Genomic DNA, 54,994 nt, shown 5'->3' on the forward strand with positions numbered 1-54,994 from the left:
CAGGCAGAGCGCTCGACGGGTACGCCGTCTGCCCCCACCCCAGCCCTCCCCCAGCGGGGGAGGGAGCAATGCGGGAAGAAGGACGGTCATTCAGGGCCTGCCCGTCGAAGCCAGCTGCAACCGCACCGTGGCCGGCATGCCGAGCCGCAGCCGGTCCTCCTTGTCGTCGACCATCACGCGGATCTCGTAGACGAGGCTGCTGCGCAGCTCCTCCGTCTGCACCGTCTTGGGCGTGAACTCGGCCACCGACGAGATGTAGCCGACCTTGCCCGCGATGGCCTCGCCGGGTTGGCTGTCGGTGCTCACGCGGGCCTCCTGCCCGGCGCGCACGCGGCCGAGGTCGGGTTCGGCCACGTAGGCGCGCACCCACTTGGGATCGGTGATGGCGAGCGTGAAGGCCGGGCGCTGCGGCGAGGCCATCTCGCCCGGTTCGAGCAGCCGGGCGCGCACGACGGCGTCGATGGGCGCCTTGAGCTCGGCCTCCGCGAGCTGGTGGTTCATGAGTGCGAGTTCGGCGCGGGCCGATTCGAGCTGGGCCTGCGCCTGCCCGATGTCTTCCTTGCGCGGCCCGGTGACAACCAGCTGCTGCGCCTTGTGCGCGTTGTCGAGCTGCGCCAGCGCCACCTTGCGCCTGGCCTGCGCGTTGTCGAGATCCTGCTGGCTCACCGCGCGGCCGGCCGTGGTGGCGCCGATGGCCTGCAGGCGCGCGAGCTGCTGCTGCGCCAGATCGGCATCGGCCTGCGCGGCGGCCACCTGGGCGCCGGCCTGCGCCACCTCCTCGGGGCGGCTGCCGGTCTTCAGGCGCAGCAGGACCTGCTCCTGCACGCCGATGCGCGCCTGCGACTGCGCCGCGCGCAGCACCAGCGAGCGGGTGTCGAGCCGGCCCAGTACCTGCCCGGCGCGCACGCGGTCGCCTTCGCGTACCGTCAGCTCGGCCACGCGCTCGTTGGCGTTGAAGGCCAGCGAGACCTGGCGCAGGTCGACGTTGCCGTACAGCACGAGCTGGTCGGAGGGCGCGGCCGAGCGGTGCGCGTACCACCAGCCGCCTGCTGCCGCGATGACTGCCACGGCGGCGATGGCGATAAGCGGTTTCCTGTTCATGGTGTGTGTCCTGACGAGGCTGCTTCTGTCCCCGGCCCTGTGTGATGTTATCAAATTGAAATTTGAATTTGAAGTATTTTTTCGTTTGGGTTAGCCTCGAGGAATGGCAACCCGCACTCCGCGCACCGACGGCAACACCACGCGCCTGCACATCCTCGAGACCGCGGGGCGGCTGTTCGCGGCGCAGGGTTTCGCGCAGAGCACCAGCAAGGAAATCTGCACCCGCGCGGGCACCAACATGGCCGCGATCAACTACCACTTCGGCGGCCGCGACGGGCTCTACGAGGCGGTGCTGATCGAGGCGCACCGGCAACTGGTGAGCCTCGACGAGCTGATGGCGCTGTCCATGGAGTCCACCGATGCGCGGCTCAAGCTGCGCGCCTTCCTCACGCACATGGTCGAGATGAGCGCGCAGCCGAAGGCGCCGTGGGGCTTCCGGGTGGTGCTGCGCGAGGCGCTGTCGCCGTCGCCGGCCATGCCGGCGATGATCCAGCGGGCGGTGCTGCCCAAGGCCAAGCTGCTGCGCGGCATCATCGGCGAGATCATGGGCTTGCCCGGCGACCATCCCTCGGTGCAGCGCAGCCTGCTGCTCACGGTGCTGCCGTGCCTGGTGATGACGGTGGCGCCCAAGGACCTGAGCAGCAAGGTGCTGCCGGCCTTGAAAGACACGCAGGCGCTGGCGGACGACCTGATGCGCTACGTGCTCGCCGGGCTCGACGCCGTGGCAAAGGACGCCAAGGCCGCCGAGCCGACTACAGCTGGAAAGCGACGGTAAGCAGCAGCCCCTCGGCCACGTCGCGCAGCAGCCCCGGTCGCCGCGCGCGGTAGGGTTCGCCGGCCGACGCGGTGGTCTCGATCCACTCGGCCAGCCAGTCAATGTGGTCCTGGCCGTAGAACACCACGGCGGCCTCGTGATTCAGCAGCAGGCTGCGCAGGTCGAGGTTGATGGAGCCGCAGATGGCGAGTTCGTCGTCCACCACCACGGCCTTGGCGTGCGCCATGAACGGGAGCATGCGAAAGCTCACGCCCGCGCGTGCCAGGTCGCGCATGGCGCGTGCGCGCACGAAGTCGGCCAGTCGGTGGTTCGACTTCGCCGGCATCGCGATGGTCACCTGCACGCCGCGCCGCGCGGCCAGCCGCAGTGCGTCGCGCAGGCCGTCGCCGGGCACGAAGTAGGGCGTGATCGCGAGGATGCGTTGCTCGGCGCGGAAGCACGCGTCGATCAGCAAGGCATGCGCCGTGTCCTCAGTCTGGTCGGGGCCGCTCGGCAGGAACTGGGCCATGGCCGTGCCCGGGCCCTCGGCAACGTCGTCGCACGTGATGGCGCGGGCCTTGCGGCTGCGCACCGAGGTCCAGTCGTGGTCGAACTGGCGCGCCGCCGCCGCGGCCACGCTGCCGCGCAGATCGAACGACAGGTCGTACCAGGCCTCGGGATGCTTGTCGTTGCCGGTGAAATACTCGCCCGCGAGGTTGCGCCCGCCCGACCAGAGCCAGCTGTCGTCGGCAATGGTGAACTTGCGGTGGTTGCGCAGGTTGCGCGGCCCGATGCGGCGCAGGCTGAAGAAGGGGCGGAACACCGCCACCTCGCCGCCCGCCGCGCGCAGCCGGTCGAAGTGATGGCGCGGCAGCGACAGCGCGCCGAAGCCGTCGAGCAGCACCCGCACCTTGAGCCCCTCGCGCGCCCGCCTGGCGAGCCGCTCGATCACCGCATGGCCGAGTGGGTCGTCGCCGATGATGAAGGTGCACACGTCGATGCGCTCGCGCGCGCCGTCGATCACCTGCCACAGCGCCTCGCGCGCGGCCTCGCCTTCGGCATGCATGCGGATCGCGCAGCGCCCCGGCGGAGCGAGGCCGAAGCTCTCGATCAGGTCGGCCGCCCAGTGGCCCGGCGGCACCGAGCGCGGCGGCCGCGGCGAGCCCGCCGGGCGCAGCTTGCGCTGGCCGAACAGCAGGTACATCGGCAGGATGAAATAGGGCATCAGCACCAGCCCCATGACCCAGGCGATGGCCGTGGTGGGTGCGCGCTGCTCGCGGCGCGCGCGCGTGGTCAGGACGTAGACCAGCAATGCGAAAGTGACGACGAGGAAATGCTGCGAAGGGGAGGGCAGCCAGTCGAACCCTGTGATCGGCATGGAGCGATGATGCCTCAGCGCCGCCGGCCTTCAGCGTTGGAGGAAGGCCGGCACGCCGCGCCCCTGCGAGGCCAGGAACCGCATCATCGGGTCGACCACCGCGCGCACCGCGGGGCGGTCGCCCACGCGTGTGCGCCAGGCCAGCAGGCGCGGCGTGGCGTCGGTCATGCCGGCGCCCTTGCGGTCGGCGAACACGCAGGCCATGTAGAAGGCGATGTCGGCGAAGGAGTAGGGGCCGGCGAGGTACACGCGCGTGGCCAGCAGGCCTTCCATTTCTTCATAGAAGCGCGCGCAGCCGGCGCAGGCCGCGATCGCCGCGGCGCTGTGCATGTCGTGCTGCAGGCCGAAGAGCTTGATGACGTTGGGAAAGAAGACCTCGTCGGACTTCTGCTCCAGCTGCCGTGCGCGGGCCCGTTCGGCGATGCCCTCGGGCCACAGCGCAGGGGCGGGGTAGCGGTCTTCGAGGTATTCGAAGATCTGCGTCGAGTCGAACAGCTCGACCCCGCCGTCGATCTCGTCGGTCAGTACGGGCACCTGCTGCTTGACCGGGTTGACCCGCAGCACCACCGGGTGCTTGGGCTCGTAGGCGTCGCCCTCGATGAACGGCACCATGACCAGTTCGAAGGCAAGGCCTTTTTCGCGCGCCGCGATCTCGACCTTGGCGCCGAACATGCTGAGGGGGCCGGAGTAGATGTGAATCGTCATGGGCCCCGACTTCAACAGAAATGGCGCTTCAGGTCGAGCCCCAGACTTCCTGTGCAGTCTCGACCACGAGGCGCAGCTTGGCGCGCTGCGCTTCCACGGCGATGTTGTTGCCGTGCACCGTGCTGGAGAAGCCGCATTGCGGCGATAGCGCGAGCTGTTCGAGCGGGGCGTACTTGGTGGCATCTTCGATCCGGCGCTTGAGCTCGTCCTTGTCTTCCATCTCGCCGAACTTGGTGGTCACGAGGCCGAGCACCACGGTCTTGCCCTTGGGCAGGTAGCGCAGCGGCTTGAAGTCGCCCGAGCGGGCGTCGTCGTATTCCATGAAGTAGGCGTCGAGATCCATCTCTTTCAGCAGCGCCTCGGCCACCGGTTCGTAGTTGCCGGCCGCTGCGTGCGTGCTCTTGAAGTTGCCGCGGCACAGGTGCATGGCCAGCAGCATGCCCGGCGGCTTCTGCGCGACCACCTTGTTGATGAAGGCGGCGTAGCGGTGCGGCAGCTCGTTGGGGTCGTCGCCGCGCTTGCGGGCGGCTTCGCGCATGTGCTCGTCGCACAGGTAGGCCAGGTTGGTGTCGTCCATCTGCACGTAGGTGCAGCCGGCTGCAGCCAGCGAGCGCAGCTCGTCGCCATAGGCCTTGGCCACGTCGTCGTAGAACACCGGGTCGAGCTCGGGATAGTGTTCCTTGCTGATGCCGGCGCGGCCGCCGCGGAAGTGCAGCATGGTCGGCGAGGGGATGGTCACCTTCGGCGTGCGGCCCGCCGAAACCTGGCTCTTGAGGTACTGGAAGTCGGCGAGCTGGATGTCCTTCACGTGGCGCACCTTGTCGATCACGCGCATCGCGGGCGGCGCCAGTTCCTCGGTGCCGTCGGGCTTGCGGATGGTGACCGGAATGTCGGTCTTCACGCCGCCGAGCTGGTCGAGGAAGTCGATGTGGAAGTAGGTGCGGCGGAACTCGCCGTCGGTGATGCTCTTCAGGCCGATGTCTTCCTGGAAGCGGACGATCTCGGTGATGGCCTTGTCTTCGACCAGGCGAAGCTGCTCGGGCGTGATCTCGCCCTTGGCCTTCTGCTCGCGCGCTTCGAGCAGGTACTTGGGGCGCAGGAAACTGCCCACGTGGTCGTAGCGGGCGGGCAAGGCGGCGTGCTGGGACATGGATGACTCCGTCGTGATGGGGGAACGAGCGGAACATCGTATCGCCTTCGAAACATCGGCGGCTTGAATCAAACGACCCGGCCCGGCTGCGCCTACTGCGCCGACAGCCGGCACGCACGCAGGCGGAAGCTGCCATGCGCGATGATCGCGCGGTTCATCTGGTTATCGCGCAACAAAGAATCCCGTCGGAGACCGCTAGGTGATTGCCAGCTCCGCCGGGTGTTGCAAAGTGTTGAAAATAGCCCGGGTTCGCGTTCCGCCCCTCAAAGGAAAAACCATGCAAAGACGCCATCTCATCCAGACCGCCGCCCTGTCGGCGCTAGCGCTTTCAATGTCGCTGGCCAGCGCCCAGGACAACAAGTTCAAGATCGGCCTGATCCTGCCGATGACGGGCCAGTCGGCCTCCACCGGCCGCCAGATCGAAGCTGCCGCGCGCCTCTACATGGCCCAGAACGGCGACACCGTGGCCGGCAAGAAGGTCGAGCTGATCGTCAAGGACGACACCGGCCTGCCCGACGTCACCAAGCGCCTGGCTCAGGAACTGGTGGTGAACGACAAGGTCAACGTGCTGGCCGGCTTCGGCCTCACGCCGCTGGCGCTGGCCGTGGCGCCGATCGCCACGCAGTCGAAGACGCCTGAAGTGGTGATGGCCGCCGCCACGTCGAGCATCACCGAAGCTTCGCCCTACATCATCCGTTCGAGCTTCACGCTGCCGCAGGTGTCGGTGGCCATGGGCGACTGGGCGCCGAAGAACGGCGTGAAGACAGTCGTCACGCTGGTGGCGGACTACGGTCCCGGGAACGACGCCGAGAAGTTCTTCAGCGAGCGCTTCCAGCTCAACGGCGGCAAGGTGCTCGAGAAGCTGCGCGTGCCGCTGCGCAACCCCGACTTCGCCCCGTTCCTGCAGAAGGTTCGCGACGCCAAGCCCGACGCGCTGTTCGTCTTCGTGCCCTCGGGCGCGGGCGCGGCCGTGATGAAGCAGTTCCTCGAGCGCGGCATGGACAAGGCCGGCATCAAGATGATCGCCACCGGCGACGTGACGGACGACGACCAGCTCAACGACATGGGCGACGGCGCGCTGGGCGTGGTCACCTCGCACCACTACTCGGCCGCGCACCCCTCGGCGATGAACAAGAAGTTCGTCGAGGCCTTCCAGAAGGCCAACCCCAAGATGCGCCCCAACTTCATGGCCGTGGGCGGCTATGACGGCATGCGCGTGATCTACGAAGCGCTCAAGACCACCAAGGGCCAGGGCGGCGGCGAAGCGCTGCTGGCGGCCATGAAGGGCCAGGTCTTCGAGAGCCCGCGCGGCCCGGTTCTGATCGATGCGCAGACGCGCGACATCGTGCAGGACGTGTACCTGCGCAAGGTCGAGAAGAAGGACGGACAGCTCTACAACGTCGAGTTCGACGTGATCAAGGGCGTGAAGGATCCGGGAAAAGCTAAATAATGCTCGCCCCCAGGCTGCGCGCACTTCGTGTCGCTTCGCCTTCCCCCTACCGGGGGCGACACCAAAGGCCCGGCAAAGCCGGTTCCTCGGTGTTTCCCGAAGAGACCGCAGCGCGCGGCAAGCTGGTGAATCGCTGATATGTTGACCATTCTTTTCGACGGCATCGCCTACGGCATGCTGCTCTTCGTGCTCGCCGTCGGCTTGGCCGTGACGCTCGGGCTGATGAACTTCATCAACCTCGCGCACGGCGCCTTCGCCATGGCGGGCGGGTACCTCACCGTGTTCGCGATGCAGAAGCTGGGCCTGCCGTTTCTGGCCTGCCTGCCGTTCGCGTTCATCGTCGTCGCGTTGGCCGGGGCTTTGCTCGAACGCACGCTCTATCGGCCGATGTACGGCAAGCCGCACCTCGACCAGGTGCTTTTTTCCATCGGCCTCGCCTTCATGGCCGTGGCGGCCATCGACTACTTCGTGGGATCGTCGCAGCAGAACGTGCAGCTGCCCGAGTGGCTGCGCGGCCGTACCGAAATCGGCGACGGCGCGCTGCTGCTGGGCATGGGGCACTACCGGCTCTTCATCATCGGCGTGTGCGCCGTGCTCACGGTGGTGCTTCAGCTCATCCTGTCGAAGACGCGCTTCGGCAGCCGGCTGCGCGCGGCGGTCGACGACCCGCGCGTGGCGGCGGGGCTGGGCATCAACGTGAACATCGTGTTCCTGCTGACCTTCGCCGTGGGCTCCGGGCTCGCGGGGTTGGGCGGTGCGCTGGGCGCGGAAATTCTCGGGCTCGACCCGACCTTCCCGCTCAAGTACATGATCTATTTCCTGATCGTGGTGTCGGTCGGCGGCACCTCGTCGATCACCGGGCCGCTCGCGGCGGCGCTGCTGCTGGGCATTGCCGACGTGGCGGGCAAGTACTTCATTCCGAAGATGGGTGCGTTCACCGTCTACCTGCTGATGATCCTCATATTGATGTGGCGGCCCCAGGGCCTGTTCACCCGCAAAGGGGGGCGCTGAATGAGCACGCCTTCTTCTGCGACCGATTTCCAGTCGGCCCTGCTGCGCAAGGCGCGCTGGCACTCGCTCGAGTTCGTCGTCTGGGCCGCGGCCTTCGCGCTGCCGCTCGTGATGCCTTCGCACTCGCTGCTGATCAACGAGATCGCCATCGTCGCGCTGTTTGCGATGTCGCTCGACCTGATCCTCGGCTACACCGGCATCGTGTCGCTGGGCCATGCCGCCTTCTTCGGCTTCGGCGCGTATGCGGCGGCGCTGTTCGCCAAGCTCGTGATGCCCGACCCGACCGTGGGGCTCGTGGTCGCCACCGTGCTCTCCGCGCTGCTGGGCCTCGTCGCCAGCGTGACGATCTTGCGCGGCAGCGACCTCACGCGCCTGATGGTCACGCTCGGCACCGCGCTGCTGCTGCTCGAACTCGCCAACAAGCTCGACTGGCTGACCGGCGGTGCCGACGGCCTGCAGGGCGTGGTGATGGGACCGGTGCTCGGCCTGTTCGACTTCGACCTGTACGGCCGCACGGCCGCCTGGTATTCGCTGGCCGTGATGCTGCTGCTGTTCCTGCTGATGCGCCGGCTGGTGCATTCGCCGTTCGGCGCGACGCTCAAGGCCATTCGCGACAACCGGCTGCGCGCCATGGCCATCGGCATCCCGGTGGTGTCGCGCCTTGCGGTCATCTACACCGTGGCAGCCGGCATCGCCGGAGCCGCGGGCGCGCTGCTGGCGCAGACCACCGGCTTCGCCTCGCTCGACGTGCTGGCCTTCGACCGCTCGGCCGACGTGCTGCTGATGCTCGTCATCGGCGGCGTGGGCTGGCTCTATGGCGGCGTGGCGGGCGCCATCGTGTTCAAGCTGCTGCAGACCTGGCTGTCGGCCGTGACGCCGCAGTACTGGATGTTCTGGATCGGCCTGATCCTGGTGCTGCTGGTGCTGGTCGGGCGCGACCGGCTGCTGAAGCCCTGGACGTGGTTCGGCGCCGGCAAGAAGAAGGGTGGAGCGGCATGAGCGACACCGTTCTTTCCACCCACGGCCTCGTGATGCGCTTCGGCGGCATCACGGCCACCAACAACGTGTCGATGGAGCTCAAGCGCGGCGCGCGCCATGCGCTGATCGGCCCCAACGGCGCGGGCAAGACCACGCTGATCAACCAGCTCACGGGCGTGCTCACGCCGACCGAAGGCCGCATCACGCTGCTGGGCGAAGACATCACGACGCTCGCGCCGCACAAGCGCGTGGCGCGCGGGTTGGTGCGCACGTTCCAGATCAACCAGTTGTTCGATTCGATGACGCCGCTCGAAACGCTGGCGCTCGTGGTGTCGCAGCACCAGGGCATCGGCGCGCAATGGTGGCGTCCGCTGGGCGCCAGCAAGGCCATCGCCGAGCGCGCGACGCAACTGCTCGAGCAATTCCACCTGAGCGACGTGGCACAACAGCAGGTGAAGCACCTGGCTTATGGCAAGCGCCGCCTGCTGGAGATCGCCATCGCGCTGGCCTGCGAGCCGCGCGTGCTGCTGCTCGACGAGCCGGTGGCGGGCGTGCCCGCCGGCGAGCGCGAGGAGCTGCTGCAAACCGTGGCCGCGCTGCCGGCCGACGTGTCGGTGCTGCTCATCGAGCACGACATGGACCTGGTGTTCAGCTTTGCCGACCGCATGACGGTGCTGGTCAACGGCACGCTGCTGACCGAGGGCGACCCTGAAACCATCGCCAACGATCCCAAGGTGAAAGAGGTCTATCTGGGCCACGGAGAAACCGCCCATGTCTGAGCTGCTGCGCATCGAGAACCTGAGTGCCGGCTACGGCGAGGCCGTGGTGCTGCACGACGTGGCGTTTGCGCTCGGCGAGGGCCAGACGCTGGCGCTGCTGGGCCGCAATGGCACGGGCAAGACCACGCTGATCAATACGCTCGCGGGCGCTACGCGCCAGCATGGCGGCAGCATCGCGCTGAGCGGACAGGCGCTGCACAAGCTGGCGCCGCACCAGCGCGCGGCAGCCGGCATCGGCTGGGTGCCGCAGGAGCGCAACATCTTCAAGTCGCTCACCGTGCACGAGAACCTCACGGCCGTGGAACGGCCGGGCAAGTGGAATCCGCAACGGGTCTACGAGATGTTCCCGCGTCTCGCAGAGCGCAAGACCAACCTCGGCACGCAGCTGTCGGGCGGCGAGCAGCAGATGCTGGCCGTGGGCCGCGCGCTGGTGCTGAACCCCAAGCTGCTGCTGCTCGACGAGCCACTCGAAGGGCTCGCGCCGATCATTGTGGAAGAGCTGCTGCGCGCCATCCGCCGCATCACGCAGGACGAGGGGCTGGCCGCGATCATCGTGGAGCAGCATCCGCAGGCGATCCTCGCGATCTCCGACGAAGCAGTGGTGTTGGACCACGGCACCATCGTGCACAAGGACAGCGCCGCGGCGCTGCGCACCCAGCCGCAGGTGCTGGACCGGTTGCTGGGCGTGGCGCGCTAGACGAGTTCCGCGAGACGCGCCTTCCAGTCTTCGGCACGGCCCAGCCACGGGCCGATCTCGATGCGGCTGGCGCTGCCATCGGCCCGCGTCAGCACGAAGGTCGGGAATCCCTGGCCGCCCGCACGTTGCAGCAGCTGGCGGCTTTCGGCGATGTGCTGCGCGGTCGCTTCTCCCGCCAGGCGCTCGACGGCTGCAGCAAAGGCTTCGGTATCGAAACCGAGTTCCGCGGCCACCGCCTTCAGCACTTGCGCGTCGGCGATGCGTCGGCCTTCGACATAGTGCGCACGCTGCAGGCGATGCACCATGTCCAGCCCACCGCCTGAGCGCAGCGATTCGGCCGCGAGGATGGCGGTGATCGGCGGCTCGGAATCCATCACCGCGCCGGTGTCGCGCAGCAGTCCTTCGAAGTAGCCTTCGCCGAAGGGCTGGCCCGTCATCTCGGCGATGCGCCGGTCGTGCGGTATCACGTACTCGCGCCACTGCGGCGTGATCGCGCGGCGGTTGGCGCCGGTCATCATGCCGCCGCCATGGAACGCGACCTGCAGGCCCGGCACGTTGCGCGCCGCGTCGACCAGCGGCGCCGCGGCGTAGCACCAGCCGCACAGCGGGTCGAAGATGTAGTGCAGGGTGATGGTGTCGTTCACTGCGGCCATTTCATTTCTCCCTTGATGACCTTGGCGCCGAGTTCCAGCGACGAAGTGCCTTCCAGCTTCGGGTAGCGCTTCTTCATCGCGGCGATCAGCGCGACCGAGTCCTTGGCCTTGGCGGCTTCGACTTCGAAGGCCTTCAGGTAGTCGCGCGTGAACTTCACAGAGGCCAGCGTGTACGGCGCCGAGCCGTTGGCATTCGGCAGGTAGTGGCCGGGCACCACGGTCTTCGGGTGCAGTGCCTCGATGCGGCCGAGCGTCTTGATCCATTCCTGGCGCGATTCGGGCGTCTGCGTGTCGGCCACCCACACGTGGATGTTGGCCGAGACGGGGATGCCGCCGACCACGGCCTTCAGCGAAGGAATCCAGCCGAAGGTGCGTTCGGGCGTGGGGCCGTCGAGGCCGACGACCTGGATCTTGCGGCCTTCGAGCGTGAGGCTGTCACCGGCCAGCGGCTCGGGCACGAGCAGCGCCTTGGGCGCGTTGTCCTTGAGGATCGGGCCCCAGTGCGCGAGCTTGCCGTCCTTCGAGGCCTGGATCGCGGCCACGGTCTGCGGCGTGGCGACGATCTTTGCGTCGGGGAAGGCGGCCTGGATCACATCGAGGCCGAAGTAGTAGTCGGGATCGCTGTGGCTGATGTAGACCGTGGTGAGCTTCTTGCCCGTGGCCTTGATCTTCTGCACCAGCGCCTCGGCGTCGTTGCGCTGGAACTGGGCGTCGATCAGCACGGCGTCGGTCTGGCCCGTGACGATTTCCGAAGAGACCGGGAACATCGATTTCGTGCCGGGGTTGTAGACGTCGAGCTTGAGCGGCTGGGCCGCCTGCGCGGCAAGCGGGGCGAGGCTCAGCGTGGTGGCGAGGGCAGCGGCGGAGAGGAGGGCTCTGCGGAACATGGCGGCGATCTTTCTGAATGTGTGATGCGAAGAGGTGACAGCGCTGAATGCCCCGAATGTTAGGTTGCGAGAATCGAAACAAAAACCTGATGATTCACAACGAATAGTTTCGGATTTCGGCCGAATGAGCTTCCGGGTCGTCAGTCCGTGGCGCATCTCTCGAGGTGCGCGACCAGCAGTTGCGCCGACGGCGACAGCGCCGCCTCGCCGCGAAAGCAGATCGCGAAACGCCGTCGCGCCCACGCGTCGGTGAGCGGCATCAGCCGCAGGCCGAAGGCATCGGTGAAGGGCCGCGCCACCTCCGCCGGCACCACGCTGATCGCCAGCCCGGCTCGCACCACCCGCAGTGCCGCGTCGAAGTTGGAGACCAGCACGCGGTACACCAGCGGCTTGCCCGCCACCGCCGCCTCGCGCGCCAGCATCAACTGCACGGCGCTCAGCGCCGGCATGCCGACGAATTCGTGGTCGAGCACCTGCTCGAAGCGCACGTGCTCGTGCCTTGCGACGGGATGCGACGGGTGCGCGACGATGGCGAGGTGGTCGGAGCGGTAGTTGCGCCGTTCCAGGCCGTCGAGGTCGGCGGCATCCCAGCACAGGCCGATGGAAGCGCTGCCCTCGCGGATGCCGCGCACGATCTCGGGGCTCACGCGCTCTTCCATGTCGACGCGGATGTTGCGGTGGGCCGGGTCCTTCAGAAAGCCCGCCACGTCTTCCGCCAGCGACTCGGCCATGACCGAGGCCGAGGCCAGGATGCGCACGTGCCCGCGAGCGCCGCCCGCATAGGCGGCCATGTCGCGCTCGATGCGGTTCACGCTGCCGAGCATCGCGCGGGCGTGCTCCAGCAGGGTTTCGCCGGCCGGCGTCGGCACCACGCCGCGGCGCTTGCGCAGCAGTAGCGGCGTGCCCACCGTTTCTTCGAGCTGGGCCAGCCGCTTGCTGATGGCCGAGCCGACGATGCTGGCCTGCTCGCCGGCGCGCGCGATGCTGCGCGTTTCGCAGACGGCGACGAACAGGCGCAGGGTGGTGAGGTCGAGGTCTCTCATGGTGTTCCGTTTCGGAAGCAAATGGCTTCCAAAATATACCTTCTGGGTCGAATCGGAACTTCTAATATTCACGCCGTACCCTCACGACGGAGACAAAGTCTTGATTCACCCCTTCCTGCCGCCATGCGCGGTCGTTCGCGAAGTGGGCCTGCGCGACGGCCTGCAGAGCATTGCCCGCGTGCTGCCCACCGCACGCAAGCTCGAATGGATCCGCGACGCGCATGCGGCCGGCCAGCGCGAGATCGAAGTCGGCTCCTTCGTGCCGGCGCACCTGCTGCCGCAGCTGGCGGACACGGCCGAGCTGCTGGCCTATGCGAAGACCTTGCCCGGGCTCTTCGCCTCGGTGCTGGTGCCCAACCTGAAGGGCGCGGAGCGCGCCATCGCGGGCGAGGCCGACCTGATGATCGTGCCGCTCTCGGCCAGCCACGCACACAGCCTCGCCAACCTGCGCAAGACGCCCGACGAGGTGGTGGCCGAGGTGGGCCGCATCCGCGCCGCGCGCGATGCGGCGGGCTCGAAGACGCTCATCGACGGCGGCGTGGGCACGGCCTTCGGCTGCACGCTCCAGGGCCACGTCGACGCCGACGAAGTGCTGCGGCTGATGCAGGCGCTGCTCGACGCGGGCGCCGACCGCGTGAGCCTTGCCGACACCGTCGGCTATGCCGATCCGGCGATGGTCCGCAGCCTGTTCGAGCGCGCGCTGCGCATTGCGGGCGACCGACTGTGGTGCGGCCACTTCCATGACACGCGCGGCCTCGGGCTGGCCAATGTCTACGCGGCGCTGGAAGTCGGCGTGACGCGCTTCGACGCCTGCCTCGCCGGCATCGGCGGCTGCCCGCATGCGCCCGGGGCCAGCGGCAACGTCGACACCGAAGACCTCGTCTTCATGCTCGAGAGCATGGGCGTCGCGACGGGCGTCGATCTGCCGAAGCTGCTCGAGCTGCGCAAGCGCGTGGCGGGCTGGCTCGAAGGCGAAACGCTGCAGGGCACGGTATGGCGCGCGGGCTTTCCAAAGACCTTCGCGGCCACGGCGGGGGTCGCGGCATGAGCACCGCAGGCACCGAAGAAAAGCGCCTGCCGCTGGCTGGCATCCGCGTGGTCGAGTTCACGCACATGGTCATGGGGCCGACCTGCGGCATGGTGCTCGCGGACCTGGGCGCCGAGGTCATCAAGGTCGAGCCGATCGAGGGCGACCGCACGCGGCACCTGCTGGGTGCGGGGGCTGGCTTCTTTCCCATGTTCAACCGCAACAAGAAGAGCATTGCGCTCGACCTCAAGAAGCCCGAGGGGCTCGAGGCCGCGCTGCGCCTGTGCGCCACGGCCGACGTGGTGGCGCAGAACTTCAAGCCAGGCACCATGGACAAGTACGGCCTGGGCTATGCCGCCCTCGGCAAGCTCAACCCGCGCCTCGTGTACGTGAACCACACCGGCTTCCTGCCCGGCCCGTACGAGCACCGCACTGCGCTCGACGAGGTGGTGCAGATGATGGGCGGCCTCGCCTACATGACCGGCCGCCCCGGCGACCCGCTGCGCGCGGGCACGAGCGTGAACGACATCATGGGCGGCATGTTCGGCGCCATCGGCGCGATCGCCGCGCTGATGCAGCGCGCCGAGACCGGCAAGGGGCAGGAGGTGCAGTCTGCGCTGTTCGAGAACAACGTGTTCCTGGTCGGCCAGCACATGCTGCAGTACGCGATCACGGGGCAGGCCGCCGCGCCGATGCCCGAGCGCATCTCGGCGTGGGCGCTGTACGACGTGTTCACCGTGAAGGACGGCGAGCAGATCTTCCTGGCCGCGGTGAGCGACGCGCAGTGGAAGACCTTCTGTGACGCGCTCGGCTTCGACGACCTGAAGGCCGACCCGGCCCTGCGCACCAACAACGACCGGGTGCGTTTGCGGCCCACGCTGCTGGCCGATCTGCGCCAGCGCCTGGCCGATCGTTCGGCGGCGGAACTGTCGGCGATCTTCGAGGCCAAGGGCCTGCCGTTCGCGCCGATCACGCGGCCGGAAGACCTGTACGAAGACCCGCACCTGAAGGCCACCGGCGGGCTCGTGGACATCCGCCTGCCCGACGGCGAGCGTGCCGGTGAAACGGCGCAGACGACGCTGTTCCCGATCACGCTCGGCGGCGAGCGCCTCGGCGTGCGCCTGAATCCGCCCACGCTCGGCGAGCACACGCGCGAACTGCTGGCCGAACTGGGCTATGCACGCGAGCAGGTGGACGCCCTGCTCGCCGATTCGGCAGTGGCCTGAGCCTGCGATCCTTTTCCCGAAACATAAAGAGAGACAAGACCATGACGAAGACACTTCCCTCGACGAACCTGGATCGCCTGAACCGCCGCGCGGTGCTCGGCCTCGGCGCGTGCGCCGCCGCGGTGGCCGCGATGGGTGCGCGCCCGGCGCTCGCGCAGGGCTCCGACAAGCCCGTCCGCTTCATCCTGCCGATCAGCGCCGGCTCGGGCGTCGACACCATCGTGCGCGCGGCGGCGCCCGCGCTCGGCAAGGCCTTCGGCCAGCCGGTGGTGATCGAGAACCTGCCGGGTGCGGGCGGCATCACCGGCGCGGCGGCCATCGTCAAGGCCGCGCCCGACGGACTCACGCTGGGCATGGTGTCGAACAACCACGTCATCAATCCGGCGGTGTTCAAGAAGATGCCCTTCGACGCGATCAACGACGTCACGCCGATCAGCGTGGTGGGCGCGACGCCGCTGGTGCTGCTGGTGAACCCGAAGGTGCCCGCGAAGAACGTGAAGGAGCTGGTGGCGCTGCTGCGCGCCAAACCCGAGGGCTACAACTACGCCTCGTCGGGCAACGGCACCATCATCCATCTTGCCGGCGAGATGTTCATGGACGAGGCCGGCGTGAAGGCGCGGCACATCCCCTACAAGGGCACCGGGCCGATGGTGACCGACATGATCGGCGGGCAGGTCGAGATGGGCGTGGTCGCGCTGCCGGCCGTGCAGCAGCACATCCGGAGCGGTGCGCTGCGCGCCATCGGCCTGTGCGGCGCGACGCGCTCGCCGGCAGCGCCGGAGATTCCGACCATCGCGGAGCAGGGGCTGCCGAACTACGCGGTCGAAGGCTGGTTCGCGGTGATCGGCCCGCCGAAGATGCAGGCGGCCGACGTGCAGCGCGTGCACGATGCGGTGGCCGCCGCTTTCGCGAGCCCCGAAGTGCGCGAGGCGATGGACAAGCAGGGCAACGTCGTCAGGCCCACGACGCCCGAGCAGGCCGCGAGCTACTTCCGCAGCGAGGCCGCGCGCTATGCGGCGCTGGTGAAGAAAGCGAACGTGGTGCTGGAGTAAGGGCCTTGCTCCTTCCCCCTCTGGCGAAGGCTGGGATGGGGGCTGGCGGCCGTCGACGAGGCGCTGCGTCGTGGTCGATGCCGTCGTGCCCCCCACCCCGACCTCCCCCGGCAGGGGACGAGGAAAAATCAAGCCGGCCCGACGGCGCGGTACAACGCCCGCACGAAGTCCGACTGCGTGATCATCCCCGTCAACCGCTTCTCGCCGTCGATGATCGGGATATGGTGATGCCCGCCCTCGGAGAACAGCGGCACCAGGTCGACCACGGGCCGGTCGGCGCTGGCCACGCGCACCTGGCGCGTCATGATCTGGCCAACCACCTCGGGCTTGTTCGACATCACCGTGCGCGTGGCGCGGATCAGGTCGCGCAGCTTGCCGGCGATGCCGTCGTGGTGCTGCAGGTCGAGCTGGCGGAAGAAGTCTGCCTGCGTGACGATGCCGACCACGCGGCGCGTGCGGTCGGTGACGGGCAGGGCCTTGATGTGTCGTTCGTGCATCAGCGCCCAGGCTTCCTGCAGCGGCGTGCCGAACTCCACCGAGATGGGCACGCTGGACATGATGTCGGCGCAGGTCAGCGTACCGAGGCGCCGCTTGTACGACTCGAGTTCGGTTTCGCGGATCAGCGATTCGAGGTCGTCGCGGCTGATGTCGAGCACCTGGTTGTAGCGGGCCAGCACCGCGTCGATGTCGGCCTGGCTGAAGCGCGCATCGGCCGCGGGCGGACGCACCACCTGCACGTGCGGGTAGCGCCGCCCGGTGAGCGTGTTGTAGGCCACGCCGGCCAGCACCAGCAGCAGCGAGTTGGTGAAGAAGGGGAAGAGGGCGGACGAGAAATGCGCGGTGTGCGTCAGCACCGCCAGCAGCGCCGCGGCGCCGCCGGGCGGATGCAGGCAGCGCGCGCTGAACATCAGGCCGATGGCGCCCGCCACGGCCACGGCGGCGGCCAGCGCGGAGTCGGGAATCCAGTTGACGGCCGCGATGCCGACCACCGCCGACAGCGTGTTGCCGCCGATGACCGACCACGGCTGCGCCAACGGGCTCGCCGGCACCGCGAACACCAGCACGGCGCTGGCGCCCAGCGGTGCGATCAGCCAGACGGTCGCGGCCAGCGGGCCGGCCAGCCACCGGCACAGCAGCGCCGTGACCAGCAGCCCGAGGCCGGCGCCCGCAACCGCGCGCAGCCGCTCGCGCGCATCGACGGTGGTGCGGCCCGGCAGCCAGGCGCGCGCATGATTCAGGAGTGCCTCGAACCGCATCGCAGCCTCCGTCCTCAGCCTTCGTGAGCCACCAGGCGCCCGATCTCGGGCCAGCGGCCATGCAGCCACACCCATGCGACCAGGCCGATGCCGAGCATGCCCATGGAGGTCAGCGCCAGCGCGAGCGTCGAGTGCATCACCAGCGGCGCCACCGCGCCGGCCACCACGCCGTTGGCGGTGGAGCCGATCACCGCCTGCAGCGACGAGGCCATGCCGCGGCGCTCCGGGTGCAGGTCGAGCACCAGCAGCGTGACCACCGGCACCATCAGCGCCCAGCCGAAGGCGAACACCGCGAGCGGCCACAGCGCCCAGGCCACGTGCGCCTCGAAGAAGGTGTTGGCCACCACGTTGACCACCGAGGTCGCCAGCATGATGACGAAGCCGTCGCGGATCTGCCGCTTGGGCGCCACCTTGCCGGCCATGCGGCCGCTGGCGCGCGCGCCGAGCATGATGCCGCCGATCGTCAGCAGGAAGAACCAGAAGAACTGCTGCGGCTGCAGCGCGAGGTGGTCGCCCAGGAACGCGGGCGCGGCCAGCACGTAGAGGAACATGCCGTTGAAGGGCACGCCGCTGGCAAAGGCCAGCAGCAGGAAGCGCGGATCGGAGCACAGGTCCCAGTAGCCGCGCAGCAGGTGCCGCACCTGGAAGGGCTGGCGGTGGTCCTTGTGCAGCGTCTCGGGCAGCAGCTTGTAGTTGGCGGCGAACAGCACCACGCCCACCGCCACCAGGAACCAGAACACCGCATGCCAGCCCGCGTGCACGAACAGGAAGCCGCCGATGATCGGTGCGATGGCCGGGGCCACGCCGAAGTAGATCGTCACCTGGCTCATCACCCGCTGCGCCTCGGCCGGCGGGAACATGTCGCGGATCACCGCGCGCGAGACCACGATGCCGGCGCCGGTCGAGAGGCCCTGCAGCCCTCGGAACAGCACGAGCTGCGTGATGTTCTGCGACAGCGCGCAGCCCAGCGAGGCGAGCGTGAACACGGCCAGTCCCCACAGCACCACAGGCCGGCGGCCGAAGCTGTCCGACAGCGCACCGTGGAACAGGTTCATGAACGCGAAGCCGAACAGGTAGGCCGAGAGCGTCTGCTGCATCTCGGCCGGCGTGGCACCGATGGAGCGCGCAATGCCCGAGAAGGCCGGGATGTAGGTGTCGATGGAGAAGGGCCCGAGCATGCCGAGCACTGCGAGCAGCACGGCAAGCGCCCAGCGCGGGGCCTGCCAGAGTTTGTCTGCATCGGGATTCATGGAAGTTGCTCCATTCTTCTTGTCGTGTGCGGCTCCCAAAAGAGAGCGCCCGCCGCCCGGTGAGGGGCGAGGCGGGCGCTTGTGGCTTCAGGGAACCCGGATTACAGAGTATCGATGAAGCTGCGCAGCTTGTCGGAGCGGCTCGGGTGCTTCAGCTTGCGCAGCGCCTTGGCCTCGATCTGGCGGATGCGCTCACGCGTCACGTCGAACTGCTTGCCGACTTCTTCCAGCGTGTGGTCCGTGCTCATCTCGATGCCGAAGCGCATGCGCAGCACCTTGGCTTCGCGCGGCGTGAGCGAGTCCAGGATGTCCTTCACCACGTCGCGCAGGCCGGCCTGCATGGCGGCCTCGATGGGCGCGGTGTTGCTGCTGTCCTCGATGAAGTCGCCCAGATGCGAATCGTCGTCGTCGCCGATGGGGGTTTCCATCGAGATCGGCTCCTTCGCGATCTTCATGATCTTGCGGATCTTGTCTTCCGGGATCTCCATCTTCGCGGCCAGGATGCCGGCGTCGGGCTCGAAGCCGAACTCCTGCAAGTGCTGGCGCGAGATGCGGTTCATCTTGTTGATCGTCTCGATCATGTGCACCGGGATGCGGATGGTGCGCGCCTGGTCGGCGATCGAGCGCGTGATGGCCTGGCGGATCCACCACGTCGCATAGGTCGAGAACTTGTAGCCGCGGCGGTATTCGAACTTGTCGACCGCCTTCATGAGGCCGATGTTGCCTTCCTGGATCAGGTCCAGGAACTGCAGGCCGCGGTTGGTGTACTTCTTGGCGATGGAAATCACGAGGCGCAGGTTGGCCTCGATCATTTCCTTCTTGGCATCGCGCGAAGACGATTCGCCTTCGTTCATGCGCTTGTTGATGTCCTTGAGCTGGGTCAGCGGCACCACCACGCGCGACTGGATGTCGGTCAGGCGTTGCTGCAGTTCCTGCACCGGCGGAATGTTGCGCGCGAGCACGGCGCTCCAGGGCTTGCCGGCGGCGGCCTGCTTCTCGACCCACTTGAGGTTCAGGAGGTTCGACGCGATGCGGTTGCCGTTCTTGTCGTAGCCGCTGAAGTCGCGGATGAACTCGTCCTGCGGGAAGCCGCACTTGTCCACGATGATGCGGCGAAGCTCGCGCTCCTTCTTGCGCACGTCGTCGACCTGCGTGCGCACCAGGTCGCACAGCTTCTCGATGGTCTTGGCCGTGAAGCGGATGGTCATCAGCTCTGCGGACAGGGCCTCCTGGGCCTTGACGTACGCGGGGGTGCCGTAGCCTTCCTTGTCGTAGATCTTGTGGACCTTCTCGAACATTCCGGCGATGCGGTCGAAGCGCTCGAGCGCTTCGCGCTTGAGTTCCTCGAGCTTCTTGGTCAGGGCCTTGGAGCCGCCCTTGCCGTCATCGTCGTCTTCCTCGTCGAATTCGTCGAAGTCTTCTTCGGCCACGTAGTCGTCGGCCTCGTTGGGATTCGAGAAGCCGTCGACGATGGTCGAGATGACGACCTTGCCTTCGCGGATCTCGGCGGCCAGGCGCAGGATCTCGGCGATGGTGGCAGGGGAGGCCGAGATGGCTTCCATCATGGCCATCAGGCCGCCTTCGATGCGCTTGGCGATTTCGATTTCGCCTTCGCGCGTCAGCAGCTCGACCGTGCCCATCTCGCGCATGTACATGCGAACCGGGTCGGTGGTGCGGCCGAATTCGCTGTCCACCGTGGACAGGGCCGCTTCGGCTTCTTCCTCGGCTTCTTCCACCGTGGTGGCGGTGGGCGCGGTGTTGTTCAGCAGCAGGGTTTCGGCGTCGGGCGTCTGCTCGTACACCGCCACGCCCATGTCGTTGAGCATGGTGACCACGACTTCCATGGTCTCGGCGTCGACCAGCTTGTCGGGCAGGTGGTCGGAGATTTCGCCGTGCGTGAGGTAGCCGCGCGTCTTGCCCAGCGTGATCAGGGTCTTCAGGCGCGAACGGCGCTTGGCCAGGTCTTCTTCGGAGAGCACGGTCTCGTCGAGGCCGAATTCCTTCATCAAGGCGCGTTCCTTCGCCTTGCTGATCTTCATGCGCAGCGGCTTGACCTTTTCTTCGGTGGTCGTGGCAGCCGCGGGCTCGTCGCCGGCCAGATCTTCCTCGATGTCCGACAGGTCGATGTCGTTCTCGGGCGCATCCTTGTCAGCCTTGGGCTTGCGGCCGCGCTTGGCGCCGGTGGCAGGCGTGGCGGCACCGGCGGCCTTGGGCGGGCGGCCGACTTTCTTGGCTGCCGGGGCGGCTGCTTTTTTGGGATCGTCGAGAGAGGTCGATTTCGTGGGCACGGTTTTCACTTTCGTTGCGGCTGCCGATCTGGATGCGGCGGCGGCCGTCTTGGTTGCCGGCTTCGCGCCGGCTTTCAACGGTTTCTCTGCTGCGGGCTTGGTGGCGACGCTTTTGGCAAGTGAAGGAGCAGGCTTCTTTGAACTGGGCATACGACCTCGTTACGGCAAGAAAGAACAAGCGAAATCACAGGCGCACCGTCACACGGACAGCGCCACCACAGCCCGTGCACAGGCACGGACTAAAAACAATTGGGAAAGAGGAATGAATTCCTCAGCAGGCAAGATGTCGGGCGAACATTTGGTATGCAGTCCTTGCGGTTATTGACCCTTTCCGCCGGAATTTACCGTTGGAGTGCGTTGCGCTAGGGGTCGGCCCGGAGGTGCTGCTGTCGCTCTTGCCTAATTTCGCCAGTTGCGAAGCCCTACATTATAGCGTGTTGCGCAAATTTCAAGCAGTTTCTGAACCCGAGGCGCGCAGGCGGGCGCGCAATTCGAGCCGCCGGGTCTCCAGCGCCTTGTAGCGCTCCAGGGCTTTCGGGTCTTTCCCGACGGCCGCGATGGCTTCGCTCTGCTGGGCCTTGAGGCGGTCGTCGAGCATGAAATCGAGCACGCTGGCGAGTTCGCGGGCGGCGTCGGCCAGGTGCTGCGCTTCTTCGCCCTCGGGGATGGGACCGGCTTCGGAGACGGACATCAACCGCTCGGCCAGCGGCTCGAAGCCGAGTCCGCGCAGGCCTTCGCGCAGGGCTGCCCAGGGCTGGACACCGTGCTCGTGCAGCTGGCTGTCGAGCCAGGTGAAGAGGGCACCGTGATGGCCGGGCAGTTCGCAGAGCATCAGGTGAAGCTCGTGCGACAGGGCTTCCCACTGCGCCATGTTCGACAGCAGCAGCCGCACCGCCACGTCGGGGCGGCTGGGCGGGGCGCCGCGTCCGCGCAGGGGCTCGATGGGTTCCTCGAATTTGCCGCCCCAGCGCTTGCCCTTGGTGAACTTGCCGCGCTGCTGGAACTTGGGCTTGCTATCGCTTTCATAGCGAGGCGGTTCGTAGTCCTGGGGCGGGGGCATGTCCGGGTAGTAGTCATCACTGTCGCCACCGCTGAAGCCCGAGGGCTCGCTGTGGCGCTGCGGCGCCGGTGCGCCCCCGGCCTTGCGCGGGCCGGGTGTGGAGGCCCAGAGATCCGACAGCGCCGCCGCATCGAGCTGCACCAGCGTTGCGATCTCGCTCAGCAACTGGCGCTTGAGTGCGCCGTCGGGCATGGCGCTCCAAAGCGGGCGCACGTTGCTCGTCATGTGGGCGCGGCCCTCGGCGGAAGTCAGGTCGCAGCCTTCGCGGGCGGCTTCGAGCATGAAGCGCGACAGCGGCGTTGCCTCGTTCACGAAGCGGGCGAAAGCCTCGGCGCCGTGCTCGCGGATGAAGCTGTCGGGGTCGTGCTCGGCCGGCAGGAACAGGAACTTGATGCTGCGCACATCGGTGGCGTAGGGCAGCGCGCCGTCGAGCGCCTTGCGCGCAGCGCGCCGGCCCGCGGCGTCGCCGTCGAAGCTGAACACCACCGATTCGGTGAAGCGGAAGAGCTTCTGCACGTGCTCCGTGGTGCAGGCCGTGCCGAGCGTGGCCACCGCGTTCGGAAAACCGAGCTGCGCCAGCGCCACCACGTCCATGTAGCCTTCGGTGACCAGCGCATAGCCGCGGTCGCGGAAGGCGGCGCGGGCTTCGTAGAGCCCGTAGAGCTCGCGGCCCTTGCTGAAAACGGGCGTTTCGGGCGAGTTCAGGTACTTGGGCTTCTCGTCGCCCAGCACCCGGCCGCCGAAGCCGATGCATTCGCCCTTCACATTGCGGATCGGGAACATCACGCGGTCGCGGAAGCGGTCGTAGCGCTTGGCCTCGGCCTCGCTGAGCTGGCCTTCCTCGTTGTTGACGATCACCAGCCCGCTCTCGGCGAGCAGGGGGTCGTCATAGTCGGGAAACACGCTGGCGAGCGCGCGCCAGCCGGCCGGCGCATAGCCGATGCCGAACTGCTTGGCCACTTCGCCCGACACCCCCCGGCCCTTCAGGTATTCGATGGCGCCGGGCGCCTGCCGCAGGTGCTTGCGGTAGGCGTCGCCGGCCTTTTCGAGCACGTCGCTCAGCGTGGCCTGCTTCTGGCGCTGGCTGGCGGCGCGGGCGCGCTCGGCGGGGGAGGCGTCGTCTTCCGGCACCTGCAGGCCGTACTGGCCGGCCAGGTCGTGCACCGCCTCGACGAAGCCCATGCCGGCATGCTCCATCAGAAAGCCGATGGCGTTGCCATGCACCCCGCAGCCGAAGCAGTGATAGAACTGCTTGGTCGGGCTGACGGAGAAGGAGGGCGATTTCTCGCCGTGGAACGGGCACAGGCCCATGAAATTGGCGCCGGCCTTCTTGAGCTGCACATAGCGGCCGACGATCTCGACCACATCGGCGCGTGCGATGAGTTCCTGGATGAATGAAGCGGGGATGGTCATGTAGGCGAAGAGCGGCAAATCATACGCAAGCGGGCGAAGCCTCGCGCCCCGGCGGCATACTGAAAGCGACCGGATCACGCATGACGATGCCCAAACCCCTGCAACACATCGCGCCGCTGCTGCGCCACCCCCTGCGGTTCGCCTGGGACGCGCTCAAGGAATTTCGCGCCAACCAGGGCCTGCTGCTCGCGGGGGCAGTGGCGTACTACGCCTTGCTGTCCATCGTGCCGCTGCTGATCGTGAGCGTGATCGCCCTGTCGCACGTCATCGAGCAGGCCGAGCTGCTGCGCACCATCGGGCGGTACCTCGAATGGCTGCTTCCGGGGCAGTCGAAAGCCATCGTGGCCGAGCTGTCGAGCTTCCTGGACCATCGCGACGTGCTGGGGCCGGTGTTGCTGGTGACGATGATCTTCTTCAGCTCCCTGGCCTTCAGCGTGCTCGAAAGTGCCATGGCGGTGATCTTTCACCACCGCAAGGCGGACCACAAACGCCATTTCCTGGTATCGGTGGCCATGCCCTATGTCTACATCCTGTGCCTGTGCGTCGGGTTGCTGCTCGTCACGCTGGTGTCGGGCGCGCTGCAACTGGTGGGGCAGGAAAGCGTCGACCTGCTGGGGCGCAGCTGGTCGCTGTCGGGTGTTTCGGGGCTGCTGCTGTACCTGCTGGGGCTGGGCGGCGAGATCTTCATGCTGACTTCGCTCTACCTCGTGATGCCGGCCGGGCGCATGTCGCTGCGCCATGCGCTGCTGGGCGGCGTGACGGCCGCGCTGCTGTGGGAGGCCACGCGGCGCGTGCTGATCTGGTACTTCTCGACGCTGTCGCAGGTGAATGTGGTCTACGGCTCGCTCACCACGGCCATCGTGGTGCTGCTGAGCCTGGAGATCGCCGCCACGCTGGTGCTGCTGGGCGCCCAGGTGATCGCGAACTACGAGCGCCTGGACCGCACCGGCAGCACGAAGCCGCCCAAATCCGCTCTCAGCGGGGAGCCAATCGAATCGCTCCGTCCAGACGAATCACCTCGCCGTTGAGCATGTCGTTCTCGATGATGTGCTTCGCCAGCTTGGCGTAGTCCTCGGGCGTGCCCAGGCGGGAAGGGAAGGGCACGCTGGCGGCCAGGGCATCCTGCACTTCCTGCGGCATGCCGAACAGCATGGGCGTGCCGAAGATGCCGGGGGCGATGGTCATGTTGCGGATGCCGCTGCGTGCGAGGTCGCGGGCAATGGGCAGCGTCATGCCGACCACGCCGCCTTTCGAGGCGCTGTAGGCGGCCTGGCCGATCTGGCCGTCGTAGGCCGCGACCGAGGCGGTCGAGATCAGCACGCCGCGCTCGCCGGTGGCTTCGGGCTCGTTCCTGCCCATGGCGTCGGCCGCCAGGCGGATCATGTTGAAGCTGCCGATCAGGTTGACCGTGACGGTCTTGCTGAACACGGCCAGCGCGTGCGGGCCGTTCTTGCCTACCGTCTTCTCGGCCGGTGCGATGCCGGCGCAATTGACGAGGCCGACCAGCTTGCCGAGCTTGAGCGCGGCGGCCACCGCGGCCTGGCCGTCGGCTTCCTGGCTCACGTCGCACTTGACGAACACGCCGCCGATTTCCCTGGCAACGGCTTCGCCCTTGTCAGCCTGCATGTCGGCGATCACCACCTTGGCGCCGTTGGCCGCCAGCATGCGCGCCGTGCCTTCGCCGAGGCCCGAAGCGCCACCGGTCACGATAAAAACCTTGCCGTCGATCTGCATGGAGAGTCTCCTGAAATGAGACCCGCATTATCGAAGAGGCCCGCCAGACGAAAAAAAGGCCTCGTCGTGAGACGAGGCCCTGAATTGGATCCGTGAGGACCCAAGGAGACAACTGGTGGTGGTCGCCAGCTTAGCGCTTGCGCGAAGCGGTTGCGGTCTTTGCGGCGGCAACGGCTTGCGTCGACACGGCATTGAAGTTGGCTTCGGCGACGTCCGATGCTTGCTTGACGGCCTTCTGGACGGATTCGAAAGCGTTGTTGGCGGCAGCCACGGCGCTCTTCAGCACGGCAACGGCGGTTTCCGAACCGGCGGGGGCGTTCTTGGAAGCGCTGTCGACCAGGCCGACGAAGGCTTGCTGGGCTTCGGCAGCCTTGGCTTCGAAGGCCTTGCCGAATTCGGCGCCGGTGCCTTGGGCGATGTCGTACAGGTGACGGCTGTAGGCAGCGGTCTTTTCAGCCAGCGGCTGGAACAGGCTGGCTTGCAGCGTCAGCAGCTCTTGGGCGTCCTTGACGCTCAGGGCGGCCTGGGCGGTGCTCTGGGCTTCGACCAGGGCAGCCTTCGAGGCGGTCACGTTCAGTTCGACGAGCTTCTCGACGCCTTCGAAAGCCTTGGTGGTCAGGCCGAAGAGGGTTTCGAGGTTTGCCTTTTGGGCGGCGAGGATTTGGTCAGCGGTCAGGGCCATTTGGGAAATCTCCAGAAGGGGATGATTGAGTGGTCGGTTCACGTTGCGCTGTCTCGCCGTCTATGTTGCGGTGCAGCATGGCCTCAAGTATAGGCAGCTGAGTTTTGCGATCAAGGGGTTTTTGCTGCCATGCAGCAATTTAGAAGCCATCTTCTAAATTCGGCTTCCCGGGCAAAATGCCGCGCGATGAGCGCCCCGACCAAACCAATCCCCCAGGCGCGCGGCAGCTACCGCGCCTTCCGCAGCATTCCCACGCGCTGGGCCGACAACGACATGTACGGCCACGTCAACAACGTCGTCTACTACAGCTGGTTCGACACCGCGGTGAATGCACTGCTGATCGAGCGCGGCGCGCTCGATATCCACCAGGGCTCCACGATCGGCTTCGTGGTGGAGACGCAGTGCAACTATTTCGCGCCCATCGCGTTCCCGCAAACCGTCGAGGCGGGCATCCGGGTGGCACAGGCGGGCCGGTCGAGCGTGCGGTATGAAATCGCGCTGTTCGCCGAGGGCGCGGACAGCGCTGCAGCACAGGGCCACTTCATCCACGTCTACGTGGACCGCGTCACGCAGCGCCCGGTACCGCTACCCGAGGCGCTGCAACGCGTGGTCGATTCGCTCAAGGCTTGACCGGCGCGGTCCGTTCTGAAGCGGTCTTCTTCATCGCCTTGATGTCGGCCTTGCCCTGGGCTTCGTCGGCCTTGGCCTGCTTCACGCAGGCGGCCTTCGCATCGCCCTTCTGGTCGTCGCACTTTTCCTTCGCGACTTCGTAGGTGGCCTTCACCTTCTCTTCAGCCACGTTGCGGGCGTGGCTGTCGCTCGGCTGGTACTGCTGCTCCAGCTCGGCCTTGGCGACGTTTTCCTTGCCCTTGGCTTCCTTCTGGCAGACGTCCTTGGCGTTGTCCTTCATCGTGTCGCACTGGGCCTTCGCGACCTTGTAGTCGGCCTCGATCTTTTCCTTGGCGACCTTGTATTCATCCTTGGTCATGGCGCTGGCCTGCGTGGCCACGAAGCAGGTGGAGGCGAGGGCCAGCATGAGGAGATGCTTTTTCATGGGATGTTTTCCTTCGGGAGTGGATGAAATTCGGGGGCTGCTCAATAGCGTTCGAACCAGAGCGCGTCCGGCGTGCGGCCGTCGCGCGATTCCCAGTCCTTGACCTGCTTCTCGGCTTCTTCGCGGCTGATGCCGTGGCGCTCCTGGATGCGGCCGAGCAGCTGGTCGCGCTTGCCCGCGATGACGTCGAAGTCGTCGTCGGTCAGCTTCCCCCATTGCTCCTTGACCTTGCCCTTGAGCTGTTTCCAGTTGCCTTTGACGGTGTCCTTGTTCATGCGAACCTCCTTTGAGCCAGGTTGATCCGGCGGGCCGTGTGCTTCGCCGTGGAGTCACTGTCATCGGGGGGATTCACCCTCACGGTAGGACGTGCAGTTCAGGCCCCGTAGGCAGAGGCCGACTCACCCCGTGATAATCGAACGGACGCCGAAAGTTTGAGACACCGCGCACAGCACCATGATCATTCACAGCCTGCTCGACACCGACCTCTACAAGTTCACGATGATGCAGGTGGTCCTGCATCACTTCCCCGGGGCCCGGGTCGAGTACCGCTTCAAGTGCCGCAACCCCGGCGTCGACCTGGCGCAGTTCGCGGGACAGATCCGGGACGAGGTGCGCAGCCTGTGCTCGCTGCAGTTCCGCGACGCCGAGCTGGCCTACCTGCGCTCGATGCGTTTCATCAAGAGCGACTTCGTCGACTTCCTCGGGCTCTTCCGGCTCAATGAGAAGTACATCAACATCGTTCCCCAGCCCTCGGGCGAGCTCGAGATCCGCATCAAGGGGCCATGGCTGCACACCATCCTGTTCGAGATCCCGGTGCTGGCCATCGTCAACGAGGTGTACTTCCGCAATACGCAGAAGAAGCCCGACTTCGAGGAAGGCCGCCGCCGGCTCGAAACCAAGATCACCCAGCTGCAGGACGCAGGCCTCGCCGACCTGAAGATCGCCGACTACGGCACGCGCCGCCGCTTCTCCAAGGACTGGCACGAAGAGGTGCTGCGCACGCTGACCGCCCGACTCGGCGCCGTCACCTCGCCGCCGGTGCAGGCGCCGCCCGGCACGCGGCTGCCGCAGCTCGCGGGCACCAGCAACGTGCTGTACGCGATGAAGCTGGGCCTGATCCCGCTAGGCACCATGGCCCACGAATACCTGCAGGCCTGCCAGGCGCTCGGCCCGCGGCTGCGTGACAGCCAGATCTTCGGCTTCGAGAGCTGGGCGCGCGAGTACCGCGGCGACCTGGGCATCGCGCTGTCCGACGTGTACGGCATGAACGCGTTCCTGCGCGACTTCGACATGTATTTCTGCAAGCTCTTCGACGGCGCCCGCCACGACAGCGGCGACCCGTTCCAGTGGGGCGAGCGCATGCTGGCGCACTACGTCGCCAACCGGGTCGATCCGCGCACCAAGACGCTGATCTTCAGCGACGGCCTCACGGTGCCGCGCACCATCGAGCTCTACCAGCAGTTCCGCGGCCGCTGCCAGCTGGCCTTCGGCATCGGCACCAACCTCACCAACGATCTGGGCTACGAGCCGCTGCAGATCGTCATCAAGATGATCCACTGCAACGACCAGCCGGTGGCCAAGCTGTCGGACACGCCATCCAAGAACATGTGCGAGGACGAAAAATACCTGGCCTACCTGCGCCAGGTCTTCGAGATCGAACAACCCCCGGCTTGAAGGCTGTACTGACCCCTCTGGTACGGTACGGCCCCATGAAAAACCCCCTTCGCCTTGCGGCGGCCGCGGTGCTGCCGCTGACGTTTCCCGCCCTGGCGATGGCTGCCGACTTCGACGGCGCCACGCTCTCGCCGCTGTGGGGCGTGCCATTCGCCGGCATCCTGTTGTCGATCGCGCTGTTCCCGCTGCTGGCGCCGGGCTTCTGGCACCACCACTACGGCAAGGTCTCGGCGGCCTGGGCGCTGGCCTTCCTGCTGCCCCTTGCCGCCACCTTCGGCGTTTCGCTGGCCGGCGCCCAGCTCGTGCATGCGCTGGTGGAGGAGTACATCCCCTTCATCATCCTGCTCACGGCGCTGTTCACCGTGGCGGGCGGCATCCACATCCGGGGCAACCTGCATGGGGCGCCCGGCCTCAACACCGGGCTGCTCGCCATCGGCGCGGTGCTCGCGAGCTTCATGGGAACCACCGGCGCGTCGATGCTGCTGATCCGGCCGCTCATTCGTGCCAACGACAACCGCAGGCACCGGGTCCACGTGGTCGTGTTCTTCATCTTCATCGTTTCCAACGTGGGTGGCTCGCTCACGCCGCTGGGCGATCCGCCGCTGTTCCTCGGCTTCCTGAAGGGCGTCGACTTCTTCTGGACCGCGAAGAACATCCTGCCCGACACGCTCTTCCTCCTGGCCGTGCTGCTCGCGCTGTTCTACGCCATCGACCGCCACTACTATCGCAAGGAGGGCGTGCTGCCGGTCGACCCGACGCCCGACACGAAGCGCATCGGCTTCGATGGCGCCGTCAACTTCTGGCTTCTGGGCGGCGTGGTCGCCTTCGTGCTGCTCAGCGGCTTCTGGAAGTCGCCCGTCGGCTTCGACGTCTTCGGCACCCGGGTGGGCCTGCCGGGCCTGGTGCGCGACGCGGGCCTGGTCGCCATCACGCTGCTCTCGCTGAAGATCACGCCGGCCAAGGTGCATGCCGACAACCAGTTCGAGTGGGGCCCCATGGCCGAGGTGGCCAAGCTGTTCGTGGGCATCTTCCTGACCATCATCCCGGTGATCGCGATGCTCAAGGCCGGCACGCAGGGGCCGTTCGGCGCCGTCGTCTCGGCCGTGACGCGCGCCGACGGCCAGCCCGATCCGGCGATGTACTTCTGGGCCACCGGCGTGCTCAGCTCCTTTCTCGACAACGCGCCGACCTACCTGGTGTTCTTCAACACCGCGGGCGGCGACCCGGCCGCGCTGATGACCACCTATGCCACCACGCTGGCCGCCATCTCGGCTGGCGCCGTGTTCATGGGCGCCAACACCTACATCGGCAACGCACCCAACCTCATGGTCAAGGCCATCGCCGAGAGCCGCGGCGTGCGCATGCCGAGCTTCTTCGGCTACATGGCGTGGTCGGTGGCCATCCTGGTTCCGCTGTTCGTTCTTTCCACCTTCATCTTCTTTCGCTGAGTGCAAACATCATGAGCAAGCCCAAGATACTGGTCGCGCGCGCGATCTTTCCCGAAACCATCGAGCGCCTCTCGCAGCACTTCGAGGTCGAGTCGAACCAGTCCGACGAGAGCTGGAGCAAGGAACAGCTGATCGCGAAGCTGCAGGGCAAGCAGGGCGCCTTCACCACCGGCAGTGAACGCATCGACGCCGCGGTGCTCGATGCCTGCCCCGGCCTGAAGATCTGCGCCAACATGGCGGTGGGCTACAACAACTTCGACGTCGACGCGATGGCCGCGCACGGCGTGCTCGGCACCAACGCGCCCGACGTGCTGACCGAGACCACGGCCGACTTCGGCTTTGCGCTGCTGATGGCCACGGCGCGCCGCATCACGGAGAGCGAACACTTTCTGCGCGCGGGCAAGTGGCAGAAGTGGAGCTTCGACATGTTCGCCGGCTCCGACATCCACGGTTCCACGCTCGGCATCATCGGCATGGGCCGCATCGGGCAGGGCATCGCGAAGCGCGGTGCGCACGGCTTCGGCATGAAGGTGGTCTATCACAACCGCTCCAGGCTCGACGCCGCGCTCGAGGCCGAATGCAAGGCCAGCTACCTGAGCAAGGAGGAGTTGCTCAGGACGGCGGACCACGTGGTGCTTGTGGTGCCTTATTCGCCGGCCTCGCACCACACGATCGGCGCGGCCGAGATCGCGCTGATGAAGCCGACCGCCACGCTCGTCAACATCGCGCGCGGCGGCATCGTCGACGACGCGGCATTGGCCGTGGCCTTGCGCGAGAAACGCATCGCTGCCGCGGGCCTCGACGTGTTCGAGGGCGAGCCCAAGGTGCACCCCGACCTGCTGACCGTGCCCAATGTGGTGCTGACGCCGCACATCGCCAGCGCCACCGTACCCACGCGCCGCGCCATGGCCGACCTTGCGGCGGACAACCTCATCGCGTACTTCGGCGGCAAGGGACCGCTGACGCCCGTGACGCCCGTTCCTTCGGCAAGCAAATAGGCAGAGGCAGTACCGCAACCTTGGACACCTCGCTGATCCTCATCGGACTGGCCGTACTCGCGGTCGTCCAGCTCGTGCTGGTGATCTGGCTGCTGGCCCGCCGGCAGCCCTCGTCCGACCACGGCGACGTCCTGCGCGTGCTGGCCGCCCTGGGCTCGGCCAACGAACGCACCGAGCGCGAACTGCGCCACGACATCGGCGAAAGCTCGCGCGGCGTGCGGCAGGAAACCGCGCAGGCCTTCGCCACTTTCCAGCAGGCGCTGGTGCAGCAGGGCGCCGAAGCCACGCGCACGCAGAATGCGCAGCTCGACGCGTTCTCCCTGCAGCTCGCGTCCTTGCAGAAGACGTTGGCTGACACGCTCAGCACGCAGCTGCAGGGTTTGAGCGAATCGAATGCGCGCCGCCTGTCCGAAGTGCGCGCGACCATGGAAACGCAGCTCGCGCAGCTGCAGCAGACCAACGCCGTCAAGCTCGACGAGATGCGCAAGACGGTCGACGAGAAGCTGCAGAGCACGCTCGAGGCGCGCCTCGGCGAAAGCTTCAAGCAGGTGGCCGACCGGCTCGAACAGGTGCACAAGGGACTCGGCGAAATGCAGACGCTGGCCGTGGGCGTGGGCAGCCTGCAGCGCGTGCTGACCAACGTGAAGACACGCGGCGTGTTCGGCGAAGTGCAGCTCGAGGCGCTGCTCGAACAGGTGCTCACGCCCGACCAGTACGCCAAGCAGATCGAGACCAAGCCGCGCAGCGGGCAGCGTGTCGATTTCGCGATCCGCTTTCCGGGGCGGGGCGAGGACGGTGCGCCGGTGTGGCTGCCCATCGACGCCAAGTTCCCGCGCGACGACTACGAGCGGCTCATCGACGCGCACGAACGCGCCGATGCCGTGGGTGCCGACCTGGCGGCCAAGGCGCTCGAAGCGCGCATCCGCACCGAGGCCAGGTCGATCGCCGACAACTACCTCGCCGCGCCGCACACCACCGATTTCGCCATCCTCTTCCTCCCGGTCGAGAGCCTCTATGCCGAGGTGCTGCGCCGGCCGGGCCTGATGGATGCCATCCAGCGCCAGCACCGCGTGACGCTAGCGGGCCCGACCACCTTGCTCGCGATGCTCAACAGCCTGCACATGGGCTTTCGCACGCTGGCGCTGGAGCAGCAGGCCTCCGAAGTCTGGAAGGTGCTGGGCGCAGTGAAGACCGAGTTCGAGCGTTACGGCGAATGGGTCGCGCGCGTCAAGGAGCAGGTGGCCAAGGCTTCCGACACGCTCGACAAGGCCGACACGCGCGCCAAGCAGATGCGCCTGGCGCTGCGCAAGGTGGAGGCGCTGCCCGAGGCGCAGTCGCAGGCGCTTCTGCCGCCCACCGCCGACAGCGAGGCCGAAGACACCCCGTGAAAGGTTCCGAACTGCTGCGCGTGATCGGTGCCCAGGTGTGCCTGCACGCGACCATGGCCGGCATGCGGCTCGCCACGCCGCTGCTGGCGCTGCAGCAGGGCTACAGCGCCGCGGCGGTCGGCCTGCTGATCTCGCTGTTTGCGCTGACGCAGGTCTTCCTTGCATTGCCTGCCGGACGCTTTGCCGATCGCTACGGTTTCAAGCGGCCGCTGTGGCTGTCGGTCATTGCGGCGGTCGTCGGTGCGGGGCTCGTGGTGATCTTTCCGATCTTTCCGGTGATGTGCATTGCCGCCCTGCTGACAGGCGGCGCCACGGGCGCGACGGTCATCGCACTGCAGCGGCACGTCGGCCGCTCGGCCACTGACGCGACGCAGCTCAAGCGCGTGTTCAGCTGGCTCGCCATCGCGCCGGCCGTGGCCAATTTCGTCGGGCCCTTCCTGGCCGGCATGCTGATCGACCATGCAGGCCGCTCGCCCGCGGACATGCTTGCGTTCCGCATCTGCTTCGCGGTGATGGCGGCGCTGCCCATCCTCTGCTGGATGCTCGCGCGCGGCGCGCACGAGCCACCGCCCGCCGCGCCCGTGCCGGGCGCCACGCCGACCCGCGCCTGGGACCTGCTGCGCGAACCGATGTTCCGCCGCCTGCTGTTCGTGAACTGGCTGCAGTCGTCGAGCTGGGACGTGCACGCCTTCGTGCTGCCGGTGCTGGGGCACGACCGGGGCATCAGCGCCTCGGTGATCGGCTCGATCCTCGGCGCCTTCGCGATCGCGGCGGCGGTCGTTCGCGTGGTGCTGCCGGTGATCGCCTCGCGCGCTTCGGAGCGCAGCGTGATCCTCAGTTCCACGGCGGTCACTGCGATGGTGTTCGCGGTCTATCCGCTGCTGGACTCGGCGCTGAGCATGGGAGTGTGCTCGGTGGTGCTCGGCTTCGCGCTGGGCGCGGTGCAGCCGATGGTGATGAGCATGCTCCACCAGATCACGCCGCACACCCGCCACGGCGAGGCGCTGGGCCTGCGGCTCATGACCATCAACGCGTCGAGCGTGGCGATGCCAATGCTGTTCGGCTCGCTCGGTGCACTGATCGGCATCGGCGGCGTGTTCTGGGTAGTGGGAGGCGTGGTGGCGCTCGGCGCGCGCGCCACCTGGGGCCTCAAGGTCTAGAGCTTGTAGAAGCGCTTGATCGCGCTCCATGCGTCTTCGGGCGCGTCGACGTATTCGAAGAGCTTCACGTCGCCCGGCGAGATCACGCCTTCGTCGACCAGAAAGTCGAAATCGATCAGCCGCTTCCAGTAGTCCGAGCCGAACAGCACGATCGGCACCGGCTTCGACTTCTTCGTCTGCACCAGCGTGATCACCTCGAACAGCTCGTCGAGCGTGCCGAAGCCGCCCGGAAACGCCACCAGCGCCTTCGCACGCATCATGAAATGCATCTTGCGGATGGCGAAGTAATGGAACTTGAAGCTCAGTGCCGGCGTGACGTAGGGGTTGGCCTCTTCTTCCATCGGCAGCGCGATGGCCAGGCCGACCGAGAGGCCGCCGCCTTCGTGCGCGCCGCGGTTGGCCGCCTGCATGATGCCGGGGCCGCCGCCGGTGCAGACGAAGAGCTTGTCCTGCGGTTCCTTGTCGTTGCTGTACTGCGCGACCATCTTGCCGAAGGCGCGCGCCTTCTCGTAGTAGTGCGAATTGCGCGCCAGCCGGCGCCAGCGCTCGGATGCCGCGGCGTCGCCAGCGGCGTCGGCCTGCGCGATCATGGCGGAGGCGTCTTCCTCGCTGCGAAAGCGTGCGCTGCCGAACACCACCACCGTGTTCTCGATGCCATGGGCGCGCTGCTCGAGATCGGGCTTCATCAGCTCGAGCTGCATGCGGATGCCGCGCGTCTCGCGGCGCAGCAGGAACTCGGGGTCGGCGAAGGCGATGCGCGAGGGATCGGGGTCGAGCGGCAGGCCCTTGTCCGCATGGGACTGGAGCGTGGCCCAGGCATCGGCCAGGCGTTTGTCGTGAATGTTGTGCGTGTTGTTCATGAGGAAACCAGACGGAAGGACCTTGGGAGATTGTGCAGCGTTGCAACTGCCATGCCCATCAACAAAAAAAGCTCCTTGCGGAGCTTTTTTCGAGGGTGGCGGTCAGCCGGGAAGGAGGCTCAGACGCGCTTGCGGTATTCGCCGGTGCGCGTGTCGATTTCGATCTTGTCGCCTTGCGACACGAAGAGGGGCACGGGCACTTCGAAGCCGGTGGCGATCTTGGCGGGCTTGAGCACCTTGCCCGAGGTATCGCCCTTGACGGCGGGTTCGGTCCAGGTGATTTCGCGCTCGACGCTGGTCGGCAGTTCGACCGAGATGGCCTTGCCGTCGTAGAACACCACTTCGACGGCCATGCCGTCTTCGAGGTAGTTCAGGGCGTCGCCCATGTTTTCGGCTTCGACTTCGTACTGGTTGTAGTCGGCGTCCATGCAGACGTACATCGGGTCGGCGAAGTAGGAGTAGGTGCAATCCTTCTTCTCGAGCACGATCTGGTCGATCTTGTCGTCGGCCTTGAAGACCACTTCGGTGTTGAAGTTGGCGATCAGGCTTTTCATCTTCATGCGCACGGTGGCGGAGTTGCGGCCGCCGCGGCTGTATTCGGTCTTGAGGACGACCATCGGGTCCTTGCCGTGCATGATGACGTTGCCGGCGCGGATTTCTTGAGCGATTTTCATAACAGGGTCTCTGGATGTTGGCCGCTCGGTGCACGGGGCTGCCGGCGACGCTTGCCGGCATTGTTGGCCCCGCGGTACAGGTCCCGCGGCAGGTTTAGCGGAGAGCATCTCGAATCGTTGAGATCCGGGCCGAAATCCGCAAAGCCCGCTATTTTAGCTTTTTTGGCCGATCAGTTTCCGCAGTTGCGTGACCAGATCGTCCTGGGCGAGCAGCCGCGTGCGGGCGTCCAGTGCTGTTTCGAGCCACGGGCCCTGTGTTTCAGGCAGTGGCAGGGCACCGTCGACGAAGCCGTTCCAGGCGTGGTGGAAAAGCCGCAGCGAGGGCGGGGCGCCGAGCCAGTCCAGCCAGGCGTTCAGCTTGACGTGGTGGGCATCGTCGTCCTGCGGGTAGATCTGCCAGACCAGCGGCGCGCCGGCCCAGAGGGCGCGCACCAGCGAATCCTCGCCGCGCACGAAATTCAACTCGCAGGCCCAGAGCAGGTGATCGAAATCGGGCTGCGTGAGATAGGGGAGGTATGAAATTGATAGCGCACCGCGCCCGTGGGTCGATGGGGCGCCCCCAAAACAAGCCTGGACTGCCTGGGTGGCGCGGCCCGCCGTCACCAGCAGGCGCGTGGGTTCGGGGCCTTCCGCCAGCCGGGCGAGCAAGGCGGCCAGTGCAGGCGGCTCGTAGCAGAAGAGGGAGAGCAGGCGTTCGTCGGCTCGCCACGGGATCTGCCGTTCGGCCAGCCACTGCACCCGGTCGAAGCGCGCCCGGCGTTCCATCAGGTCGGGCTCGCGCAGCAGCCCGCCCGTGGCTGGCGTGAAGCCTGGATAGAAGAAGCGCTTGGTCAACCCGGCGCCGGGACCCCTGAACACCGGCGACGGCAGCCCATGCAGCCGCTCCACGTACGGTTCGGCCGACAGGTATTCGAGGTTGATCCACGCACTGCCCGGCCCTTCGGCGAAACGGGCGATCGATTCCGGCGCCGGCTCGCAGCCGAAGGCTTCTATCAATACGTCGGGCGCCGGCCCCGCTACGGCAGCCTGAAGCGCAGCGGCGTCGAGCCAGTCGATCACCTCCACGCCGTCGCGACCAGTGCGAGCCTCGGGCGCCATCCAGCGCAGCGCCGCCGCATCGTCGATCCACAGCCGCACGCGTTCGCCGAGCGCGGCCAGCTGGCGGGCCAGCCGCCAGCAGACGCCGAGGTCGCCGTGGTTGTCGATGACCTTGCAGAAGATGTCCCATTGCCTCGATTGCATGGGCGCGAGTGTGCCCGTGTTCGCGGGCGGTGCTTGCTATGCTGTCCGGCACAACCACCACCGGAGAGAGAACCCATGAGGATGAAGACCTTCCGTGTCGCGAGAACCGTGCTCGCCGCCTCGCTGGCCCTGTGCGGCATGACCGCTGCCATGGCGCAGACGCAGACCCCGCCGGCCCTCACGCCGCAGCAGCAGCGCTTTCACGACATCTACAAGGAGTTGATCGAGATCAACACCAGCCATTCGGTGGGCGACAACACGGTGGCCGCGCGCGCCATGGAAAAGCGCTTGATCGAATCGGGCTTCGCGCCCGGCGACATCCAGATCTTCGAACCCTTCCCGAAGAAGGGTAACCTGGTGCTGCGCTTCAAGGGCGACGGCAGCAAGAAGCCGCTGCTGCTGCTGGCCCACATCGACGTGGTCGAGGCCCGGCGCGAAGACTGGAAGACCGACCCCTTCAAGCTGCAGGAAACCGGCGGCTACTTCACCGCGCGCGGCGCCATCGACGACAAGGCGATGGCCTCGGCGCTGGTCTCGGTGATGGGGCAGCTGAAGCAGGAGGGCTTCAAGCCCAAGCGCGACATCATCCTGGCGCTGACGGCCGACGAAGAGCGCGGCGATGCGCTCAGCAACGGCGCCTTCTGGCTCATCAACAACAAGCCCGAGCTCCTGCAGGCGGAGTTCGGCATCAACGAAGGCGGCGGCGGCGAGCTGCGCGGCGGCAAGCCCAACCTGCACCGCATGCAGGTGGCCGAGAAGATGTACACCACCTACATGCTGGAGGCGCGCGACGTGGGTGGCCACAGCTCGGTGCCGACCAAGACCAACCCGATCTATGCGCTGTCCGCCGGCCTGGAACGGCTGGGCAACTTCAGCTTTCCGGTGAAGCTCGCGGAGGTCACGAAGACTTACTTCGCGCGCAGCGCACCGTTCGCCACCGGCCAACTGGCCGACGACATGCGCGCGGTAGGCGCGGGCAACCCCGACGCAGCGGTCATCGAGCGCATGTCGGCCAACCCGGCCTACAGCGCGCAGTTCCGCACCACCTGCGTCGCGACGATGGTGCAGGCCGGCCATGCCGAGAACGCGCTGCCGCAATCGGCCAAGGCCACGGTCAACTGCCGCATCCTGCCGCACGACGATCCCGAGGAAGTGGAGCGCCTGCTGACCCAGGCGGTCGGCAACGACAAGATCGTGGTGCGCAACATGGGCAAGCCGCTGCGCAGCCCGGCGTCGCCGCTGAACGGCGACCTTGTGAAGACCGTGGAGTCGCTCACGCAGCAGATGTGGCCCGGCGTGCCCGTGGTGCCTGCGATGAGCACAGGCGCCACCGACAGCCGCTTCATGCGCAACGCGGGCATTCCGATGTACGGCGTGAGCGGCATTTTCCTGGAGCCGTCCGATGCGCGCGCGCACGGGCTCGACGAGCGCATCGAGATCCAGCGGCTTTATGACGGCCGCGAGTTCCTGTACCGGCTGGTGTCGGAGCTGGCGAAGTAGGCGCGCCGATGAGCGGCGCCTGCGAGCACCACTTCGTCCAGGCCAACGCCCTCAGGGCGTGAAGGTATCGCCCAGCACGATGCCTTCGCGCCGCGGGTCGGCGCCGCCTGTCAGCACGGTCTTGCCGCCGACGCTGGTGCGGATGATGGTGCTCACGCCGCTGGACTGCGCCGAGACCGACACCTTGTGACCCAGTCCGATCAGCCCGGCGACCAGCGGGTCGTTGAGGCCCGAGTTCGTCGCGTCGATGTTCGGATGCTCGCCGCCGACATTGGTGGTCACGCTGTTGGAGGCACCGAAGTCGACCAGTGACGTGGCCTGCTGGGCGTCGAGCCCCCAGTCGAGCGCGCCGACCAGCGTCTTCACGACGTACTGGATGATGGTGCCGCCGCCCGGCGAACCGGTGCCCATGACGAACTCGCCCATGCTGCCATCGGCCTGCTTCCTGAATACCAGCGTCGGCGCCATCGTGCTGCGCGGGCGCTTGCCGGGTGCGACGCGGTTGGCCACCTTGATGCTCGGATCGACCGTGTCGTTCGGGTTGGCCGAGAAGTCGGTCAGCTGGTTGTTCAGCATGAAGCCCTGTGTCATGTGGAACGAGCCGAGCGTACTTTCCACCGTGGTGGTCATCACCACCACATTGCCCTGCTTGTCGACGATGGTGAAGTGCGTGGTGCCATGCTCCTCGGTCTTGTCGATGCCCAGCGGCACCGCGCCCAGGTTGCCGGCCTGGGCAACGCCCATGCTCTTCGCCAGGCTGATGAGGCTGGCGCGGCTCTGCAGGTAGGGCTTGTTGATCATGGTGTCGACCGAGCCGCCCGGCAGCGGAACGAAGTCGGTGTCGGCCACGTACTTGTCGCGGTCTGCATAGGCCAGGCGCTCGGCCTCGCTCACCAGGTGCACGCCCATCACGGTCGGCTTGCCTCCCTCGATGCCGATGGCGGTCGGCTTGTGCAGGCCCATGTTGAAGGTCTCGAGGATGCCCAGGCTCGCCACCACCGCGATGCCGCCAGAGGACGGCGGCGACATGCTGCACACGTAGTAGTCGCGATAGGTGCCGCAGACCGGGGCGCGCCGCTTGGCCTTGTAGTTGGCCAGGTCGGCCAGCGTGGTCTTGCCGGGCGTGATGGCCGAGCCGTCGTTCGCGGCGACCGTGACGCCGATCTTGTCGACGATGCCCTGGGCGATGTCGCCCGTGTAGAAGGCGTTGGCGCCTTGCGTCGCGATGGTGGTCAGCGTCTTGGCGTAGGCCGGGTTCTGCAGGCGGGTGCCCAGCGCCTTCGGCGTGCCGTCGGCGTTGAAGAAGTAGGCCGTGGCCTCGGCGTCGCGCTTGAGGCTGGCGGCCGACGACGAGATGGCGGCGGTCATGCGCCCGCCGATCAGGAAGCCGTCGGAGGCCAGCGTGATGCCGTAGCTGAAGAGGTCTTTCCAGGGCAGCTTGCCGTGGTCCTGGTAGGCGATGTCGAGCATGCGCACCGCGCCGGGCGTGCCGATCGAGCGGCCGCTGGCGCGCGCGCCGCCGGGCTTGGGCAGGCTGGTGTCGGTGGCGTCGTCCACGTAGCGCAGGTAGTTCTCGGTGGCCGCGGCGGGCGCGGTCTCACGGCCGTCGTAGGCCTGCACCTTCTTCGTCGCAGCGTCGTAATAGAGCATGAAGGCGCCGCCGCCCAGACCGCTCGATTGCGGCTCGACCAGCCCCAGCACGGCCTGCACGGCCACCGCCGCATCGACTGCGCTGCCGCCGGCCTTCAGCACGTCGCAGCCGGCGCGCGTGGCCAACGGGTGGTTGGCGACGACCATGTAATTCTTCGCGTAGACCAGCTTGTGCCCCGGCGCGTAGCCCGAGGCCGCCTCGGGCGCGGCCGGATCGCCGGCATCCCCCGAGCCGACCACCACGGAGGAGTTGCCGGTCGAGGTGAGGCAGCCGTTGTCGGGTGCGCTCGGGGCAGGCTGCTGGGCCGGCTGGTTGGCCGCGTTGATCGCGGCGATGGTTGCAAGAATCGTTGTCGTGTCTTGCGCGTCATTGCGGGAGGCGCCGCCGCAGCCCGCGAGGCTCAGCGAGAGCGCGATGGGTGAGAGCGCCCACCAGGCGCGCCTGTTGTTCTTGTTCATGCAGATTTCCCGAATAGGTATGTTGAAAAAACCGGGCGCTCCTCGCGCCCGTGGCTATCTTCAGCAGGTTTCATTCCAGCCGCGTCGGGGTTTGCGCGCAGGCGGGCGCCGGGCCGCGTGCCGCGCGCCACAATAGCCGCCATGTCAGACGTGCATTCCGATCAATTGCTCAGCGAAGTCGCGGCCCTGCCGCAGCTGCCGGGCGTCTACCGCTACTTCGACGCGGCCGGCGCCGTGCTCTATGTGGGCAAGGCGCGCAACCTCAAGAAGCGGGTCGCCAACTACTTCCAGAAGAACCACGGCGGCACCCGCATCGGCCACATGATCTCGAAGATCGTGCGCATGGAGACCACGGTGGTGCGCTCCGAGGCCGAGGCGCTGCTGCTCGAGAACAACCTGATCAAGACGCTCAAGCCGCGCTACAACATCCTGTTTCGCGACGACAAGAGCTACCCCTATCTCAAGATCGCGTCGCACCAGTTCCCCCGGCTGGCGTACTACCGCGGTGCGGTCGACAAGAAGCACCGCTACTTCGGGCCGTACCCGAGCGCCTGGGCGGTGAAGGAATCGATCCAGCTGCTGCAGAAGGTGTTCCGCCTGCGCACCTGCGAAGACACGGTGTACGCCAACCGCACGCGGCCTTGCCTGCTGTACCAGATCAAGCGCTGCAGCGGGCCGTGCGTCGGCTACGTCGCGCCCGATGTCTATGCGCAGGACGTGGCCAGCGCCGAGGCCTTCCTGATGGGCGATACGCAGCTCGTGCTCTCCAAGCTCGAACAGCGCATGACTGCGCACGCCGAGAAGCTCGAGTTCGAGCAGGCGGCCGAGCTGCGCAACCAGATGTCCGCCATCTCGCGCGTGCTGCACCAGCAGTCGATCGAGATCGCGTCCGACAAGGACGTGGACATCCTGGCCGTGAAGGTGCAAGGCGGCAAGGCCTGCGTGAACCTGGCGATGGTGCGCGGCGGCCGCCACCTGGGCGACCGGCCGTACTTTCCCGTGCATGTGGAAGACGCGGCGCAGATCCACCACGGTGAACTCGACGATGAAGAAGAGGGTGGTCCGCCCGCCGCGGCCGACCCGATCGAGGTGCAGGTGCTCGAGGCCTTCATCGCCCAGCACTACATCGACGTGCCGGTGCCGGCCACGCTGGTGCTGAGCGAGCAGGTGGGCCGCGAGCTGATCGAGGCGATTTCGCTGCAGGCCGGCACGCGCGTGACGGCGGTGTTCCAGCCGCGCGAGCAGCGCCGGCACTGGCTCGAAATGGCCGAGACCAACGCCAAGCTGCAGCTGGCCCGGCTGCTCGCCGAGGAGGGCTCGCAGCAGGCGCGCACGCGCGCGCTGGCCGATGCGCTGGAGCTGGCATCGGACGATCTCGACAATTTCCGCGTCGAATGCTTCGACATCTCGCACACCGCGGGTGAGGCGACGCAGGCTTCATGCGTGGTGTTCGAGCACCACGCCATGCAGAACAAGGAGTACCGCCGCTACAACATCGAGGGCATCACGCCCGGCGACGACTACGCGGCCATGCGCCAGGTGCTGCACCGCCGCTATGGCAAGCTGGCCGAGGCGATGGCGGCCGAGACCGACGCCCTGCCTCCGGGCGATGCCGAGAGCGACGGCAGCGAGGCGCCGGTGAAGATCAAGGCCGCGCGCATGCCCGACCTGGTGCTGGTCGACGGCGGCAAGGGGCAGGTGTCGATGGCGCGCGAGGTGTTCAGCGAACTGGGCCTGCCGCTGTCGCTGATCGTCGGGGTCGAGAAGGGCGAGGGCCGCAAGGTCGGGCTCGAGGAACTCGTGTTCGCCGACGGCCGCGAGAAGGTCTACCTGGGCAAGGACTCGGCCGCGCTGATGCTGGTGGCCCAGATCCGCGACGAGGCGCATCGCTTCGCCATCACCGGCATGCGGGCCAAGCGCGCCAAGGTGCGGGTCGGCGGCAGCCAGCTCGAGGACATCCCGGGCATCGGACCGAAGCGGCGCGCGCGGCTGCTGCAGCGCTTCGGCGGCATCCGGGGCGTGGCGGCGGCGAGCGTGGAGGACATCGCGTCGGTCGAGGGGATCGCCTCCGACCTGGCGGAGGAAATCTACAAGGCGCTGCACTGAGGGCGCGACCCCCGTTGGGGGTTAATGCCGCCATGACACAATCAAGCGATGTTCTGGACCCTGCCGACCATCATGACCTGGACGCGCATCGTCGCGATCCCCCTGATCGTCGGCGTGTTCTACCTTCCGATCAGCGAGCCGATGCGCAACCTGATCGCCACGGTGATGTTCATCGTCTTCGCCGCCACCGACTGGCTCGACGGCTTCCTGGCGCGCCGGCTCAACCAGACCTCGGCTTTCGGCGCCTTCCTCGATCCGGTGGCCGACAAGTTCCTGGTGTGCGCCTCGCTGCTGGTGCTGGTGCACCTGAACCGGGCCGACGTGTTCGTGGCGCTGATCATCATCGGCCGCGAGATCGCCATCTCGGCGCTGCGCGAATGGATGGCACAGATCGGCGCAAGCAAGAGCGTGGCGGTCCACATGATCGGCAAGGTCAAGACGACCGTGCAGATGATCGCCATTCCGTTCCTGCTTTTTGACGGGCACCTGTTCCGGGTGATCGACACCGGCGTCTGGGGCCAGTGGCTGATCTGGATCTCGGCCGTGCTCACGATCTGGTCGATGGTGTACTACCTGCAGAAGGCCATTCCCGAAATCCGGGCCCGCACCAAATGACCGCGGCAGCCGCGGCCCGCAACGCGGGCTGGCTGCGGGCGATGCCGGCGGTCTTCGTGTTGATCTGGAGCACGGGCTTCATCGTCGCGCGCTACGGCATGCCGTATGCGCCACCCCTCAAGTTCCTGGCCGTGCGCTATGCGTTGTCGCTGGCTTGCTTCGGCGTGTGGGTCGCGCTCGCGCGGGTCGCGTGGCCAAAGCAGCGCGCGCAGTGGGGGCACCTGGCGGCCACGGGCATCCTGATGCAGGCCGGCTACCTGGGCGGTGTGTGGGCCGCGGTGCGGGAAGGCATGGGCGCGGGGCTGGTGGCGCTGCTGGTCGGCATCCAGCCGGTGCTGACGGCGGTCTGGCTGTCTTTCCACGGCGGCCGCATCTCGCAGCGGCAGTGGGTCGGGCTGGGGCTTGGTTTCGCGGGCCTGGTGCTCGTGGTGCTGCGCAAGCTCGGGCAGGGCGGCGAGGTGAGCGTGCTGACGATGGGGCTCACGCTGATGGCGCTGGTCTCGATCACGGCGGGAACGCTGTACCAGAAGCGCTTTGTCGCGCCATGCGACGTGCGCAGTGCAAGCGCGGTGCAGATGGCGGCCGCGCTGCTTGTCACATTGCCTTTCGCGGCGTTGGAGTCGGAGAGCATCCAGTGGAACCTGCACTCCGGCGGCGCAATGGCGTGGTCGGTGCTGGCGCTGTCGCTGGGCGGCAGTTCGCTGCTCTACATGCTGATCCAGCGCGGCACAGCCACGGCCGTCACGAGCCTGCTGTACCTGGTGCCGCCCTGCACGGCCGTGATGGCGTGGCTGTTGTTCTCCGAGCCGATCACGCTGGTGACGGTGCTGGGCATTGCGCTCACTGCGGTGGGGGTGAGCCTCGTGGTGCGCAACGGCCGCTGAGCGCCGGCGCTTTTCTCTTCAGCGCGTATCGGCCTTGCCCGGCTTCCAGGGCTCGCCGCGGAACTGTTCCACCAGGTGATCGACCAGCAGGCGCACCCGCCGAGGCGTCTTCGGCCGCCAGGGCGCGATCCAGTGGATGTCCGCTTCCGCCATAGCGTATTGCGGCAGCACGCGCGCCAGTTCGCCGCTCGCGAGTTGGGGTGCGATGTCCCACAGGCTGCGCAGCATGACGCCATGCCCGGCCACGCACCAGTCGCGCACCATCTCGCCCGAGTTGCTGGCCAGCGGCCCCTGCACACGCACGCGCGCCGTGCTGCCGTCGCGCACATGGCGCAGGGTCCAGAGTGCGTACTGGCGCTGGCTGGCATCGCCGTTCTCGCGCGCGACCAGGCAATCGTGCGAAGCCAGCGCCTCGACGGTGCTGGGCGTGCCGCGGCGCTTCAGGTAGGCGGGCGAGGCGGCCAGCACGCGCTGGTTGCGCGCGATGCGCCGCGAGATCCAGTCGGCCGCACGGCGCTGCTGCACCGCCCAGAGCCAGACCGCGCCATCGTAACCCTCGGCGCCGAGGTCCGGCAGTTGCTCGGTCAGCAGCAGTTCGATCTGCAGTGCAGGGTGCCGCGCCTGGAAAGTGGCCAGCGCCGGCCCCAGCCAGCGGCGGCCGAAGCCGAAGGTCGCGGCCAGGCGGACGGTGCCGGTCAGTTCGTTCTGGCGTTCTCCGAGTTCGCTTTCGAGGGCGGCGAAGCCGTCGAGCAGCGCTCGCGCATGCAGGCAGACCGCCTCGCCCTCGGCCGTGACGCTGAGCCGCCGGGTGGTGCGCTCGAAAAGGCGCTGGCCCAGGCGCGCCTCCAGCGCGCCCAGCCGCTTGGTGATGACCGAGGGCACGACGTTGAGCGTGGCCGCAGCGCTCGCCAGGCTGCCCTGGTCGCGAATGGCCAGCACCAGTGCCAGGTCGCCACGATCCATCGAGAGAGGACTCATGCCATATCGGAAAGTATGAATTGGCTGATTGTTGCTTGATGATCATCCGGGCGCAACGCACAATCGTTTGCGTGACAGCCTCCTTCCTTTCCTTTCCCACTTTCGATATTGAGCGCGATAGCGTGCGCATCCACGGCCGCATCGGCGGGCGCGGTGCTCCCTTGCTGCTGCTGCACGGCCATCCGCAGACGCATGCGATCTGGCATCGCGTGGCTCCGACGCTGGCCGAGCGGTTCACCGTGGTCGCCGTCGACCTGCGCGGGTATGGCGATTCGGGCCGGCCTGCAGTTGATGCCGAACACGTGGTCTACAGCAAGCGCGAGATGGCGCTCGACGCGCTCGCCGCCATGCGGCACCACGGCTTCGAACATTTCGGCGTGCTGGCCCATGACCGCGGCGCGCGCGTGGCGCACCGGCTCGCCGCGGACCACCCCGACGCAGTCGAGCGGATGCTGCTGCTGGACATCGCACCCACGCTCGCGATGTACGAGCACACCTCCGAAGCCTTCGCCAAGGCCTACTGGCACTGGTTCTTCCTGATCCAGCCGCCGCCGCTGCCCGAGGCGCTGATCGCATCCGACCCCGCACGCTACGTGCGCAGCGTGATGGGCGGGCGGCATGCCGGCCTCGCGCCCTTCGCGCCCGAGGTGCTGGCCGAATACGAGCGCTGCGCCGGCATCGCGGGCACGGCCGAATCCATCTGCGAGGACTATCGCGCCTCCGCCACCATCGATCTCGTGCACGACCGCGCCGACATCGCCGCCGGCCAGCGCCTGGCACAGCCGCTGCGCGTGTTGTGGGGCGAGCACGGCGCGGTCGGCAAGGCCTTCGACGTGCTCGCGCTGTGGCGCGAACGCGCGGCCGAAGTGTCGGGCCGCGCGTTGCCGTGCGGTCACTACGTTCCCGAAGAAGCGCCGGGCGAGTTGCTCGCCGAGGCGCAGGCATTCTTTTCGCCTTTCACCCATCTCGAACGAGCAGGAGCCACACCATGAGCACCCACAGAATCGCAGTCATCGCCGGTGACGGCATCGGCAAGGAAACCATGCCCGAGGGCCTGCGCGTGCTCGATGCTGCGGCGCGCAAGTTTGGCATCGACCTGAAGTTCGACCACTTCGACTTCTCGAGCTGGGACTACTACGAGAAGCATGGCCAGATGCTGCCCGACAACTGGAAGGACCAGATCGGCGGGCACGACGCCATCTTCTTCGGCGCGGTCGGCTGGCCCGAGAAGATCGCCGACCACGTCTCCCTGTGGGGCTCGCTGCTGATGTTCCGCCGCGAGTTCGACCAGTACATCAACCTGCGTCCCGCGCGCCTGATGCCCGGCATCATCGCGCCCGTGGTGCGGCGCGACGGCACGCCGCGCGAGCCCGGCGAGATCGACATGTACATCGTGCGGGAGAACACCGAGGGCGAGTACTCCAGCATCGGCGGGCGCATGTACCAAGGCACGCCGCGCGAGATCGTGGTGCAGGAAACCGTGATGTCGCGCATCGGCGTCGACCGGGTGCTGAAGTTCGCCTTCGAGCTCGCGCAGTCGCGGCCGAAGAAGCACCTGACCAGCGCCACCAAGTCGAACGGCATCTCGATCACCATGCCGTACTGGGACGAGCGCGTGGCCGAGATGGGCAAGAACTACCCGGGCGTCAAGCTCGACAAGTTCCACATCGACATCCTCACGGCGCACTTCGTGCAGCGGCCCGACTTCTTCGACGTGGTGGTGGCGAGCAACCTGTTCGGCGACATCCTGTCGGACCTGGGGCCGGCCTGCACCGGCACCATCGGCATCGCGCCGAGCGCCAACCTGAATCCCGATCGCACCGCGCCGTCGCTGTTCGAGCCGGTGCATGGCTCGGCGCCCGACATCGCCGGCAAGGGCATCGCCAACCCGATCGGGCAGATCTGGTGCGGCGCGATGATGCTGGAGTTCCTGGGCCACAAGCAGGCGCACGACGCCATTCTTTCGACCATCGAAAAGGTGCTTGCGCCCCAAAGCGGAGCGCCGCGCACCCCCGACATCGGCGGAACGGGCAGCACCAGCGACGTGGGCAAGGCGATCGCCGCCGCCCTTTGAGCCGCCCTGAAAAAGGGCTTCACGAAAGGCCTCTAAAATCGCGCGCTCCGCTGATCGGCATGGCTTCGCGTCTTATTGACACCCTGCAGACCAGTGGTTGTAATCCTCGCTGGCAGCGCGCTGCCGAGGCGTCAGTCTTGCCAGGCTCTGGGGTCGCATCGTTTGCGGCCAGGTCGCAGCTGACGGAAGCCGACCAACTTTTTCCTACAAGGGGCCCTTGTGAACAAGACCGAACTGATTGAGCACATCGCAAAGAACGCCGATATTTCCAAAGCCGCAGCGACGCGTGCACTCGAATCCACTATTGGCGCCATTCGCACCACGCTCAAGAAAGGCGGCTCCGTTTCGCTCGTCGGTTTCGGCACTTTTGCAGTAGGCAAGCGCGCGGCCCGCACCGGCCGAAATCCCCGCACCGGCGACGCGATTAAAATCAAGGCAGCCAAGATCCCGAAGTTCCGTCCGGGCAAGGCGCTGAAAGACGCGCTGAACTAAGACGTTAGACTCGGAAAGTATTCCCGGTGGGGTGCTTAGCTCAGTTGGTAGAGCGGCGCCCTTACAAGGCGTAGGTCGGGGGTTCGAGCCCCTCAGCACCCACCACCCACCCGATGCAAAGGCGAACCGCAAGTTCGCCTTTTTTATTGCCGTCCGACAGCCGTCGAAAAAGAGTGTTCAAGCATGTTTGATACCTTCCGCAAGTACAACAAGGTCGTCATGATTTTCTTGTTCTTGCTGATCATTCCCTCGTTCGTGTTCTTCGGCGTCGAGCGCTATCAGGGATTCGGGCGCGACGAGAAGGTCGCCCGCATCGAAGGGCACGACATCACGAAGCCCGAATGGGATCAGCAGCACCGCGTTGAGACGGACCGTATTCGCCAGCAGTCGCCCAACGTCGACCCGACCTTGCTCGAGTCGGATGCATTGCGCTACGCCACGCTGGAGCGCATGGTGCGCGACCGCGTGCTGGCCGCCGCGGCGGCCAAGGTCAACATGACGGTGTCCGAAGAGCGCCTGTCGCGCATCTTCGCGCAGGACCCGGGCCTGGCCGCGTTCCGTACACCCGACGGCAAGTTCGACCGCGAGGCCTTCCAGCGCGTGACCGGCCGCACGCCGGAGCAGTACGAAGCTTCGGTGCGCTCCGACATGGCAACGCAGCAGGTGCTGCTGGGCGTCTCCGGCACGGCCTTCACGCCGCCTGCATTGGCCGCCACGACCATCAATGCCTTCTACGACAGCCGCGAAATCCAGGTGGCGCGCTTCGGCCCCGACAGCTTTGCTTCGAAGGTGACGGTGAGCGATGCCGACATCGAGGCCTACTACAAGGGCCACACGGCGCAGTTCCAGGCGCCCGAGCAGGCCAGCATCGAATACCTCGTGCTCGACCTCGACGCGGCCAAGAAGAACGTCGTCGTGAACGAGGCCGACCTCAAGACCTACTACGAACAGAATGCCGCGCGCTTCGGCACCAAGGAAGAGCGCCGTGCAAGCCACATCCTGATCACCGCGCCGTCCAGCATGCCCGCGGCGGATCGCGAAAAGGCCAAGGCCAAGGCCGAGCAGTTGCTGGCCGAAGTGAAGAAGTCGCCTGCCAGCTTCGCCGACGTTGCACGCAAGAATTCGCAGGACCCGGGTTCGGCGGAGAAGGGCGGCGACCTCGACTTCGTGACGAAGGGCGCCATGGTCAAGCCTTTCGAAGACGCGATGTTCGCGCTCAAGAAGGGCGAAACCAGCGGCGTCGTCGAAACCGAATTCGGCTATCACATCATTCGCCTGACCGACATCAAGCCGGCCGTGGTGCCGCCTTTCGAGCAGGTGCGCGCGACCATCGAGAACGACATGCGCTCGCAGCAGGCCACGCAGGAGTTCGCGAAGGCCGCCGAAGCATTCACCGACGCCGTCTACCAGTCGCCCGACAGCCTCAAGCCCGCTGCCGAGAAGCTGAAGCTCACGATCCAGACGGCCAACAATGTTGCGCGCGTGCCCGCACCGGGCAGCACCGGCCCGATGGCCAGCCGCAATTTCCTGAGCGCGCTTTTCGCAACCGATTCGCTTGAACGCAAGCAGAACACCGAGGCGATCGAAGTCGGCCCGAGCCAACTCGCATCGGGCCGCGTGACGAAGTACACGCCTGGACATCCGGTGCCGCTGGCCGACGTCAAGGACAAGATCCGTGCGCAACTCATTGCCGAACGCGCCTCGGTGCTCGCCAAGACCGAAGGCGAAGCCAAGCTCGCCGCGTGGACTGCCAAGGCGGACGGTGCGACTTTCGGCGCGCCTCTGACCGTTTCGCGCCGCGAAGCGCAGTCGCAGCCACTGCCGGTCATCGATGCCGCGTTGCGTGCCGACCCTTCCAAGCTGCCCGCACTCGTGGGCGTGGACCTCGGCTCGCAGGGCTATGCCGTGGTCCGCGTGACCAAGGTCGTTCCGCGCACGCCGCCGGCGCCCGAACTCGCGAAGCAGGAACAGGCACAGGTCGGCCAGTCCGTGGCTGCCGCAGAAGACGCCGCGTACTACAACCTGCTGAAGGACCGTTTCAAGGCCGAGATCCTGGTGCCGAAGCCGACGGAGCCGCTGCCGCCCGCCGCGGGCCGCTGACGTACACAGCGTTGCCAGAGACAGCCCGAGCCGACCGCTCGGGCTTTTTTTTGGCCCCCATGAATCGGTCGCCCGAGGGACAAGCTGCGGCTCGGCTTCTTGCCAGAATCCCGTGCATGGGAACCCTCTATCTCGTGCGCCACGGACAGGCCAGTTTTGGCGCTGCCGACTATGACAACCTGAGCGAACTCGGGCACCGGCAGTCCGTTCGCCTCGGCGAGTACTGGCGCGAGCGTGGCATGAAGTTCGATGCCGTCATCACCGGCACGTTGAAGCGCCATCGCCAGACTTGGGAGGGTATCGCCAAGGGCCTCGGCCTGGAGCGCGACGACGTGCTGCCGTGGCCCGGCCTCAACGAATACGACAGCGAGGCGGTCATCGCCACCATCCACGAAGGCAAGCTGGAGAAGCCCGATTCGCCTGAGATGTACCGCCATCACTTTCGCCTGTTGCGCGAGGGGCTGGGCGCGTGGATGCAGGGCAGGACGACGCCGGCCGGAATGCCGAGCTATGTCGACTTCATGGCGGGCGTGACGACGGCGCTCGACCATGTCCGCGGTAAGCACCATGGCGCAAAGGTGCTGGTGGTGTCGAGCGGAGGGCCGATCAGCACGGCGGTGGGCCATGTGTTGGGGACGAGCGCGGAGACGACGATCGAACTCAACCTGCGTATTCGCAACACGTCGGTGACCGAGTTCGCCTTTACACCCAAGCGGCACATGCTCGTGACCTACAACACGCTGCCGCATCTGGACGGCCCTGCCTACGAAAGTTGGGTCACCTACTCCTGAAGTACTTGCCGCCGCGTCAGGCCTGCCACACGCCGTAGCCGGCCTTGCGCAGCGCGATGCCGAGATCGACCTCCATCAGGCGCGCGTCCTCGTAGGTCATGGGGTTGTAGCGTTCGTAGAGCGCCGGCAGCAGGTGAAGGCCGAACTCCTGTACGAAGCTGTTGGCCTGGATGCCGGCCTTGTGCTTGTCGAAGCGGATGTCGGGGTCCAGGCCGGTCATGCCGACGTAGACGAAGGGCTTGCCGAGTTGGTAGTCGGGGTTGGCCCGCCTGAAGCGGCGGTTGTTCCATACGCGGTCATCGAGCTCGACCACGTAGACATGATGCTTGGCGCGCGCTTTGCGGGGCATCATGATGGCCGTGCGCGTGAGGCGGCACGGCCCATTCTTCGCATCAGCTCTTGCGCTTGATCAGGCCGTAGATGATGAGCAGCACGATCGCGCCCAGCACCGATGCGATGAAACCCGCGCCCTGGCCGGCGGTGTACCAGCCCAGCGATTGGCCGACGTAGGTGACGATCAGCGAACCGGCGACGCCGATGATGGTCGTGACGATGAAGCCGGCGGAGTCATCGCCTGGCTTGACGGCCCGCGCCACAAGACCCACGACGAACCCGATCAGGATGGTCCAGACGATGCTCATGAAGAAATTCCTTTGAGATGTGATGAAGTGGAGATGGCCAGAAGCCATGCCCGTCGGCGCGGGTCGCATTCATGATAGCGGAGCGATATGCCTGTCGGTGCCGGCGATGAAGATCGGACAGGCGGGCTAGAATTTTTGCCGATCACCGCGATCGCGGCAGGCGTCGAAGCGCCGGCGCCGATCCCGGCGGGGAGACGAAATGTAGCTTTCGAGCCTCGCCATTGATTGCCTTCGTCAAAACAGCGATTTTTAACGCTACAATCGTAGGCTCTACGGTGGCTGTAGCTCAGCTGGTAGAGTCCCAGATTGTGATTCTGGTCGTCGTGGGTTCGAGTCCCATCAGCCACCCCAAAATATCTCCTTTGTGCTATTGCGCAATAGCGCTCAAAAAGGACCACAACGCCGGGTTTACCCGGCGTTGTCATTTCCGGCCGCCGCATCTTCTTCTGCCCGCGCGCCGCTCCCCTTTCTCTCTTTTTTTCTCGTCTTGCCCGTATATAAAGCGCCCGTCGCGGATGGCTTTATGTTGCGAGTTGTTGCAATGACGCAATGCGCCGCCGTTTTTTTCGCCGGGCAGGATGCTTGTGGCAAATGTAAACTGAATTAAAATCCACCCGTTTTCAATTTTCAGGAGTCCAACAATGGCTTCGACCCTCGCCGATATCAATTCCCAGATCAAGAAGCATGACGAGCAGATTGCGCAATTGCGCAAGCAGGCCGAAGACCTGCGCAACCAGGAACGCGCGGGCGTGGTCGAAGAGTTGCGCAAGAAGATCGCCGAATACGGTTTGACGGCCTCCGATCTGAAACTCACCGGCCGTGCGGGCGCCGTCAAGCGCAGTGCAGGCGTCGCGCCCGCCAAGGCTGCCGCCAAATACCGCGGCCCGACGGGCGAAACCTGGTCGGGTGGCCGTGGCCGCAAGCCGCGCTGGGTGACCGAGGCATTGGCTGCGGGCAAGTCGCTTTCCGAGTACGAGATCAAGTAAGCGCCCCTGGCTTCTCCGGGCTGTGGCCCAATAAAAAAGCCCGCATGTGCGGGCTTTTTTATTGGGCGTTCGCTGGTGGTGCGCTCAGTTCACCATCACCAGTTTTCCTTTGACGCCGCGCGAGCCCATGTGGGCGTAGGCAGCCTTCAATTCCGCCATGGGCATCGTGCTGTCGATCACCGGCTTGATCTTTCCCTGGCCGTACCACTGCGCCAATTCGGCCATCATCTGTGCATTGGCCTTGGGCTCGCGCCTGGCGAAATCCCCCCAGAACACGCCGACCAGCGAAGCGCCTTTCAGCAGTGTCAGGTTCAATGGCAGTGATGGAATCGGGCCGGACGCAAAACCGACAACCAAATAACGGCCGCGCCACCCAATGGAGCGAAAGGCGGGCTCTGCAAAATCACCCCCCACCGGGTCGTAAATGACATCCGGTCCTTTACCGTCGGTGGCGGCCTTGACGGCATCGCGAAAACCGTTGGGCAGTGCATGCGTCGTGTAGTTGATCGTCGCGTCGGCGCCGATGGAGCGGCAAAGCTCGCATTTTTCATCGGTGGAGGCTGCAGCAATCACTCTGGCCCCGGCAGCCTTTGCGATCTGGATGGCCGCCGTGCCCACGCCGCCTGCCGCGCCGAGCACCAGCACGGTTTCGCCGGCCTTGAGTTGCGCTCGGTCCATCAGTGCGTGCCACGAGGTGGCGTAGATCATGATGAAAGCCGCGGCATCGACGTGGCCGAAACCTTCGGGCAACGGCATGCACAAGGCCGCGGGTGCCAGTGTGTGGGTGCCAAAGCCGCCCGTGCCCGACAGGCAGGCCACGTTTTGCCCGACCTTGAGGTGCGTGACGCCGTCGCCGACCGCCTGGACCACGCCCGCGTATTCGGAGCCCGGCACGAAGGGCAGGGGCGGCTTCATCTGGTATTTGTTCTGCACGATCAGCAGATCGGGGAAATTCAGGCTCGCAGCCTTGATTTCGATCAGCACCTGGCCCGGGCCCGGGGTCGGGGTCGGCAGTTCCTTCCAGGTCAGCGCGTCGACGCCGGTGGGGTTTTCGCAAAGCCATGCGTGCATGCTCGAGTCTCCTTCGTGTGAGTCGGATGGGGCCAAAGAATGCGGGCGATGATAGGCGGCGCGGCAGGGTGGGCTTGTCCCTGCTGCGACGCACCCGGCGCCTACAATCCCGGGCATCCAGGACACCATGAAGATACTAATTTCCAACGACGATGGCTTTCAGGCGCCGGGCATCGTCGCACTGCATGACGCGCTCAGGGACATCGCCGATGTCGAGGTGGTCGCGCCCGAGCACAACAACAGTGCCAAATCGAACGCGCTGACCCTGGCGGCACCGCTCTATGTGCGCGAGGCGCACAACGGCTTTCGCTACGTGACGGGCACGCCGGCCGATTGCGTGCACATCGCGCTCAAGGGCCTGCTCGACTACCGGCCCGACCTGGTGGTCTCCGGCATCAACAACGGCGCCAACATGGGCGACGACACCATTTATTCGGGCACGGTCGGCGCGGCGATGGAGGCCTACCTGTTCGGCATTCCGGCCATCGCGTTCTCGCAGATCGAAAAGGGCTGGGCGCATGTGGATGCGGCCGCCCAGGTGGCGCGGCGGCTGGTGCAGCAGATCGAGCGCGAGCGCATGCTGGGAGGCGCCGCCTTCCTGCTCAACGTGAACGTGCCGAACCTGCCTTTCGACGAGCTGAAGCCCGTCAAGGTCTGCAGGCTCGGCCGCCGCCATGCGGCGGAGAAGGTAATCACCCAGGACAGCCCGCGAGGCGAAACCATGTACTGGATCGCCGGCGCAGGCGGCGCCAAGGACAGCGGCGAAGGCACCGACTTCCATGCCACCGCAGCCGGCCACATCGCGCTGACACCGCTGCAGATCGACCTGACCGACCACGCCAACCTTGGCCAATGGCGCGAGACGGTGGCCCGTCTCGGCAGTTGACATGGCCACGCAGCGGCCGAGTTTCCCCGTTCGCCTGACACCCACCGCTTCGGCCGCCACGCGAGGGCGCATGCCCGCCGTGCCGGCCAAGCCCATGGTGCCGTCCACGCCTTCGATGGCTTCCGATGCCGTGCGCGCGCGCATGGTGCAGAGGCTCGCGGCGCAGGGCATCTCCGATCCGCGGGTGCTGCGCGCAATGGGCGCCGTGGAGCGGCATCGCTTTGTCGACAGTGCGCTGGTCAACCAAGCCTACGAAGACACGAGCCTGCCGATCGGGTTGGGACAGACCATTTCGAAGCCCAACGTGGTGGCCCGCATGATCGAGCTGCTGATGGGCGCACCCGCGCTGGCTGGAAAGCCGCAGGACAAGCTCGGCCGCGTGCTCGAGATCGGCACCGGTTGCGGCTATCAGGCTGCGGTGCTGAATCATGTGGCCACCGAGGTCTACAGCATCGAGCGCCTGCGCGGCCTGCACGAGCGCGCGCGCGCCAATCTGCGGCACTTCCGGCTGGCCACAGTACACCTGATGCTGGGCGACGGGATGATCGGCTATGCCAAGGGCGCGCCCTACGCCGGCATCATTGCCGCGGCTGGCGGCGAAGCCGTGCCCGAGGCCTGGATTACGCAGCTCGCGGTGGGCGGCCGCATCGTGGCACCGACCCATTCCGCAAGTGGTGGCCAGGCCCTTGTCGTCATCGACAAGACCCCGCGGGGACTGGAGCGCCTCATTCTTGAGGCGGTTCACTTTGTCCCCCTAAAATCAGGCATCGCTTGAAGGAATAACAAATGCAGGGTTTTGGCAATCGGAGTTGGTTCGCTGGCGTCACGTTGGCCTTTGTGCTCGTGATCGCGGGCTGTTCCACACCGCGCGGGCCGGCGCCGGTCGAAGACCGCGGCACCATGTCGCGCGCGCCTGGCGCAGCAGTGCCCGGCGGCCCGCCCATCACCACCGACGCCAACGGCAAGCCGCTCGCCGGCATCGAAAACTATGGCAAGCCCGGCTACTACGCCGTGCGTCCTGGCGACACCATTCGCCGCATCGGTGCCGACACCGGCCAGCGCTGGCAGGACATCGTTCGCTGGAACAGTATCGAGAACCCCGACCTGATCGAAGTCGGCCAGGTGCTGCGCGTGATTCCGCCGGCAGGTTCGGGAACGGTCGTCGCGGCCGCGCCTGCAACACCGCCCGCCGCTTCGCCCGAAGGTGTGGTCACGAAGCCCGTGACGCCGCAGCCTGCGGTGGTGCCCTCGGCGCCCGCCAGCAGCGCGACGACCAAACCGCCGGTCACGGCTTCGCCGGCCGGTCCCGGCAGCGGAAATGTGGGTGATGAAGACATCGGCTGGATCTGGCCTGCGAGCGGTTCGCTGATCGCGGGCTTCGATGAGGCCAAGAACAAGGGCTACGACATCAGCGGCAAGGCGGGCGACCCTGTGCTGGCTGCCGCCGACGGTCGCGTGGTCTATGCGGGCGCAGGCCTGCGTGGCTACGGCAACCTGATCATCCTGAAGCACAACAACACCTACCTCACGGCGTATGCCCACAACCAGACGCTGCTCGTGAAGGAAGACCAGTCGGTTCAGAAGGGCCAGAAAATCGCCGAAATGGGCAACAGCGACGCCGATCGCGTGAAGCTGCATTTCGAGATCCGCCGCCAGGGCAAGCCCGTCGACCCTTCGCGCTACCTGCCC

The 54,994-nt window shown here is 66.8% G+C and carries 52 protein-coding genes, 2 tRNA genes and 1 pseudogene (1 of these 55 cut by a window edge); 32 read left to right on the plus strand and 23 right to left on the minus strand.

Features of this window, described 5'->3' with window-relative positions; genetic code table 11:
• Positions 1-90: 90 nt before the first annotated feature.
• The gene (locus PMI12_RS07395) at positions 91-1,101 is read right to left on the minus strand and encodes an HlyD family efflux transporter periplasmic adaptor subunit (protein ID WP_007830624.1); all 1,011 of its coding nucleotides are present in this window, start codon (positions 1,099-1,101) and stop codon (positions 91-93) included.
• A gap of 103 nt (positions 1,102-1,204) precedes the next feature.
• Between PMI12_RS07395 and PMI12_RS07400 the strand changes: the two genes are divergently transcribed.
• The gene (locus PMI12_RS07400) at positions 1,205-1,876 is read left to right on the plus strand and encodes a TetR/AcrR family transcriptional regulator (protein WP_007830625.1); all 672 of its coding nucleotides are present in this window, start codon (positions 1,205-1,207) and stop codon (positions 1,874-1,876) included.
• Here the strand turns inward: PMI12_RS07400 and PMI12_RS07405 are convergent.
• From PMI12_RS07405 to PMI12_RS07415, 3 genes are read right to left on the minus strand one after another with little or no spacing between them, the layout of a single operon-like run.
• The gene (locus PMI12_RS07405) at positions 1,854-3,233 is read right to left on the minus strand and encodes a phospholipase D-like domain-containing protein (RefSeq protein ID WP_007830626.1); all 1,380 of its coding nucleotides are present in this window, start codon (positions 3,231-3,233) and stop codon (positions 1,854-1,856) included. The genes PMI12_RS07400 and PMI12_RS07405 overlap by 23 nt on opposite strands.
• A gap of 30 nt (positions 3,234-3,263) precedes the next feature.
• Positions 3,264-3,938, minus strand: a complete 675-nt coding sequence (locus PMI12_RS07410) for a glutathione S-transferase family protein (protein WP_007830628.1) — start codon at positions 3,936-3,938, stop codon at positions 3,264-3,266.
• A gap of 28 nt (positions 3,939-3,966) precedes the next feature.
• The gene (locus PMI12_RS07415; RefSeq protein WP_007830629.1) at positions 3,967-5,088 is read right to left on the minus strand and encodes a 5-methyltetrahydropteroyltriglutamate--homocysteine S-methyltransferase; all 1,122 of its coding nucleotides are present in this window, start codon (positions 5,086-5,088) and stop codon (positions 3,967-3,969) included.
• A gap of 277 nt (positions 5,089-5,365) precedes the next feature.
• On the opposite strand from PMI12_RS07415, the gene PMI12_RS07420 reads away from it, so the two are divergent.
• The 5 genes from PMI12_RS07420 (at position 5,366) to PMI12_RS07440 (ending at position 10,003) form a co-directional block, all read left to right on the plus strand.
• Positions 5,366-6,538, plus strand: coding sequence for an ABC transporter substrate-binding protein (locus PMI12_RS07420; protein ID WP_007830630.1), 1,173 nt, complete (start codon positions 5,366-5,368; stop codon positions 6,536-6,538).
• A 138-nt stretch (positions 6,539-6,676) separates the two neighbouring features.
• On the plus strand, positions 6,677-7,549 hold the full coding sequence (locus tag PMI12_RS07425; RefSeq protein ID WP_007830631.1) for a branched-chain amino acid ABC transporter permease: 873 nt from the start codon (positions 6,677-6,679) through the stop codon (positions 7,547-7,549).
• On the plus strand, positions 7,550-8,548 hold the full coding sequence (locus tag PMI12_RS07430) for a branched-chain amino acid ABC transporter permease (RefSeq protein WP_007830632.1): 999 nt from the start codon (positions 7,550-7,552) through the stop codon (positions 8,546-8,548).
• On the plus strand, positions 8,545-9,306 hold the full coding sequence (locus PMI12_RS07435) for an ABC transporter ATP-binding protein (protein ID WP_007830634.1): 762 nt from the start codon (positions 8,545-8,547) through the stop codon (positions 9,304-9,306). The genes PMI12_RS07430 and PMI12_RS07435 overlap by 4 nt, the downstream gene beginning before the upstream one ends.
• Positions 9,299-10,003, plus strand: a complete 705-nt coding sequence (locus PMI12_RS07440; protein ID WP_007830636.1) for an ABC transporter ATP-binding protein — start codon at positions 9,299-9,301, stop codon at positions 10,001-10,003. Before PMI12_RS07435 ends, PMI12_RS07440 begins: the two co-directional genes overlap by 8 nt.
• Here PMI12_RS07440 and PMI12_RS07445 read toward each other — a convergent pair.
• The 3 genes and pseudogenes from PMI12_RS07445 to PMI12_RS07455 all read right to left on the minus strand — a co-directional run bounded on the left by PMI12_RS07445 (position 10,000) and on the right by PMI12_RS07455 (position 12,586).
• Positions 10,000-10,656, minus strand: coding sequence for a DsbA family protein (locus tag PMI12_RS07445; RefSeq protein ID WP_007830637.1), 657 nt, complete (start codon positions 10,654-10,656; stop codon positions 10,000-10,002). The genes PMI12_RS07440 and PMI12_RS07445 overlap by 4 nt on opposite strands.
• Positions 10,650-11,543: pseudogene (locus tag PMI12_RS07450) on the minus strand (MBL fold metallo-hydrolase); the annotation flags it as partial. The gene PMI12_RS07445 and the pseudogene PMI12_RS07450, both read right to left, overlap by 7 nt.
• A 140-nt stretch (positions 11,544-11,683) precedes the next feature.
• Entirely contained in the window at positions 11,684-12,586 is a 903-nt protein-coding gene (locus tag PMI12_RS07455) for a LysR family transcriptional regulator (RefSeq protein WP_007830639.1), read from the minus strand.
• A gap of 100 nt (positions 12,587-12,686) precedes the next feature.
• Between PMI12_RS07455 and PMI12_RS07460 the strand changes: the two genes are divergently transcribed.
• The 3 genes from PMI12_RS07460 to PMI12_RS07470 are packed head-to-tail and all read left to right on the plus strand — an operon-like array spanning position 12,687 to position 15,891.
• Entirely contained in the window at positions 12,687-13,634 is a 948-nt protein-coding gene (locus PMI12_RS07460; RefSeq protein ID WP_007830641.1) for a hydroxymethylglutaryl-CoA lyase, read from the plus strand.
• A complete protein-coding gene (locus tag PMI12_RS07465) occupies positions 13,631-14,839 on the plus strand; it encodes a CaiB/BaiF CoA transferase family protein (protein WP_007830643.1) in 1,209 nt (402 codons plus the stop codon). Before PMI12_RS07460 ends, PMI12_RS07465 begins: the two co-directional genes overlap by 4 nt.
• A gap of 41 nt (positions 14,840-14,880) precedes the next feature.
• Positions 14,881-15,891, plus strand: a complete 1,011-nt coding sequence (locus PMI12_RS07470; RefSeq protein ID WP_007830645.1) for a tripartite tricarboxylate transporter substrate binding protein — start codon at positions 14,881-14,883, stop codon at positions 15,889-15,891.
• Between the two features lie 128 nt (positions 15,892-16,019).
• Here PMI12_RS07470 and PMI12_RS07475 read toward each other — a convergent pair whose 3' ends face one another.
• From PMI12_RS07475 to rpoD, 3 genes are all read right to left on the minus strand, one after another.
• Positions 16,020-17,147 carry an HPP family protein gene (locus PMI12_RS07475; RefSeq protein WP_007830647.1) on the minus strand — a complete coding sequence of 376 codons (1,128 nt, stop codon included), beginning with the start codon at positions 17,145-17,147 and terminating at the stop codon, positions 16,020-16,022.
• A gap of 14 nt (positions 17,148-17,161) precedes the next feature.
• The gene (locus tag PMI12_RS07480) at positions 17,162-18,397 is read right to left on the minus strand and encodes a multidrug effflux MFS transporter (RefSeq protein WP_007830659.1); all 1,236 of its coding nucleotides are present in this window, start codon (positions 18,395-18,397) and stop codon (positions 17,162-17,164) included.
• Between the two features lie 101 nt (positions 18,398-18,498).
• Positions 18,499-20,685 carry an RNA polymerase sigma factor RpoD gene (gene rpoD / locus PMI12_RS07485; RefSeq protein WP_235507900.1) on the minus strand — a complete coding sequence of 729 codons (2,187 nt, stop codon included), beginning with the start codon at positions 20,683-20,685 and terminating at the stop codon, positions 18,499-18,501.
• On the opposite strand from rpoD, the gene PMI12_RS29360 reads away from it, so the two are divergent.
• A complete protein-coding gene (locus tag PMI12_RS29360) occupies positions 20,678-21,010 on the plus strand; it encodes a hypothetical protein (protein WP_235507901.1) in 333 nt (110 codons plus the stop codon). The genes rpoD and PMI12_RS29360 overlap by 8 nt on opposite strands.
• A 123-nt stretch (positions 21,011-21,133) precedes the next feature.
• Here PMI12_RS29360 and dnaG read toward each other — a convergent pair whose 3' ends face one another.
• The gene (gene dnaG, locus PMI12_RS07490) at positions 21,134-23,158 is read right to left on the minus strand and encodes a DNA primase (protein WP_007830661.1); all 2,025 of its coding nucleotides are present in this window, start codon (positions 23,156-23,158) and stop codon (positions 21,134-21,136) included.
• 80 nt (positions 23,159-23,238) lie between these two features.
• Here dnaG and PMI12_RS07495 point away from each other — a divergent pair, with 80 nt between their 5' ends.
• Positions 23,239-24,186 (plus strand): YihY/virulence factor BrkB family protein, encoded by a 948-nt coding sequence (locus tag PMI12_RS07495; protein WP_007830662.1) that lies wholly within the window; start codon positions 23,239-23,241, stop codon positions 24,184-24,186.
• Here the strand turns inward: PMI12_RS07495 and PMI12_RS07500 are convergent.
• The gene (locus PMI12_RS07500; RefSeq protein WP_007830663.1) at positions 24,134-24,892 is read right to left on the minus strand and encodes a 3-hydroxyacyl-CoA dehydrogenase; all 759 of its coding nucleotides are present in this window, start codon (positions 24,890-24,892) and stop codon (positions 24,134-24,136) included. The genes PMI12_RS07495 and PMI12_RS07500 overlap by 53 nt on opposite strands.
• A 130-nt stretch (positions 24,893-25,022) precedes the next feature.
• A complete protein-coding gene (locus PMI12_RS07505) occupies positions 25,023-25,574 on the minus strand; it encodes a phasin family protein (RefSeq protein WP_007830664.1) in 552 nt (183 codons plus the stop codon).
• A 186-nt stretch (positions 25,575-25,760) separates the two neighbouring features.
• On the opposite strand from PMI12_RS07505, the gene PMI12_RS07510 reads away from it, so the two are divergent.
• A complete protein-coding gene (locus PMI12_RS07510; protein ID WP_007830665.1) occupies positions 25,761-26,204 on the plus strand; it encodes an acyl-CoA thioesterase in 444 nt (147 codons plus the stop codon).
• Here the strand turns inward: PMI12_RS07510 and PMI12_RS07515 are convergent.
• Both PMI12_RS07515 and PMI12_RS07520 read right to left on the minus strand, forming a co-directional pair.
• Positions 26,194-26,628, minus strand: coding sequence for a hypothetical protein (locus tag PMI12_RS07515; protein WP_007830666.1), 435 nt, complete (start codon positions 26,626-26,628; stop codon positions 26,194-26,196). The two genes, PMI12_RS07510 and PMI12_RS07515, sit on opposite strands and share 11 nt — an antisense overlap.
• A gap of 41 nt (positions 26,629-26,669) precedes the next feature.
• On the minus strand, positions 26,670-26,903 hold the full coding sequence (locus PMI12_RS07520) for a CsbD family protein (RefSeq protein ID WP_007830667.1): 234 nt from the start codon (positions 26,901-26,903) through the stop codon (positions 26,670-26,672).
• A 178-nt stretch (positions 26,904-27,081) separates the two neighbouring features.
• Here PMI12_RS07520 and pncB point away from each other — a divergent pair, with 178 nt between their 5' ends.
• The 5 genes from pncB to PMI12_RS07545 are packed head-to-tail and all read left to right on the plus strand — an operon-like array spanning position 27,082 to position 33,296.
• On the plus strand, positions 27,082-28,302 hold the full coding sequence (pncB, locus tag PMI12_RS07525; RefSeq protein WP_007830668.1) for a nicotinate phosphoribosyltransferase: 1,221 nt from the start codon (positions 27,082-27,084) through the stop codon (positions 28,300-28,302).
• Between the two features lie 35 nt (positions 28,303-28,337).
• Positions 28,338-29,750 carry a sodium:proton antiporter gene (locus PMI12_RS07530; protein ID WP_007830679.1) on the plus strand — a complete coding sequence of 471 codons (1,413 nt, stop codon included), beginning with the start codon at positions 28,338-28,340 and terminating at the stop codon, positions 29,748-29,750.
• Between the two features lie 11 nt (positions 29,751-29,761).
• Entirely contained in the window at positions 29,762-30,748 is a 987-nt protein-coding gene (locus PMI12_RS07535) for a 2-hydroxyacid dehydrogenase (protein ID WP_007830683.1), read from the plus strand.
• 20 nt (positions 30,749-30,768) lie between these two features.
• Complete coding sequence (locus PMI12_RS07540; RefSeq protein WP_007830684.1) at positions 30,769-32,136, plus strand: DNA recombination protein RmuC; 1,368 nt, start codon at positions 30,769-30,771, stop codon at positions 32,134-32,136.
• On the plus strand, positions 32,133-33,296 hold the full coding sequence (locus PMI12_RS07545) for an MFS transporter (RefSeq protein WP_007830685.1): 1,164 nt from the start codon (positions 32,133-32,135) through the stop codon (positions 33,294-33,296). Before PMI12_RS07540 ends, PMI12_RS07545 begins: the two co-directional genes overlap by 4 nt.
• Here the strand turns inward: PMI12_RS07545 and PMI12_RS07550 are convergent.
• The 3 genes from PMI12_RS07550 to earP form a co-directional block, all read right to left on the minus strand.
• A complete protein-coding gene (locus tag PMI12_RS07550; RefSeq protein WP_007830686.1) occupies positions 33,293-34,156 on the minus strand; it encodes a TIGR00730 family Rossman fold protein in 864 nt (287 codons plus the stop codon). The two genes, PMI12_RS07545 and PMI12_RS07550, sit on opposite strands and share 4 nt — an antisense overlap.
• Before the next feature lie 119 nt (positions 34,157-34,275).
• Positions 34,276-34,830 carry an elongation factor P gene (gene efp / locus PMI12_RS07555; RefSeq protein ID WP_007830687.1) on the minus strand — a complete coding sequence of 185 codons (555 nt, stop codon included), beginning with the start codon at positions 34,828-34,830 and terminating at the stop codon, positions 34,276-34,278.
• Between the two features lie 153 nt (positions 34,831-34,983).
• Entirely contained in the window at positions 34,984-36,072 is a 1,089-nt protein-coding gene (gene earP / locus PMI12_RS07560; protein ID WP_007830688.1) for an elongation factor P maturation arginine rhamnosyltransferase EarP, read from the minus strand.
• A 75-nt stretch (positions 36,073-36,147) separates the two neighbouring features.
• Here earP and PMI12_RS07565 point away from each other — a divergent pair, with 75 nt between their 5' ends.
• Positions 36,148-37,572, plus strand: a complete 1,425-nt coding sequence (locus tag PMI12_RS07565; RefSeq protein ID WP_007830689.1) for a M20/M25/M40 family metallo-hydrolase — start codon at positions 36,148-36,150, stop codon at positions 37,570-37,572.
• A 51-nt stretch (positions 37,573-37,623) separates the two neighbouring features.
• On the opposite strand, the gene ggt is transcribed toward PMI12_RS07565, so the two are convergent.
• Positions 37,624-39,681, minus strand: a complete 2,058-nt coding sequence (ggt, locus tag PMI12_RS07570) for a gamma-glutamyltransferase (RefSeq protein ID WP_007830690.1) — start codon at positions 39,679-39,681, stop codon at positions 37,624-37,626.
• Positions 39,682-39,822: 141 nt separating this feature from the next.
• Between ggt and uvrC the strand changes: the two genes are divergently transcribed.
• The 3 genes from uvrC to PMI12_RS07585 are packed head-to-tail and all read left to right on the plus strand — an operon-like array spanning position 39,823 to position 43,286.
• On the plus strand, positions 39,823-41,787 hold the full coding sequence (gene uvrC / locus PMI12_RS07575; RefSeq protein ID WP_007830691.1) for an excinuclease ABC subunit UvrC: 1,965 nt from the start codon (positions 39,823-39,825) through the stop codon (positions 41,785-41,787).
• 48 nt (positions 41,788-41,835) lie between these two features.
• A complete protein-coding gene (gene pgsA, locus PMI12_RS07580; RefSeq protein ID WP_007830693.1) occupies positions 41,836-42,402 on the plus strand; it encodes a CDP-diacylglycerol--glycerol-3-phosphate 3-phosphatidyltransferase in 567 nt (188 codons plus the stop codon).
• Entirely contained in the window at positions 42,399-43,286 is an 888-nt protein-coding gene (locus tag PMI12_RS07585; RefSeq protein WP_007830697.1) for a DMT family transporter, read from the plus strand. Before pgsA ends, PMI12_RS07585 begins: the two co-directional genes overlap by 4 nt.
• An 18-nt stretch (positions 43,287-43,304) precedes the next feature.
• On the opposite strand, the gene PMI12_RS07590 is transcribed toward PMI12_RS07585, so the two are convergent.
• Positions 43,305-44,264, minus strand: coding sequence for a LysR substrate-binding domain-containing protein (locus PMI12_RS07590; protein ID WP_081502621.1), 960 nt, complete (start codon positions 44,262-44,264; stop codon positions 43,305-43,307).
• Between the two features lie 71 nt (positions 44,265-44,335).
• Here PMI12_RS07590 and PMI12_RS07595 point away from each other — a divergent pair, with 71 nt between their 5' ends.
• From PMI12_RS07595 to PMI12_RS07620, 6 genes are all read left to right on the plus strand, one after another.
• Positions 44,336-45,256, plus strand: coding sequence for an alpha/beta fold hydrolase (locus tag PMI12_RS07595; protein WP_042673028.1), 921 nt, complete (start codon positions 44,336-44,338; stop codon positions 45,254-45,256).
• Entirely contained in the window at positions 45,253-46,338 is a 1,086-nt protein-coding gene (locus PMI12_RS07600; RefSeq protein ID WP_007830702.1) for a tartrate dehydrogenase, read from the plus strand. The genes PMI12_RS07595 and PMI12_RS07600 overlap by 4 nt, the downstream gene beginning before the upstream one ends.
• Before the next feature lie 219 nt (positions 46,339-46,557).
• A complete protein-coding gene (locus PMI12_RS07605) occupies positions 46,558-46,830 on the plus strand; it encodes an HU family DNA-binding protein (protein WP_007830705.1) in 273 nt (90 codons plus the stop codon).
• A gap of 29 nt (positions 46,831-46,859) precedes the next feature.
• Positions 46,860-46,935 (plus strand) — tRNA-Val (locus PMI12_RS07610).
• A 78-nt stretch (positions 46,936-47,013) separates the two neighbouring features.
• A complete protein-coding gene (locus PMI12_RS07615) occupies positions 47,014-48,930 on the plus strand; it encodes a SurA N-terminal domain-containing protein (protein ID WP_007830708.1) in 1,917 nt (638 codons plus the stop codon).
• Between the two features lie 116 nt (positions 48,931-49,046).
• Entirely contained in the window at positions 49,047-49,721 is a 675-nt protein-coding gene (locus PMI12_RS07620; protein ID WP_007830713.1) for a histidine phosphatase family protein, read from the plus strand.
• A gap of 16 nt (positions 49,722-49,737) precedes the next feature.
• On the opposite strand, the gene PMI12_RS07625 is transcribed toward PMI12_RS07620, so the two are convergent.
• Positions 49,738-50,073, minus strand: a complete 336-nt coding sequence (locus PMI12_RS07625) for a hypothetical protein (protein WP_007830714.1) — start codon at positions 50,071-50,073, stop codon at positions 49,738-49,740.
• Positions 50,074-50,113: 40 nt separating this feature from the next.
• The gene (locus PMI12_RS07630; RefSeq protein ID WP_007830716.1) at positions 50,114-50,362 is read right to left on the minus strand and encodes a GlsB/YeaQ/YmgE family stress response membrane protein; all 249 of its coding nucleotides are present in this window, start codon (positions 50,360-50,362) and stop codon (positions 50,114-50,116) included.
• Between the two features lie 275 nt (positions 50,363-50,637).
• On the opposite strand from PMI12_RS07630, the gene PMI12_RS07635 reads away from it, so the two are divergent.
• Together PMI12_RS07635 and PMI12_RS07640 are read left to right on the plus strand one after the other, a co-directional pair.
• Positions 50,638-50,713: transfer RNA gene (locus PMI12_RS07635), tRNA-His, on the plus strand.
• 290 nt (positions 50,714-51,003) lie between these two features.
• On the plus strand, positions 51,004-51,348 hold the full coding sequence (locus PMI12_RS07640; protein WP_007830718.1) for an H-NS histone family protein: 345 nt from the start codon (positions 51,004-51,006) through the stop codon (positions 51,346-51,348).
• 84 nt (positions 51,349-51,432) lie between these two features.
• Here PMI12_RS07640 and PMI12_RS07645 read toward each other — a convergent pair whose 3' ends face one another.
• The gene (locus PMI12_RS07645) at positions 51,433-52,419 is read right to left on the minus strand and encodes an NADPH:quinone oxidoreductase family protein (protein ID WP_007830720.1); all 987 of its coding nucleotides are present in this window, start codon (positions 52,417-52,419) and stop codon (positions 51,433-51,435) included.
• A gap of 127 nt (positions 52,420-52,546) precedes the next feature.
• On the opposite strand from PMI12_RS07645, the gene surE reads away from it, so the two are divergent.
• The 3 genes in view from surE to PMI12_RS07660 are tightly spaced (at most 11 nt apart) and all read left to right on the plus strand, a layout consistent with a single transcriptional unit that may run on beyond the window.
• Positions 52,547-53,305: a 5'/3'-nucleotidase SurE gene (gene surE / locus PMI12_RS07650; RefSeq protein ID WP_007830722.1), complete on the plus strand. Its 759-nt coding sequence runs from the start codon at positions 52,547-52,549 to the stop codon at positions 53,303-53,305.
• A gap of 1 nt (position 53,306) precedes the next feature.
• Positions 53,307-54,080, plus strand: coding sequence for a protein-L-isoaspartate(D-aspartate) O-methyltransferase (locus PMI12_RS07655; RefSeq protein ID WP_042673016.1), 774 nt, complete (start codon positions 53,307-53,309; stop codon positions 54,078-54,080).
• Positions 54,081-54,091: 11 nt separating this feature from the next.
• Positions 54,092-54,994, plus strand: partial view of a peptidoglycan DD-metalloendopeptidase family protein gene (locus PMI12_RS07660; protein WP_007830726.1) — the 5' portion only. It continues 9 nt past the right edge of the window; only the first 903 of its 912 coding nucleotides appear in the window; its start codon is at positions 54,092-54,094; the stop codon falls past the right edge of the window.

Source organism: Variovorax sp. CF313, from assembly GCF_000282635.1.
Lineage (GTDB): Bacteria > Pseudomonadota > Gammaproteobacteria > Burkholderiales > Burkholderiaceae_C > Variovorax.

What these genes read in the sequence shown, in the direction of transcription:
- PMI12_RS07395 (WP_007830624.1), bottom strand. Translation starts at nt 1,101, where the DNA reads ATGAACAGGAAACCGCTTATCGCCATCGCCGCCGTGGCAGTCATCGCG.
- PMI12_RS07400 (WP_007830625.1), top strand. Translation starts at nt 1,205, where the DNA reads ATGGCAACCCGCACTCCGCGCACCGACGGCAACACCACGCGCCTGCAC.
- PMI12_RS07405 (WP_007830626.1), bottom strand. Translation starts at nt 3,233, where the DNA reads ATGCCGATCACAGGGTTCGACTGGCTGCCCTCCCCTTCGCAGCATTTC.
- PMI12_RS07410 (WP_007830628.1), bottom strand. Translation starts at nt 3,938, where the DNA reads ATGACGATTCACATCTACTCCGGCCCCCTCAGCATGTTCGGCGCCAAG.
- PMI12_RS07415 (WP_007830629.1), bottom strand. Translation starts at nt 5,088, where the DNA reads ATGTCCCAGCACGCCGCCTTGCCCGCCCGCTACGACCACGTGGGCAGT.
- PMI12_RS07420 (WP_007830630.1), top strand. Translation starts at nt 5,366, where the DNA reads ATGCAAAGACGCCATCTCATCCAGACCGCCGCCCTGTCGGCGCTAGCG.
- PMI12_RS07425 (WP_007830631.1), top strand. Translation starts at nt 6,677, where the DNA reads ATGTTGACCATTCTTTTCGACGGCATCGCCTACGGCATGCTGCTCTTC.
- PMI12_RS07430 (WP_007830632.1), top strand. Translation starts at nt 7,550, where the DNA reads ATGAGCACGCCTTCTTCTGCGACCGATTTCCAGTCGGCCCTGCTGCGC.
- PMI12_RS07435 (WP_007830634.1), top strand. Translation starts at nt 8,545, where the DNA reads ATGAGCGACACCGTTCTTTCCACCCACGGCCTCGTGATGCGCTTCGGC.
- PMI12_RS07440 (WP_007830636.1), top strand. Translation starts at nt 9,299, where the DNA reads ATGTCTGAGCTGCTGCGCATCGAGAACCTGAGTGCCGGCTACGGCGAG.
- PMI12_RS07445 (WP_007830637.1), bottom strand. Translation starts at nt 10,656, where the DNA reads ATGGCCGCAGTGAACGACACCATCACCCTGCACTACATCTTCGACCCG.
- PMI12_RS07455 (WP_007830639.1), bottom strand. Translation starts at nt 12,586, where the DNA reads ATGAGAGACCTCGACCTCACCACCCTGCGCCTGTTCGTCGCCGTCTGC.
- PMI12_RS07465 (WP_007830643.1), top strand. Translation starts at nt 13,631, where the DNA reads ATGAGCACCGCAGGCACCGAAGAAAAGCGCCTGCCGCTGGCTGGCATC.
- PMI12_RS07470 (WP_007830645.1), top strand. Translation starts at nt 14,881, where the DNA reads ATGACGAAGACACTTCCCTCGACGAACCTGGATCGCCTGAACCGCCGC.
- PMI12_RS07475 (WP_007830647.1), bottom strand. Translation starts at nt 17,147, where the DNA reads ATGCGGTTCGAGGCACTCCTGAATCATGCGCGCGCCTGGCTGCCGGGC.
- PMI12_RS07480 (WP_007830659.1), bottom strand. Translation starts at nt 18,397, where the DNA reads ATGAATCCCGATGCAGACAAACTCTGGCAGGCCCCGCGCTGGGCGCTT.
- dnaG (WP_007830661.1), bottom strand. Translation starts at nt 23,158, where the DNA reads ATGACCATCCCCGCTTCATTCATCCAGGAACTCATCGCACGCGCCGAT.
- PMI12_RS07495 (WP_007830662.1), top strand. Translation starts at nt 23,239, where the DNA reads ATGACGATGCCCAAACCCCTGCAACACATCGCGCCGCTGCTGCGCCAC.
- PMI12_RS07500 (WP_007830663.1), bottom strand. Translation starts at nt 24,892, where the DNA reads ATGCAGATCGACGGCAAGGTTTTTATCGTGACCGGTGGCGCTTCGGGC.
- PMI12_RS07505 (WP_007830664.1), bottom strand. Translation starts at nt 25,574, where the DNA reads ATGGCCCTGACCGCTGACCAAATCCTCGCCGCCCAAAAGGCAAACCTC.
- PMI12_RS07510 (WP_007830665.1), top strand. Translation starts at nt 25,761, where the DNA reads ATGAGCGCCCCGACCAAACCAATCCCCCAGGCGCGCGGCAGCTACCGC.
- PMI12_RS07515 (WP_007830666.1), bottom strand. Translation starts at nt 26,628, where the DNA reads ATGAAAAAGCATCTCCTCATGCTGGCCCTCGCCTCCACCTGCTTCGTG.
- PMI12_RS07520 (WP_007830667.1), bottom strand. Translation starts at nt 26,903, where the DNA reads ATGAACAAGGACACCGTCAAAGGCAACTGGAAACAGCTCAAGGGCAAG.
- pncB (WP_007830668.1), top strand. Translation starts at nt 27,082, where the DNA reads ATGATCATTCACAGCCTGCTCGACACCGACCTCTACAAGTTCACGATG.
- PMI12_RS07530 (WP_007830679.1), top strand. Translation starts at nt 28,338, where the DNA reads ATGAAAAACCCCCTTCGCCTTGCGGCGGCCGCGGTGCTGCCGCTGACG.
- PMI12_RS07535 (WP_007830683.1), top strand. Translation starts at nt 29,762, where the DNA reads ATGAGCAAGCCCAAGATACTGGTCGCGCGCGCGATCTTTCCCGAAACC.
- PMI12_RS07550 (WP_007830686.1), bottom strand. Translation starts at nt 34,156, where the DNA reads ATGAACAACACGCACAACATTCACGACAAACGCCTGGCCGATGCCTGG.
- efp (WP_007830687.1), bottom strand. Translation starts at nt 34,830, where the DNA reads ATGAAAATCGCTCAAGAAATCCGCGCCGGCAACGTCATCATGCACGGC.
- earP (WP_007830688.1), bottom strand. Translation starts at nt 36,072, where the DNA reads ATGCAATCGAGGCAATGGGACATCTTCTGCAAGGTCATCGACAACCAC.
- PMI12_RS07565 (WP_007830689.1), top strand. Translation starts at nt 36,148, where the DNA reads ATGAGGATGAAGACCTTCCGTGTCGCGAGAACCGTGCTCGCCGCCTCG.
- ggt (WP_007830690.1), bottom strand. Translation starts at nt 39,681, where the DNA reads ATGAACAAGAACAACAGGCGCGCCTGGTGGGCGCTCTCACCCATCGCG.
- uvrC (WP_007830691.1), top strand. Translation starts at nt 39,823, where the DNA reads ATGTCAGACGTGCATTCCGATCAATTGCTCAGCGAAGTCGCGGCCCTG.
- pgsA (WP_007830693.1), top strand. Translation starts at nt 41,836, where the DNA reads ATGTTCTGGACCCTGCCGACCATCATGACCTGGACGCGCATCGTCGCG.
- PMI12_RS07585 (WP_007830697.1), top strand. Translation starts at nt 42,399, where the DNA reads ATGACCGCGGCAGCCGCGGCCCGCAACGCGGGCTGGCTGCGGGCGATG.
- PMI12_RS07590 (WP_081502621.1), bottom strand. Translation starts at nt 44,264, where the DNA reads ATGAGTCCTCTCTCGATGGATCGTGGCGACCTGGCACTGGTGCTGGCC.
- PMI12_RS07600 (WP_007830702.1), top strand. Translation starts at nt 45,253, where the DNA reads ATGAGCACCCACAGAATCGCAGTCATCGCCGGTGACGGCATCGGCAAG.
- PMI12_RS07615 (WP_007830708.1), top strand. Translation starts at nt 47,014, where the DNA reads ATGTTTGATACCTTCCGCAAGTACAACAAGGTCGTCATGATTTTCTTG.
- PMI12_RS07620 (WP_007830713.1), top strand. Translation starts at nt 49,047, where the DNA reads ATGGGAACCCTCTATCTCGTGCGCCACGGACAGGCCAGTTTTGGCGCT.
- PMI12_RS07625 (WP_007830714.1), bottom strand. Translation starts at nt 50,073, where the DNA reads ATGATGCCCCGCAAAGCGCGCGCCAAGCATCATGTCTACGTGGTCGAG.
- PMI12_RS07630 (WP_007830716.1), bottom strand. Translation starts at nt 50,362, where the DNA reads ATGAGCATCGTCTGGACCATCCTGATCGGGTTCGTCGTGGGTCTTGTG.
- PMI12_RS07640 (WP_007830718.1), top strand. Translation starts at nt 51,004, where the DNA reads ATGGCTTCGACCCTCGCCGATATCAATTCCCAGATCAAGAAGCATGAC.
- PMI12_RS07645 (WP_007830720.1), bottom strand. Translation starts at nt 52,419, where the DNA reads ATGCACGCATGGCTTTGCGAAAACCCCACCGGCGTCGACGCGCTGACC.
- surE (WP_007830722.1), top strand. Translation starts at nt 52,547, where the DNA reads ATGAAGATACTAATTTCCAACGACGATGGCTTTCAGGCGCCGGGCATC.
- PMI12_RS07655 (WP_042673016.1), top strand. Translation starts at nt 53,307, where the DNA reads ATGGCCACGCAGCGGCCGAGTTTCCCCGTTCGCCTGACACCCACCGCT.